The sequence below is a fragment of the Chromobacterium sp. W521 genome, assembly GCF_052805975.1.
Genome location: NZ_JBRBAF010000012.1, coordinates 1 through 53,674 on the forward strand (window position 1 = coordinate 1; position 53,674 = coordinate 53,674).

General features: G+C 61.5%; 62 protein-coding genes. 46 read left to right on the plus strand and 16 right to left on the minus strand.

The features are described from left to right. The first annotated feature begins 15 nt into the window (after positions 1-15). From rpsJ to rplQ, 28 genes are all read left to right on the plus strand, one after another. Positions 16-327: a 30S ribosomal protein S10 gene (gene rpsJ, locus ACUXV1_RS18360; RefSeq protein ID WP_011137734.1), complete on the plus strand. Its 312-nt coding sequence runs from the start codon at positions 16-18 to the stop codon at positions 325-327. 158 nt (positions 328-485) lie between these two features. Beyond that, entirely contained in the window at positions 486-1,130 is a 645-nt protein-coding gene (gene rplC / locus ACUXV1_RS18365) for a 50S ribosomal protein L3 (protein WP_043594113.1), read from the plus strand. Beyond that, entirely contained in the window at positions 1,130-1,750 is a 621-nt protein-coding gene (gene rplD / locus ACUXV1_RS18370) for a 50S ribosomal protein L4 (RefSeq protein WP_019100829.1), read from the plus strand. Before rplC ends, rplD begins: the two co-directional genes overlap by 1 nt. Continuing rightward, positions 1,747-2,055 (plus strand): 50S ribosomal protein L23, encoded by a 309-nt coding sequence (gene rplW / locus ACUXV1_RS18375; protein ID WP_019100830.1) that lies wholly within the window; start codon positions 1,747-1,749, stop codon positions 2,053-2,055. The genes rplD and rplW overlap by 4 nt, the downstream gene beginning before the upstream one ends. Before the next feature lie 11 nt (positions 2,056-2,066). Then, positions 2,067-2,900, plus strand: a complete 834-nt coding sequence (rplB, locus tag ACUXV1_RS18380) for a 50S ribosomal protein L2 (protein WP_043594111.1) — start codon at positions 2,067-2,069, stop codon at positions 2,898-2,900. Between the two features lie 6 nt (positions 2,901-2,906). Next, a complete protein-coding gene (rpsS, locus tag ACUXV1_RS18385) occupies positions 2,907-3,185 on the plus strand; it encodes a 30S ribosomal protein S19 (RefSeq protein ID WP_019099947.1) in 279 nt (92 codons plus the stop codon). A 9-nt stretch (positions 3,186-3,194) separates the two neighbouring features. Beyond that, positions 3,195-3,524, plus strand: coding sequence for a 50S ribosomal protein L22 (rplV, locus tag ACUXV1_RS18390; protein WP_019099946.1), 330 nt, complete (start codon positions 3,195-3,197; stop codon positions 3,522-3,524). A 10-nt stretch (positions 3,525-3,534) separates the two neighbouring features. Beyond that, positions 3,535-4,236, plus strand: a complete 702-nt coding sequence (rpsC, locus tag ACUXV1_RS18395) for a 30S ribosomal protein S3 (protein ID WP_043594108.1) — start codon at positions 3,535-3,537, stop codon at positions 4,234-4,236. Continuing rightward, positions 4,220-4,636, plus strand: coding sequence for a 50S ribosomal protein L16 (rplP, locus tag ACUXV1_RS18400; protein ID WP_019101458.1), 417 nt, complete (start codon positions 4,220-4,222; stop codon positions 4,634-4,636). The genes rpsC and rplP overlap by 17 nt, the downstream gene beginning before the upstream one ends. After that, positions 4,636-4,824 (plus strand): 50S ribosomal protein L29, encoded by a 189-nt coding sequence (gene rpmC, locus ACUXV1_RS18405; RefSeq protein WP_011137725.1) that lies wholly within the window; start codon positions 4,636-4,638, stop codon positions 4,822-4,824. Before rplP ends, rpmC begins: the two co-directional genes overlap by 1 nt. Before the next feature lies 1 nt (position 4,825). Then, entirely contained in the window at positions 4,826-5,089 is a 264-nt protein-coding gene (rpsQ, locus tag ACUXV1_RS18410) for a 30S ribosomal protein S17 (RefSeq protein WP_043594104.1), read from the plus strand. A 203-nt stretch (positions 5,090-5,292) separates the two neighbouring features. Beyond that, entirely contained in the window at positions 5,293-5,661 is a 369-nt protein-coding gene (gene rplN, locus ACUXV1_RS18415; protein WP_019104491.1) for a 50S ribosomal protein L14, read from the plus strand. A 9-nt stretch (positions 5,662-5,670) separates the two neighbouring features. After that, complete coding sequence (gene rplX, locus ACUXV1_RS18420; protein WP_019104492.1) at positions 5,671-5,985, plus strand: 50S ribosomal protein L24; 315 nt, start codon at positions 5,671-5,673, stop codon at positions 5,983-5,985. Positions 5,986-5,995: 10 nt separating this feature from the next. After that, positions 5,996-6,535, plus strand: a complete 540-nt coding sequence (gene rplE / locus ACUXV1_RS18425; protein WP_019104493.1) for a 50S ribosomal protein L5 — start codon at positions 5,996-5,998, stop codon at positions 6,533-6,535. Between the two features lie 4 nt (positions 6,536-6,539). Beyond that, positions 6,540-6,845, plus strand: a complete 306-nt coding sequence (rpsN, locus tag ACUXV1_RS18430) for a 30S ribosomal protein S14 (RefSeq protein ID WP_081546296.1) — start codon at positions 6,540-6,542, stop codon at positions 6,843-6,845. 14 nt (positions 6,846-6,859) lie between these two features. Further along, positions 6,860-7,255, plus strand: a complete 396-nt coding sequence (gene rpsH, locus ACUXV1_RS18435; RefSeq protein WP_446016211.1) for a 30S ribosomal protein S8 — start codon at positions 6,860-6,862, stop codon at positions 7,253-7,255. Between the two features lie 9 nt (positions 7,256-7,264). After that, complete coding sequence (rplF, locus tag ACUXV1_RS18440) at positions 7,265-7,798, plus strand: 50S ribosomal protein L6 (protein WP_019104496.1); 534 nt, start codon at positions 7,265-7,267, stop codon at positions 7,796-7,798. A 13-nt stretch (positions 7,799-7,811) separates the two neighbouring features. Continuing rightward, on the plus strand, positions 7,812-8,165 hold the full coding sequence (gene rplR / locus ACUXV1_RS18445; protein ID WP_019104497.1) for a 50S ribosomal protein L18: 354 nt from the start codon (positions 7,812-7,814) through the stop codon (positions 8,163-8,165). Positions 8,166-8,178: 13 nt separating this feature from the next. After that, a complete protein-coding gene (rpsE, locus tag ACUXV1_RS18450; RefSeq protein ID WP_043594101.1) occupies positions 8,179-8,697 on the plus strand; it encodes a 30S ribosomal protein S5 in 519 nt (172 codons plus the stop codon). Beyond that, positions 8,690-8,875 carry a 50S ribosomal protein L30 gene (rpmD, locus tag ACUXV1_RS18455; protein ID WP_011137715.1) on the plus strand — a complete coding sequence of 62 codons (186 nt, stop codon included), beginning with the start codon at positions 8,690-8,692 and terminating at the stop codon, positions 8,873-8,875. The genes rpsE and rpmD overlap by 8 nt, the downstream gene beginning before the upstream one ends. A 3-nt stretch (positions 8,876-8,878) precedes the next feature. Next, positions 8,879-9,310 (plus strand): 50S ribosomal protein L15, encoded by a 432-nt coding sequence (gene rplO / locus ACUXV1_RS18460; RefSeq protein ID WP_043636363.1) that lies wholly within the window; start codon positions 8,879-8,881, stop codon positions 9,308-9,310. An 11-nt stretch (positions 9,311-9,321) separates the two neighbouring features. Next, complete coding sequence (secY, locus tag ACUXV1_RS18465) at positions 9,322-10,641, plus strand: preprotein translocase subunit SecY (protein ID WP_039755684.1); 1,320 nt, start codon at positions 9,322-9,324, stop codon at positions 10,639-10,641. Between the two features lie 261 nt (positions 10,642-10,902). Next, positions 10,903-11,016 (plus strand): 50S ribosomal protein L36, encoded by a 114-nt coding sequence (rpmJ, locus tag ACUXV1_RS18470; protein WP_011137711.1) that lies wholly within the window; start codon positions 10,903-10,905, stop codon positions 11,014-11,016. Between the two features lie 70 nt (positions 11,017-11,086). Next, complete coding sequence (gene rpsM, locus ACUXV1_RS18475; RefSeq protein ID WP_019102771.1) at positions 11,087-11,449, plus strand: 30S ribosomal protein S13; 363 nt, start codon at positions 11,087-11,089, stop codon at positions 11,447-11,449. A gap of 19 nt (positions 11,450-11,468) precedes the next feature. After that, positions 11,469-11,864, plus strand: a complete 396-nt coding sequence (gene rpsK, locus ACUXV1_RS18480) for a 30S ribosomal protein S11 (RefSeq protein WP_008955659.1) — start codon at positions 11,469-11,471, stop codon at positions 11,862-11,864. 18 nt (positions 11,865-11,882) lie between these two features. Beyond that, positions 11,883-12,503 carry a 30S ribosomal protein S4 gene (gene rpsD / locus ACUXV1_RS18485; protein WP_043594097.1) on the plus strand — a complete coding sequence of 207 codons (621 nt, stop codon included), beginning with the start codon at positions 11,883-11,885 and terminating at the stop codon, positions 12,501-12,503. A gap of 23 nt (positions 12,504-12,526) precedes the next feature. Further along, a complete protein-coding gene (locus ACUXV1_RS18490) occupies positions 12,527-13,510 on the plus strand; it encodes a DNA-directed RNA polymerase subunit alpha (RefSeq protein ID WP_446016210.1) in 984 nt (327 codons plus the stop codon). 25 nt (positions 13,511-13,535) lie between these two features. Then, positions 13,536-13,931, plus strand: a complete 396-nt coding sequence (gene rplQ / locus ACUXV1_RS18495) for a 50S ribosomal protein L17 (protein ID WP_019102992.1) — start codon at positions 13,536-13,538, stop codon at positions 13,929-13,931. A gap of 111 nt (positions 13,932-14,042) precedes the next feature. On the opposite strand, the gene ACUXV1_RS18500 is transcribed toward rplQ, so the two are convergent. The 3 genes from ACUXV1_RS18500 to ACUXV1_RS18510 are packed head-to-tail and all read right to left on the minus strand — an operon-like array spanning position 14,043 to position 17,236. After that, positions 14,043-14,954 carry a glutaminase gene (locus ACUXV1_RS18500; protein WP_446016209.1) on the minus strand — a complete coding sequence of 304 codons (912 nt, stop codon included), beginning with the start codon at positions 14,952-14,954 and terminating at the stop codon, positions 14,043-14,045. A 51-nt stretch (positions 14,955-15,005) separates the two neighbouring features. Next, positions 15,006-15,803: an MOSC domain-containing protein gene (locus ACUXV1_RS18505; protein WP_446016208.1), complete on the minus strand. Its 798-nt coding sequence runs from the start codon at positions 15,801-15,803 to the stop codon at positions 15,006-15,008. A gap of 35 nt (positions 15,804-15,838) precedes the next feature. After that, positions 15,839-17,236 (minus strand): aminotransferase-like domain-containing protein, encoded by a 1,398-nt coding sequence (locus ACUXV1_RS18510; RefSeq protein ID WP_446016838.1) that lies wholly within the window; start codon positions 17,234-17,236, stop codon positions 15,839-15,841. Positions 17,237-17,483: 247 nt separating this feature from the next. On the opposite strand from ACUXV1_RS18510, the gene ACUXV1_RS18515 reads away from it, so the two are divergent. From ACUXV1_RS18515 to ACUXV1_RS18530, 4 genes are all read left to right on the plus strand, one after another. After that, positions 17,484-19,361, plus strand: a complete 1,878-nt coding sequence (locus ACUXV1_RS18515) for a methyl-accepting chemotaxis protein (protein WP_043636349.1) — start codon at positions 17,484-17,486, stop codon at positions 19,359-19,361. Positions 19,362-19,684: 323 nt separating this feature from the next. Further along, on the plus strand, positions 19,685-21,001 hold the full coding sequence (locus ACUXV1_RS18520; RefSeq protein WP_043636346.1) for an aspartate aminotransferase family protein: 1,317 nt from the start codon (positions 19,685-19,687) through the stop codon (positions 20,999-21,001). Positions 21,002-21,042: 41 nt separating this feature from the next. Further along, a complete protein-coding gene (locus ACUXV1_RS18525) occupies positions 21,043-22,530 on the plus strand; it encodes a CoA-acylating methylmalonate-semialdehyde dehydrogenase (protein WP_043636343.1) in 1,488 nt (495 codons plus the stop codon). Positions 22,531-22,727: 197 nt separating this feature from the next. Beyond that, positions 22,728-24,365, plus strand: coding sequence for a methyl-accepting chemotaxis protein (locus ACUXV1_RS18530; protein ID WP_446016206.1), 1,638 nt, complete (start codon positions 22,728-22,730; stop codon positions 24,363-24,365). A gap of 44 nt (positions 24,366-24,409) precedes the next feature. Here ACUXV1_RS18530 and kynA read toward each other — a convergent pair whose 3' ends face one another. From kynA to ACUXV1_RS18575, 9 genes are all read right to left on the minus strand, one after another. Further along, a complete protein-coding gene (gene kynA, locus ACUXV1_RS18535) occupies positions 24,410-25,252 on the minus strand; it encodes a tryptophan 2,3-dioxygenase (RefSeq protein WP_043636336.1) in 843 nt (280 codons plus the stop codon). A 164-nt stretch (positions 25,253-25,416) separates the two neighbouring features. Continuing rightward, entirely contained in the window at positions 25,417-26,901 is a 1,485-nt protein-coding gene (gene lnt, locus ACUXV1_RS18540) for an apolipoprotein N-acyltransferase (protein ID WP_052370464.1), read from the minus strand. A 415-nt stretch (positions 26,902-27,316) separates the two neighbouring features. Beyond that, positions 27,317-28,168, minus strand: coding sequence for an HlyC/CorC family transporter (locus ACUXV1_RS18545; RefSeq protein ID WP_019102982.1), 852 nt, complete (start codon positions 28,166-28,168; stop codon positions 27,317-27,319). A gap of 3 nt (positions 28,169-28,171) precedes the next feature. After that, positions 28,172-28,678, minus strand: coding sequence for an rRNA maturation RNase YbeY (gene ybeY / locus ACUXV1_RS18550; RefSeq protein WP_043636332.1), 507 nt, complete (start codon positions 28,676-28,678; stop codon positions 28,172-28,174). Beyond that, positions 28,659-29,645 carry a PhoH family protein gene (locus ACUXV1_RS18555; RefSeq protein ID WP_446016204.1) on the minus strand — a complete coding sequence of 329 codons (987 nt, stop codon included), beginning with the start codon at positions 29,643-29,645 and terminating at the stop codon, positions 28,659-28,661. Before ACUXV1_RS18555 ends, ybeY begins: the two co-directional genes overlap by 20 nt. Before the next feature lie 82 nt (positions 29,646-29,727). After that, positions 29,728-30,045 (minus strand): YciI family protein, encoded by a 318-nt coding sequence (locus ACUXV1_RS18560; RefSeq protein WP_306293371.1) that lies wholly within the window; start codon positions 30,043-30,045, stop codon positions 29,728-29,730. Between the two features lie 54 nt (positions 30,046-30,099). Next, positions 30,100-31,434: a tRNA (N6-isopentenyl adenosine(37)-C2)-methylthiotransferase MiaB gene (gene miaB, locus ACUXV1_RS18565; RefSeq protein WP_019102978.1), complete on the minus strand. Its 1,335-nt coding sequence runs from the start codon at positions 31,432-31,434 to the stop codon at positions 30,100-30,102. 76 nt (positions 31,435-31,510) lie between these two features. Then, positions 31,511-31,903, minus strand: coding sequence for a hypothetical protein (locus ACUXV1_RS18570; RefSeq protein ID WP_052370460.1), 393 nt, complete (start codon positions 31,901-31,903; stop codon positions 31,511-31,513). Between the two features lie 104 nt (positions 31,904-32,007). Continuing rightward, entirely contained in the window at positions 32,008-32,523 is a 516-nt protein-coding gene (locus ACUXV1_RS18575) for a GNAT family N-acetyltransferase (protein WP_052370459.1), read from the minus strand. A 194-nt stretch (positions 32,524-32,717) separates the two neighbouring features. On the opposite strand from ACUXV1_RS18575, the gene ACUXV1_RS18580 reads away from it, so the two are divergent. From ACUXV1_RS18580 to ACUXV1_RS18590, 3 genes are all read left to right on the plus strand, one after another. Continuing rightward, positions 32,718-33,761, plus strand: a complete 1,044-nt coding sequence (locus tag ACUXV1_RS18580; RefSeq protein ID WP_052370458.1) for a GGDEF domain-containing protein — start codon at positions 32,718-32,720, stop codon at positions 33,759-33,761. Between the two features lie 173 nt (positions 33,762-33,934). Next, the gene (locus tag ACUXV1_RS18585) at positions 33,935-35,155 is read left to right on the plus strand and encodes a DUF2399 domain-containing protein (RefSeq protein WP_043636322.1); all 1,221 of its coding nucleotides are present in this window, start codon (positions 33,935-33,937) and stop codon (positions 35,153-35,155) included. Positions 35,156-35,474: 319 nt separating this feature from the next. Beyond that, a complete protein-coding gene (locus tag ACUXV1_RS18590; RefSeq protein WP_043594085.1) occupies positions 35,475-36,911 on the plus strand; it encodes a sodium:solute symporter family protein in 1,437 nt (478 codons plus the stop codon). A 150-nt stretch (positions 36,912-37,061) separates the two neighbouring features. On the opposite strand, the gene ACUXV1_RS18595 is transcribed toward ACUXV1_RS18590, so the two are convergent. Then, positions 37,062-37,610, minus strand: a complete 549-nt coding sequence (locus ACUXV1_RS18595; protein WP_043636315.1) for a cupin domain-containing protein — start codon at positions 37,608-37,610, stop codon at positions 37,062-37,064. Between the two features lie 323 nt (positions 37,611-37,933). On the opposite strand from ACUXV1_RS18595, the gene ACUXV1_RS18600 reads away from it, so the two are divergent. The 10 genes from ACUXV1_RS18600 (at position 37,934) to tpx (ending at position 49,458) form a co-directional block, all read left to right on the plus strand. Then, positions 37,934-40,321, plus strand: coding sequence for a PAS domain-containing sensor histidine kinase (locus ACUXV1_RS18600; RefSeq protein ID WP_446016201.1), 2,388 nt, complete (start codon positions 37,934-37,936; stop codon positions 40,319-40,321). Then, on the plus strand, positions 40,318-40,947 hold the full coding sequence (locus ACUXV1_RS18605) for a response regulator (protein WP_043636303.1): 630 nt from the start codon (positions 40,318-40,320) through the stop codon (positions 40,945-40,947). The genes ACUXV1_RS18600 and ACUXV1_RS18605 overlap by 4 nt, the downstream gene beginning before the upstream one ends. Positions 40,948-41,093: 146 nt before the next feature. Beyond that, a complete protein-coding gene (locus tag ACUXV1_RS18610) occupies positions 41,094-42,197 on the plus strand; it encodes an ABC transporter ATP-binding protein (protein WP_043636300.1) in 1,104 nt (367 codons plus the stop codon). 31 nt (positions 42,198-42,228) lie between these two features. Beyond that, positions 42,229-43,272: an ABC transporter substrate-binding protein gene (locus tag ACUXV1_RS18615; RefSeq protein WP_446016199.1), complete on the plus strand. Its 1,044-nt coding sequence runs from the start codon at positions 42,229-42,231 to the stop codon at positions 43,270-43,272. Positions 43,273-43,489: 217 nt separating this feature from the next. Further along, complete coding sequence (locus ACUXV1_RS18620; protein WP_446016198.1) at positions 43,490-44,299, plus strand: class II aldolase/adducin family protein; 810 nt, start codon at positions 43,490-43,492, stop codon at positions 44,297-44,299. 234 nt (positions 44,300-44,533) lie between these two features. Next, positions 44,534-45,562 carry an ABC transporter substrate-binding protein gene (locus ACUXV1_RS18625; RefSeq protein WP_043636293.1) on the plus strand — a complete coding sequence of 343 codons (1,029 nt, stop codon included), beginning with the start codon at positions 44,534-44,536 and terminating at the stop codon, positions 45,560-45,562. Positions 45,563-45,627: 65 nt separating this feature from the next. Then, positions 45,628-46,662, plus strand: coding sequence for an ABC transporter substrate-binding protein (locus tag ACUXV1_RS18630; RefSeq protein ID WP_205208360.1), 1,035 nt, complete (start codon positions 45,628-45,630; stop codon positions 46,660-46,662). 61 nt (positions 46,663-46,723) lie between these two features. After that, a complete protein-coding gene (locus ACUXV1_RS18635) occupies positions 46,724-47,983 on the plus strand; it encodes an ABC transporter permease (protein WP_043636286.1) in 1,260 nt (419 codons plus the stop codon). 52 nt (positions 47,984-48,035) lie between these two features. Next, entirely contained in the window at positions 48,036-48,863 is an 828-nt protein-coding gene (locus ACUXV1_RS18640; RefSeq protein ID WP_081555076.1) for an ABC transporter permease, read from the plus strand. Between the two features lie 97 nt (positions 48,864-48,960). After that, complete coding sequence (gene tpx, locus ACUXV1_RS18645; RefSeq protein WP_043636279.1) at positions 48,961-49,458, plus strand: thiol peroxidase; 498 nt, start codon at positions 48,961-48,963, stop codon at positions 49,456-49,458. Positions 49,459-49,584: 126 nt separating this feature from the next. Here tpx and cynS read toward each other — a convergent pair whose 3' ends face one another. After that, complete coding sequence (gene cynS / locus ACUXV1_RS18650; protein WP_043636276.1) at positions 49,585-50,055, minus strand: cyanase; 471 nt, start codon at positions 50,053-50,055, stop codon at positions 49,585-49,587. Between the two features lie 41 nt (positions 50,056-50,096). Continuing rightward, positions 50,097-50,732, minus strand: coding sequence for a carbonic anhydrase (locus ACUXV1_RS18655; protein WP_203391160.1), 636 nt, complete (start codon positions 50,730-50,732; stop codon positions 50,097-50,099). A 109-nt stretch (positions 50,733-50,841) separates the two neighbouring features. Between ACUXV1_RS18655 and cynR the strand changes: the two genes are divergently transcribed. Then, the gene (gene cynR / locus ACUXV1_RS18660; protein WP_446016197.1) at positions 50,842-51,768 is read left to right on the plus strand and encodes a transcriptional regulator CynR; all 927 of its coding nucleotides are present in this window, start codon (positions 50,842-50,844) and stop codon (positions 51,766-51,768) included. Positions 51,769-51,786: 18 nt separating this feature from the next. On the opposite strand, the gene ACUXV1_RS18665 is transcribed toward cynR, so the two are convergent. Beyond that, positions 51,787-53,424, minus strand: coding sequence for an APC family permease (locus ACUXV1_RS18665; RefSeq protein WP_446016196.1), 1,638 nt, complete (start codon positions 53,422-53,424; stop codon positions 51,787-51,789). Positions 53,425-53,674: the final 250 nt, after the last annotated feature.

Genomic DNA, 53,674 nt, shown 5'->3' on the forward strand with positions numbered 1-53,674 from the left:
GGATCGGAGAATCTAATGTCTAGCCAGAAAATCCGCATCCGCCTGAAGGCTTTCGATTACAACCTGATCGATCGCTCCGCTCAGGAAATCGTTGAAACCGCCAAGCGCACCGGCGCCGTTGTTAAAGGCCCGGTTCCGCTGCCGACCAAAATCGAGCGTTTCAACGTTCTGCGCTCCCCGCACGTGAACAAGACTTCCCGCGATCAGCTGGAAATCCGCACTCACCTGCGTCTGATGGACATCGTGGACCCGACCGACAAAACCGTCGACGCTCTGATGAAGCTCGATCTGCCGGCCGGTGTGGATGTGGAAATCAAGCTGCAGTAATCGCTTAAGTTCAAGGGTTTGCGAGCTAAGTTCTTGCGATTCTTGAATTTTCTGTGATACATTAGCGGACTCGCCATTTTGGCGAGTCCGTTTTTGTTTTTTCTGTCGTGTTTTTTATGCCGGTCAATCGTAATCGGCGCCTGAAAAAGGAAATAAACATGAGTTTAGGTCTTGTCGGTCGCAAAGTCGGCATGACCCGCATTTTTGCCGAAGATGGCGCAACCATCCCGGTAACTGTGCTGGACATGTCCGCTAACCGCGTCACGCAAATCAAAACTGCTGAAACCGACGGCTACAATGCCGTGCAGGTTACCTATGGCTCCAAAAAGGCCAGCCGTGTTGTTAAGGCTGCCGCGGGCCACTTCGCCAAGGCTGGCGTTGAAGCAGGTCTGGGTCTGGTCGAGTTTCCGCTGACCGCCTCCGATCTGTCCAGCTTCAAGCCGGGCGATGCCATCGCTGTTGAGATCTTCACCGTTGGTCAACTGGTTGATGTAACCGGCACCTCCAAAGGTAAAGGCTTCTCCGGCGTGATCAAGCGTCACAACTTCTCTTCCAACCGTGCTTCCCATGGTAACTCGCGTTCGCATAACACGCCGGGTTCCATCGGTCAGGCGCAAGATCCGGGCCGCGTTTTCCCGGGTAAGCGCATGGCGGGCCAATACGGTAACGTCAAGAGCACCGTGCAGTGCCTGGAAATCGTTCGTGTCGATGCCGAGCGTCAACTGATTCTGGTTAAAGGCGCTGTTCCTGGCGCCAAGAACGGTGACGTAGTCGTTCGTCCTAGCGTGAAGGCGGGTGCGTGATGGAATTGAATGTAATCAATACCCAAGGCAAGGCTGTTGGCAGCCTGCAAGTGTCCGACTCTTTGTTCGGCCGCGAATACAACGAAGCCCTGGTGCATCAGGTTGTTACCGCATTCCTGGCGAATGCTCGTAGCGGCAACCGCGCCCAGCTGACCCGTGCTGAAGTGAAGCACTCGACCAAAAAGCCTTTCCGTCAGAAAGGTACTGGTAACGCTCGTGCCGGTATGACTTCCACCCCGAACCGTCGTGGTGGTGGCCGTGCCTTCCCGAACAAGCCGGACGAGAACTTCACTCAGAAAGTTAACCGCAAGATGTTCCGTGCAGGCATGGCCGCGATTCTGTCGCAGCTGGTCCGCGACGAGCGTCTGATCGTGGTTGACGAGCTGAACGTTGAAAGCCCGAAGACCAAAGAATTCGTTGGCACCGTTCAGCCGATGGGCCTGGAACAGGCTTTGTTCATCACTGGCGAACTGAGCGAAAACCTCTATCTCTCTTCGCGTAACCTGCCGAACGTGCTGGTTATCGAAGCGGTTCAAGCTGATCCGTACAGCCTGTTGCGCTTCAAGAAGACCGTGATCACTCGCGACGCTGTGAAGCAACTTGAGGAGCAGTGGGCATGAACCAAGAACGTCTGTTGCAAGTAATTCTTGCTCCCATCGTTTCCGAAAAGAGCACCATGATTGCTGAGAAGAACCAGCAAATGGCGTTCCGCGTTGCCAAAGACGCGACCAAGCCCGAAATCAAGGCCGCGGTTGAAATGCTGTTCAACGTAAAAGTTGAAGGCGTTTCCACTGTGAATGTCAAAGGCAAGGTTAAGCGCTTTGGCCGTTCCATCGGTCGTCGCAGTGACTGGAAAAAGGCCTACGTTAGCCTGGTGGAAGGTCAAGAAATTGATCTGACCGCTACCCCGGCCGCAGCGGAGTAAGGAGATAGAGCATGCCTATCGTTAAGGTAAAACCGACTTCCGCGGGCCGCCGTGCCGTTGTCAAGGTAGTAAACCCTGACCTGCACAAAGGTGCTCCGCACGCCGCCCTGTTGGAAAAGAAATCTTCCACCGGTGGCCGTAACCACAATGGTCACATCACCACGCGTCATCGTGGCGGTGGCCACAAGAAGCACTACCGCATCATCGACTTCCGTCGCAACAAGGATGGCATCCCGGCGAAAGTGGAACGCATCGAATACGATCCGAACCGCACCGCTCACATTGCTCTCCTGTGCTACGCCGATGGCGAGCGTCGCTACATCATCGCCCCGCGCGGTGTGAAAGCCGGCGCTGAGCTGTTGTCCGGCGCGGAAGCTCCGATCAAGGCCGGTAACGCTCTGCCGATCCGCAACATCCCGGTGGGTACCACTATCCACTGCGTGGAAATGCAGCCTGGCAAGGGCGCTCAGATGGTTCGTTCCGCTGGCGCATCCGCGATGCTGCTGGCTCGCGAAGGCGCTTACGCTCAACTGCGTCTGCGTTCGGGCGAAATTCGCCTGGTGCACGTTGATTGCCGAGCGACTGTTGGTGAAGTGGGTAACGAAGAGCACTCCCTGCGCAAGCTGGGCAAGGCTGGCGCTACTCGCTGGCGCGGTATCCGTCCGACCGTTCGTGGCGTTGCCATGAACCCGGTTGACCACCCGCACGGTGGTGGTGAAGGCCGTACTGGCGAAGGCCGTGTGCCGGTTAGCCCGTGGGGCACTCCGGCTAAGGGCTTCCGTACCCGTCGCAACAAGCGTACCGACAATATGATCGTACGCCGTCGCTATTCCAAAAAAGGGTAATTGACAATGGCACGTTCGCAGAAAAAAGGCCCGTTCGTTGATCTGCATCTGCTGAAAAAAGTAGATGCGGTGCGGGCAACCAGCGACAAGCGTCCGATCAAGACTTGGTCTCGTCGTTCGACCATCCTGCCGGATTTCATTGGTCTGACCATCGCTGTGCACAACGGTCGCACCCATGTGCCTGTTTATGTTTCCGAAAACATGGTCGGCCATAAACTGGGCGAATTCTCGCTGACTCGTACCTTCAAAGGCCACGCGGCCGATAAGAAGGCGAAGAAGAGATAAGGTGAAGCGATGAGAGTATCTGCAAATCTGAAAAGCGTTCGCCTGTCGGCACAAAAATGCCGCCTGGTGGCCGATCTGATCCGCGGCAAGTCCGTTGATCAGGCTCTGAATATCTTGGCCTTCTCCCCGAAGAAGGGCGCGGTAATCATCAAGAAAGTGCTGGAATCTGCCATCGCTAACGCCGAGCACAACGAAGGCGCCGACATTGACACCCTGCGTGTCACCGGCATCTTTGTTGACAAAGGCGCTAGTCTGAAGCGTTTCACCGCCCGTGCTAAGGGTCGTGGCAATCGCATCGAAAAGCAGACCTGCCACATCTCGTTGACCGTTGGCAATTAAGGGGTAAGAAATGGGTCAGAAGATTCATCCGACGGGATTCCGTCTTGCCGTTAACAAAAACTGGTCTTCCAAGTGGTTCGCGAATTCGCAGAACTTCCCGGAAATGCTGAAGCAGGATATCGAAGTTCGCGAATTCCTGAAAAAGCGTCTGGGTCACGCTTCGGTTGGCCGTGTGACCATCGAGCGCCCGGCTAAGTCCGCCCGCATCACCATTCACAGCGCCCGTCCGGGTGTTGTGATCGGTAAAAAAGGCGAGGACATCGAGCTGCTCAAGCAAGAACTGCAAAAGCGCCTGGGCGTTCCCGTGCATGTGAACATCGAAGAAGTTCGCAAGCCGGAACTGGATGCTCAAATCATCGCCGACGGCATTGCTTCCCAGCTGGAGAAGCGCGTGATGTTCCGTCGCGCCATGAAGCGCGCTATGCAAAACGCAATGCGCATGGGCGCTCAAGGCATCAAGATCATGAGCTCCGGCCGTCTGAACGGTATCGACATCGCTCGTAGCGAATGGTATCGCGAAGGCCGCGTGCCGCTGCATACCCTGCGCGCAGACGTAGACTACGCTACCTCCGAAGCCAAAACTACCTACGGTATCATCGGCATCAAGGTATGGGTATACAAGGGCGAGCTCAAGCCGGGTCAAGTTCAACCGGCTCCGGTAGCGACCGAGAAGAAATCGAGAAAGGGTGCTCGAAATGCTGCAGCCAACTAGACTCAAGTACCGTAAACAGCATAAAGGCCGCAACACGGGTATCGCTACTCGTGGCAACAAAGTGAGCTTTGGTGATTTCGGTCTGAAGGCGGTTGGTCGTGGTCGTCTGACCGCGCGCCAGATCGAAGCTGCGCGTCGCGCGATGACCCGTCACATCAAGCGTGGCGGCCGCATCTGGATCCGCATCTTCCCGGACAAGCCGATTACTTCCAAGCCTGCTGAAGTTCGTATGGGCGGGGGTAAAGGCTCTCCGGAGTACTACGTGGCCGAAATCCAGCCTGGCAAGATGCTGTACGAAATGGATGGTGTTTCCGAGGAACTCGCTCGTGAAGCTTTCCGTCTGGCCGCAGCCAAGTTGCCGATCGCCACTGTGTTTGTAACTAGACAGGTAGGTCAGTAATGAAAGCGTCCGAACTGAAAGCCAAAACTGTTGACGAGCTGAAGGCGGAACTGCTTAGCCTCTTGAAGGCCCAGTTTGCTCTGCGCATGCAGCACGCCACTCAGCAACTCGCCAAGACCTCTGAACTGAAGAAAGTACGTCGCGACATCGCTCGCGTGCGCACCGTTCTGAAAGAAAAGGCAGTTTAAGATGAGCGAAACCAAAGTGGTACGTACGCTGACCGGTACCGTAGTCAGCGACAAGATGGATAAAACCGTGACCGTACTGGTCGAGCGCAAAGTAAAGCACCCGATCTACGGCAAGATTATCCGTCGTTCTAAGAAGTTCCACGCGCACGACGAGAACAACGAGTTCAAGGCCGGCGATATCGTTGTTATCAGCGAGTCCCGTCCGCTCTCGAAGACCAAGACGTGGGTGGTAACTGCCCTGGTAGAGAAGTCCCGCCAGGTGTAAAGACTTGCAGGGGGCGAAAGCTCCCTGTATAATGGCCATCTTCCTACCCCTATCGGGTAGGAGTTCCGCCCTTACGGGGTCCAAAACTGGCCGTTGGATACGCCACAGTTTCTGTGGCGTTTCGTCTGTTTGGTCTTGCTCTTATGCGAGAAACCGGCAGGTGAGAGTGACGGATAAAGTTGGATTAGAAAGGTAATCATCACATGATCCAAATGCAGACCATGCTTGAGGTCGCTGACAATACAGGTGCGCGTCACGTTATGTGCATCAAGGTATTGGGCGGTTCCAAGCGTCGCTATGCAAGCGTAGGCGACATCATCAAGGTGACCATCAAGGATGCTGCACCGCGTGGACGCGTCAAAAAAGGCGACGTTTACAACGCGGTTGTGGTTCGCACTGCCAAAGGCGTGCGTCGTCCGGATGGCTCGTTGATCAAGTTTGACGGCAACGCCGCCGTCCTGCTCAACAACAAGCTTGAGCCTATCGGCACTCGTATCTTCGGGCCTGTTACGCGTGAACTGCGTACCGAGCGCTTCATGAAGATCGTTTCGCTGGCTCCTGAAGTACTGTAAGGAGATCGCATGCGCAAAATTCGCAAGGGTGATGAAGTCGTAGTAATCACCGGCAAAGACAAAGGTAAGCGCGGCACCGTTCTGCGCGTTCTGGACGAGAAACTGGTTGTTGAAGGCGTGAATGTCGCCAAGAAACACCAGAAGCCGAATCCGGTGCGTGGCGTGGCCGGCGGCATCGTTGAAAAGACCATGCCTGTTGACGCATCGAACGTCGCCATTTTCAATCCGGCAAGCCAAAAGGCTGACCGCGTAGGCTTCAAGATTCTTGAAGACGGCCGCAAGGTACGCGTGTTCAAGTCCAACGGCGAAGTCATTGGCGCGTAAGGAACAAAACATGGCACGTCTCTACGATTTCTACAAAGACACCGTAGTGCCTGAACTGATGAAACAGTTCGGCTACAAGTCCATCATGCAAGTCCCGCGCATTGAGAAGATCACTGTGAACATGGGTGTGGGCGAAGCTGTTGCCGATAAAAAGGTAATGGATTTCGCCGTGGGCGACCTGGAAAAGATCGCCGGCCAGAAGCCGGTTGTCACCACCGCTCGCAAATCCATCGCAGGCTTCAAGATTCGTGATCACTACCCGGTGGGTTGCAAGGTAACTCTGCGTCGCGAACGCATGTACGAGTTCCTGGACCGCCTGGTGACGATCGCGCTGCCGCGCGTTCGCGACTTCCGTGGTGTTTCCGCCAAGTCTTTCGACGGCCGCGGCAACTACAACATGGGCGTTAAAGAACAGATCATCTTCCCGGAAATCGAGTACGACAAGATCGATGCTCTGCGTGGTATGAACATTACTGTTACCACCACCGCGAAGACTGACGAAGAGGCCCGCGCTTTGCTGGCCGCGTTCAAGTTCCCGTTCAAGGGTTAAGCACATGGCAAAACTTGCACTGATTCAGCGCGAAGAGAAGCGTGTCAAGCTGGCTGCAAAATTTGCTGCCAAGCGCGAAGCCCTTATCGCGACTATCAACAATCAAAGCCTCTCGGAAGAAGAGCGCTTTGCAGCTCGCCTGCAACTGCAGCAGCTGCCGCGCAATGCTTCCCCGGTTCGCCAGCGTCGTCGCTGCGCCATTACCGGTCGTCCGCGTGGCGTATTCCGCAAATTCGGTCTGGGTCGTAACAAACTCCGTGAAATCGCTCTGAAGGGCGAGATTCCGGGGGTTGTGAAGGCCAGCTGGTAATAGGAGACACATAAATGAGCATGCACGATCCTATTTCCGATATGTTGACCCGCATCCGCAACGGCCAAATGGCTTCCAAGGTGGCTGTTTCCATGCCGTCTTCCAAGCTGAAAATTGCGCTGGCGCAGGTGTTGAAAGAAGAAGGCTACATCGAAGACTTCGCCGTTGCCGGCGAAGAGAAGAAGCCTGTTCTCGAAATCCAGCTCAAGTACTATGCTGGCCGTCCGGTGATCGAGCGCATTGACCGCGTTTCCCGCCCTGGCCTGCGTGTGTACAAGGGCTCCACCGAAATCCCGAAAGTCATGAATGGCTTGGGCGTGGCTATCCTGTCCACCTCCAAAGGCGTTATGACTGATCGCAAAGCGCGCGCGGCCGGCATCGGCGGCGAGTTGCTGTGCGTCGTGGCTTAAGGGGGTCAAATGTCTCGCGTAGCTAAGAATCCCGTAGTCATCCCGGCTGGCGTCGAAGTGAAATTCGGCGCTGCAGAAGTGACTGTGAAGGGCGCCCTGGGCTCCTTGAGCACCGCTCTGTGCGAAGAGGTAGATGTCAAGCTGGACAACGGCCAGCTGACATTCGCCGCTAAGAACGACAGCAAGTTCGCTCGTGCCATGTCCGGCACTCTGCGCGCGCTGCTGAACAATATGGTGACCGGCGTGTCCAAAGGCTTCGAGAAGAAGCTGCAGCTGGTAGGCGTGGGCTATCGTGCCCAGGCCCAAGGCGACACCCTGAACCTGTCTCTGGGTTTCTCCCACCCGGTGGCTCATCAAATGCCTGAGGGCGTTAAAGCTGAGACCCCGAGTCAGACCGAGATCCTGATCAAAGGCGCTGACAAGCAGCGCGTTGGCCAGGTGGCTGCCGAAATCCGCGCTTACCGCGCTCCCGAGCCGTACAAAGGCAAGGGCGTTCGTTACGCTGATGAGGTTGTGGTTCTGAAAGAAACCAAGAAGAAGTAACTGAGGCACTGATATGGACAAGAAACAAGCTCGACTCCGCCGCGCACGTAAAACCCGTGCCCGGATCGCGGAGCTCAAGATGGTGCGTCTCACTGTGTATCGCACCAATAGCCACATTTATGCCCAGATCGTTGATGAGACTGGCAGCAAAGTACTGGCCAGCGCCTCTTCGCTGGAAACCGACGTACGCGCTGATCTCAAAAACGGCGGCAACGTGGCAGCTGCAGCCGTGATCGGCAAGCGCATTGCTGAAAAAGCAAAAGCCGCTGGCATCGAGAAAGTCGCTTTCGACCGCTCTGGTTTCAAATACCACGGTCGTATGAAAGCGCTGGCTGACGCCGCTCGCGAACACGGTCTCGTATTCTAATTCGGAGTGAAGAATGGCTAAACACGAAACGGAAGATCGTGGCGACGGTCTGGTCGAGAAAATGATCAGCGTCAACCGCGTCACCAAAGTGGTTAAAGGCGGCCGTATCATGGCTTTCTCCGCCTTGACCGTGGTAGGTGATGGCGATGGCGGAATCGGCATGGGTAAGGGCCGTTCCAAGGAAGTTCCGGTTGCCGTACAAAAGGCAATGGAACAAGCTCGCCACAATATGGTTAAGGTTCCGTTGAAAAACGGCACTTTCCACCACACTGTGGTTGGCAAGCACGGCGCTACTACTGTATTCATCCAGCCCGCTAAAGAAGGTACCGGTGTGAAAGCCGGCGGCCCGATGCGCGCTATCTTTGATGCTATGGGTGTTCATAACGTCTCGGCAAAAATTCATGGTTCCACCAACCCGTACAACGTGGTGCGTGCAACTTTGGATGGTCTGAGCAACATCAACACCCCGGCGCAAATCGCCTCCAAGCGTGGCCTGAGCGTCGAGGACATCCTGGGGGTGAGCCATGAGTAACGCCAAGACTGTAAAGGTCACTCTGGTAAAGAGCCTGATCGGTCGCCTGGAGTCTCACAAGGCTTGCGCCCGTGGTCTGGGTCTGAAGAAAATTCGCCAGACTGTTGAAGTGCTCGATACCCCTGAAAACCGTGGCATGATCAACAAGATCAGCTACTTGTTGAAATTCGAGGGCTAAGAGATGCTGCTGAACACTGTACAGCCGGGTGCCGGCGCCAAGCATGCCAAGCGCCGTGTAGGCCGTGGCATCGGCAGCGGCCTGGGCAAGACTTGTGGCCGCGGTCACAAAGGTCAGAAGAGCCGAGCAGGTGGTTTCCACAAGGTTGGTTTCGAAGGCGGTCAAATGCCGCTGCAACGTCGTCTGCCGAAACGCGGCTTCAAGTCGCTGAACGCAGGCAAGGTTGCCGAGATTCGCCTGTCCGAACTGAACCTGCTGCCGGTTGATGAAATCGACCTACTCTCTCTCAAGCAAGCTGGTCTGGCTTCCATCCAGGCGAATTCCGCCAAGGTGGTGCTGTCCGGCAAGATTGAGCGCGCAGTAAAACTGCGCGGCGTTGGCGTAACTGCCGGCGCTCGCGCCGCCATCGAAGCTGCCGGCGGCAGCGTAGAATAAGGCAATAATCTGTGGCGAATACTTCTCTAGTGGCAAATGCCAATAAGTTTGGTGATCTCAAGCGTCGAATCTGGTTCCTGATTGGTGCCCTGATCGTTTATCGCATCGGTGCTCACATTCCGGTTCCGGGTATCAACCCTGCCGAGCTAGCGAAGTTGTTCCACTCATCGCAGACGGGCCTGCTCGACATGTTCAACATGTTTTCGGGCGGCGCCCTCTCGAGGTTTACGGTGTTTGCCATTGGCATCATGCCGTACATCTCCGCCTCCATCATTCTTCAGCTTGCCTCCGAGGTTCTTCCGAGCCTCAAGCAGCTGAAGAAGGAGGGCGATGCGGGACGTCGTAAGATAACCCAGTACACACGTTACGCCACCGTTTTGCTCGCGACTTTCCAAAGTTTCGGCATTGCGGTGATGCTGTACAAGCAGCCTAACCTGGTGGTGACTCCGCAGTGGGAGTTCTACCTGACGACAGTCGTATCGCTGGTAACCGGCACCATGTTCCTCATGTGGCTGGGCGAGCAGATTACCGAGCGCGGGATTGGCAACGGTATTTCGTTGATCATCTGCGCAGGTATCGCCGCTGGCGTTCCGGCTGCGATCGGCAAGACCTTGACTCTAACCAGTCAGGGTTCTTTGCCTATCCTGTTTGCCGTCGTGTTGTTTGTCGGAGTGATCGTGGTGACTTATGTGGTGGTGTACGCCGAGCGCGGCCAACGCAAAGTCCTGGTGAACTACGCCAAACGGCAAGTGGGCAATCGCGTCATGCAGGGCCAGAGCACGCATTTGCCGCTCAAGCTCAACATGGCGGGGGTGATTCCGCCGATTTTCGCGTCCAGCATCATCCTGTTCCCGGCCACCGTTCTCGGTTGGTTTGGCCAGGGCGAGCACATGGGCTGGCTGAAGGGCATCGCAGACAAACTGCATCCCGGTCAGCCGATCTACGTGCTGCTGTATGCGGCGGCCATCGTCTTCTTCTGCTATTTCTACACGGCGTTGGTGTTCAACCCGAAGGAAACGGCTGACAACCTGAAGAAGAGCGGTGCCTTCATCCCGGGTATTCGTCCTGGTGAGCAGACTTCCCGATATATCGAGAAGATCATTCTGCGGCTGACGCTGATTGGTGCGATCTACATCACACTGGTCTGCTTGTTGCCGGAATTCCTGATCTTGAAGTGGAACGTGCCGTTCTACTTCGGCGGCACATCGCTGCTGATCATTGTGGTGGTAACCATGGACTTCATGGCGCAGGTACAGTCTTACGTGCTGTCGCATCAGTACGAGAGCTTGCTTAAGAAGGCCAACTTCAAAGGCAACGCGCTCACGCGCTGACAACTTGAGCTTGCGCTGGGTTATTGGCTAAGGAAGACACCATCCAGATGCAGTGCGAAATTCCGGAGTCCGCTTCGGAGTTTTGCTTGTGAATGGACACGTGGTAACCGGGCACTTCAGACGGGGTGCGATTGCATAGGCATTCGCATCCAATCTGACTGCGGTTTGGGGCGAGGGGCTTCTCCTCGGTCCTGCCAGTCCCGGATAGTGTTCCGTGCGAAATAACGCACTTGCTCTTTTAGAGGATTGAAAGGAACTGACATGCGAGTACAGCCTTCGGTAAAGAAGATTTGCCGCAACTGCAAAATCATTCGTCGCAATCGCGTAGTTCGCGTGATTTGCACGGATCCGCGTCACAAGCAAAAACAAGGCTAACATTTGTTAGACCTGGATTTGCGTGTTACAATCGCAAACTTTTCAAGGTCTTAAGGCTTAAGGAAAGAGTATGGCCCGTATTGCAGGGGTAAATATCCCCAATCATGCGCATGCCGTTATCGGCCTGCAGGCAATTTTCGGCATCGGTCAGACTCGCGCCCAGCAGATTTGTGCTGCTGCCAGCGTGAACCCTTCCACGAAAGTGAAGGATCTGACTGACGCTGAAATGGAAGCTCTGCGTGACGAAGTCGCCAAGTTCACCGTTGAAGGTGATCTGCGTCGCGAAGTCACCATGAGCATCAAGCGTCTGATGGACATGGGCTGCTATCGCGGCTTCCGCCATCGTCGTGGCCTGCCGTGCCGCGGTCAGCGCACTCGCACTAACGCTCGCACCCGCAAGGGGCCGCGTAAGGCGATCGCCGGCAAGAAGTAATTAATAGGAACAACAGATAATGGCTAAAGCAAACACAGCAGTTCGTGTACGCAAGAAAGTGCGCAAGTCTGTTAGCGAAGGCATCGTGCACGTGCACGCTTCGTTCAACAACACCATCATCACGATCACCGACCGTCAAGGCAATGCATTGTCTTGGGCTACCTCTGGCGGCGCTGGTTTCAAGGGCTCGCGCAAGAGTACACCCTTTGCTGCTCAGGTAGCAGCAGAGCACGCTGGTAAAGTTGCCCAAGAATACGGTGTGAAGAACCTCGAAGTTCGTATCAAGGGCCCGGGTCCGGGTCGTGAATCCGCTGTTCGCGCACTCAACGCGCTGGGTTTCAAGATCACCAGCATCTCCGACGTGACGCCGGTACCGCACAACGGTTGCCGTCCGCCCAAAAAACGTCGTATCTAATTCGGAGAGTGTGAGAACATGGCACGTTATATCGGCCCTAAGTGTAAGCTCGCTCGTCGTGAAGGCACCGACCTTTTCCTGAAGAGCGCGCGTCGTGCACTGGATTCCAAGTGCAAACTGGATAGCCCTCCGGGCCAGCATGGCGCTCGTAAGAGCCGCCTGTCTGACTACGGTGTGCAACTGCGTGAAAAGCAGAAAATCCGTCGTATTTACGGTGTACTCGAGCGTCAGTTCCGCAATTACTTTGCGGAAGCTGTGCGTCGCAAAGGCTCCACGGGTGAAAACCTGCTGAAGCTGCTCGAGGCCCGCCTGGATAACGTTGTATATCGCATGGGCTTTGGCTCCACTCGCGCCGAAGCGCGCCAGCTGGTTAGCCACAAGGCTATCGTTGTGAACGGCCAGGTTGTGAACATTCCGTCCTACCAGGTTAAAGCCGGTGACGTAGTGTCCGTCCGTGAAAAAGCCAAGAAACAGGCCCGTATCGTAGAAGGTCTGGCTCTGGCCGAGCAGGGTGGCTTCCCGTCTTGGGTTCTGGTTGACTCCAAGAAAATGGAAGGCACTTTCAAATCCGCTCCGGAACGTTCCGAACTGTCTAGCGATATCAACGAACAACTCGTTGTGGAATTCTACTCCAAGTAATCGCTAGCTCTTAGGGAATGACTATGCAAAACAGCGCTTCGGAATTTCTGAAACCTCGTCTTATCGACGTTCAGCCGGTTTCCGCCACTCACGCTCGTGTGTCGATGGAGCCGTTCGAGCGCGGCTACGCTCATACTCTGGGTAATTCGCTGCGCCGGATTCTGCTGTCGTCGATGCCGGGCTATGCTCCGACCGAAGTGACTATCGCTGGCGTTTTGCATGAGTATTCCGCACTTGATGGCGTGCGCGAGGATGTCGTAGACATCCTCCTCAACCTCAAGGGCGTAGTGCTTAAGCTGCATGGTCGTGACAGTGTTGTGTTGTCCTTGAAAAAGGACGGCGAAGGCGCTGTCTTGGCTGGCGATATCGAACTGCCGCACGATGTGGAAGTGATCAATCCGGACCACGTGATTTGTCACATCGCTTCTGGCGGTAAGATCGACATGGAGATCAAGATCGAAAAAGGCCGCGGCTATCAGCCGGTGTCGGTTCGATCCAATCATGAAGACAACCGTTCCATCGGTACCATTCAACTGGATGCTTCCTTCTCGCCGGTTCGCCGCGTGAGCTTCGCTGTGGAAAGCGCCCGTGTTGAGCAGCGTACCGACCTCGACCGCCTGGTTCTCGATATCGAGACCAACGGCGTGATCGAGCCGGAACAGGCAGTGCGCAACGCTGCCCGTATTCTGATGGATCAGCTGTCGATCTTTGCCGATCTCCAAGGCACAGCGGTTGAAGAAGTCGTTGAAAAGGCGCCGCCGATCGATCCGATCCTGCTGCGTCCGGTAGACGATCTTGAACTGACGGTTCGTTCGGCCAACTGCCTGAAAGCTGAGAACATTTATTACATCGGCGATCTGATCCAGCGTACTGAAACCGAGCTTCTGAAGACTCCGAACCTCGGCCGCAAGTCGCTGAACGAGATCAAGGAAGTTCTCGCTTCCAAAGGCCTGACTCTCGGGATGAAACTCGAGAACTGGCCGCCTGCTGGCCTCGAAAAGCCGTAAGGTTTGAGATAAAAGGACATTAACAATGCGTCATCGTTACAGTAATCGTAAACTGAACCGCACGACCAGCCATCGTCTGGCGATGCTGCGCAACATGGCGAATTCGCTGCTGAAGCACGAAGTTATCGTGACCACGCTGCCGAAAGCCAAGGAACTGCGTCGTGTGGCCGAGCCGTTGATTACGCTCGGCAAAAAGCCGTCTCTCGCCAACCGTCGTCTGGCGTTTGACCGCACTCGTGACCGCGATATCGTGGTTAAACTCTTCGACGTTCTCGGCCCGCGCTTCTCCGCCCGCAATGGTGGTTATGTGCGTATCCTGAAGTACGGTTTCCGCAAGGGCGACAACGCCCCGATGGCTCTGGTAGAGCTGGTGGACCGTGCGGAAGATGCCGTAGCGGTTGAAGACAACTCCGCCGAGTAATCGACGAAGTTGAGAAAGAAGCCAGGCGCAAGCCTGGCTTTTTTCATTGCCGGAAAAAAAACCCGCCTTTGAGCGGGTTTTTTCTTATCCGGCGCCAGCTGGCGGGATGGCTTAAAAAATCGAGAGGCCTGTGCGTGTGGTGAAGCGATCCAACGCTTCCAGGCCCAGCACCGAATTGCCCTTGCTATCTAGTTCCGGGCTCCACACGGCGATGCTCATTTTGCCGGGTATGATGGCCAGCATGCCGCCGCCAACGCCGCTTTTCACTGGCAGGCCGACGCGGTAGGCGAATTCGCCGGCGGCATCGTAAGTGCCGCAGGTCAGCATCACCGCGTTGATTTGCTTGGCCTGGCTGCGGCTTAGCGACTGCAAGCCGTCTCGGGTGATGCCGTGGTTGGCGAGGAATAAGCCTGCATTGGCCAGCTCCACGCAGTTCATCGCGATGCTGCAGCTGTTGAAATACTGCTGCAGTACGGTTTCCACCTCGTTGTCGAGGTTGTCGTAGCTTTTCATGAAGTGCGCCAGCGCTGCGTTCCGATGACCGTGGGCACGCTCGGATTCGGCGACGCGGGCATTGCCGCATAGCGTGGCGTTGCCGGACTCTTGGCGCAAGCGGGTCAGCAAGGCGCCGTGGGCGTCTTCAAAATGGCTGATGGCGCGGTCGGTGACCACCAGCGCGCCTGCGTTGATGAAGGGGTTGCGAGGAACGCCGTCCTCGTATTCCAGCTGCACCAGTGAATTGAACGGGTTGCCGGACGGTTCTTTGCCTACATGGCTCCATAAGGAGTCGCCGTCGGCCTCCAGCGTGAGCGCCAGCATGAAGGCTTTGGAAATGCTTTGGATGGAGAAGGGGACGGCGGCGTCGCCGCAGCGGTAATGGCGGCCGTCCAAGGTGGTGATGGCCATGCCGAATTGGCGTGGCGGCACTTCGGCCAGCGCCGGGATGTAGTCTGCGACGCGGCCTTGGCCGTAGTAGGCGACAACTTCGTCGTGGATTTGATCGAGTAAGTCTTGCAGATTCATTAATCTATTCAGCATAAATCAGTCAAAACGCCGGTGGCCGGCGTTGGAAAATCAAAACTCGTAGCGGGTTTCCAGCACGCTGAATTCAGCGCCCAATTCCAGCAGGCCTTCATTGCGAGGCACCAAGTTGAGGCCGAAGCAGACGCCTTCCGGCAAGGTGCGGATGCTGACCAGCGTGCGCAAAGGCTGCTGCTCCGGCGACTTGATGCCGGTATCCGGGTCTACGGTGGTCAGCACGCAGCGAGTGCAGGGCTTGGCGACATCGAACACCACATCGCCGATCTGCACGACTTTCCAATCGTCCTCTTCCCAGGCGTAATCGCCATTGACTACCAGATTGGGGCGGAAATGCCGCAGAGTTACCGGCTGATCCAGCTCATCGTTCAGCGCATCCAGCGATGCCTGATTCACTAGTAAATAAGGATAGCCGTCGGCGAAGGACATCGCGTGTTCGCCGTCCTTCAGCCGGCGATTGGAATGTATGCCTAGCCACAGCAGCCGGCAGGGTTCGTCCAATACCTCGCTGAACCAACGATCGACCGCGGCGTCGCCGTGATAGGCGGCGAAGTTGTCCTTCCATACTGTGGCCGGCGCTTCTTGCTGGTATTGAGTGCTCATTGCCAGCACCGGCGCCTTGCCTGGAAATTTGAACAGCGCACCGCCGGGAATCAGGTCTACCTCCACGCGCACTAGCTGCGGGTGGGAGCGGGCGGTGAAGAAGCGGCCGTTCTCGCCCGCCAGCAGCCACTCGCGGTCATGCGGCAGGCCCTGCTTGCCGGCGAAGGCGCGGCTGTAGGAAAGGCCGCGACAGGATTTCAACGGATGGACGAACATTTCGACAAGTTGCATGAAGGGCTCCGCTAGGCTGTGGTTACCGCATGTTATCACTGTGGCGGGCAACTCAGAAAATCCCACAGCCGACGGTCCTGGCTGAAGGCGACATTGAAGCGCAGCCAGTCGGAGGGCATGCCGTAGGCGCGGAATAGATGGCCGGGCGCGAGGAGGATCTTGTGTTGCTGCGCCTGTTCGGCCAGCTGTCTAGCGTCCAGTTCGCCGGGTGGCCGCGCCAGCAGGAACAGGCCGTTGGACGGCCGCGCGAACAACTGCCAGCTGTGTTCGAGAAACAGTTGCTGGCATTGCGCTTGGGCTTCGGCCAACCGTGCGCGCAGCCGCTCCAGCTGACGGCGGTAGCGGCCCTCTGACACCAGTTCCAGCGCCAGCCTTTCGTTCAGCTCCGGCGAGGTCAGCCCGGACATCATCTTGTAATGGACGATGCGTTCTAGCAGTTCGGTCGGGCCGCATAGATAGCCCACGCGCAGGCCCGGCGACAGCGACTTGGAGAAACTATCGATGTAGAGCACGCGCTTGAGGCCGTCCAGCGCCGCCAGCGCGGGTTGGCGGTCTCCGGCGAAGTCCGCGGAAACATTGTCTTCCACGATGAGGAAGTCGTACTCCTCTGCCAGCCGCAGCACCTGGTGAGCGACGGACGGCGAATAGCTGGCGCCGGTGGGGTTTTGCAGCCAGGGGTTGGTGAAGAAGGCCCGCGGCCGATGCTGGAGCAGCAGCGCGCGCAACTGCTCGAGATCGGGGCCATGTTCGGTCCAAGGCACGGGCACCAGTTTGAACTCGCGAAACGCCAGGCAGGACAGCAGGTTGCAATAGCCGGGATCGTCCACCAGCACGGTGTCTCCGGCTTGCAGCAGCGCGCAGGCCGCCATGTCCAGCGCACGGCTGGCGCCCTGTGTCAGCGCGATGTCGTCGGCGCGAGCCTGGATGCCCCGTTCGGCCAAGCGGTCGGCCAAATGCTCGCGCAGGGGTAGAAAGCCTTTTGGGTCGCCATAGCCGGGAGCGGCGACGGCGTCGCGAGCCAGCTGCCGCAGCGCTTTTTGCTGAGCTTCGGCGTCATACCAGTGGGTAGGCAGCCAGCCGCAGCCGGCGAACAGGGTATTGGCGTCCTGCTGGTAAATCTTGCGCAGCAGCCAGTATTCGTCCACCGGCCAGACGCGAGGGGCGGCCGGCAGATCGGGCGGCCGGCTTTCCCGTCTAGCCTCCACGTAAAAGCCCGAGCCTGGCCGCGCGGCCAGGTAGCCCAGAGTCACCAGCCTATCGTAGGCCTCAACCACGGTGAAAGGACTGACGCCCAGCTCCCCGGCCATTCTACGAATAGATGGGATTTTTGCGCCTTTGCGCCACTGGCCGCATTGGATGGCTGAAATAGCTGAATTGACAATGTTTTCAACCAATGTAATGCCATCCATAGGCATAAGGTTCAGGCTAGTCATTGCGCATTATTTGAGCATCGTTGATATTGGGCCTGTCCGTTGAGAACAGCTTGTGATAAATATCTCGTCATAAGCCGGATGGCATGTCGCAGCCGTCAATCTGTATGTTTTTTTGTTGAGCTTTGCGGACGGAGCGGCTAAGACAAAAACAGAGCCTACCGGCATTGAGAATGATCATAACAGTGCTTTGTCGTGGATTGACAAGCAATCGCGGCAGGCTAAGTCGAATTGGGGATGGAGGACGGAAATGCGCTCTTTGCGTGTAAAGTTGATTGTATTCATTGCGGTGTTGCTGGTTTTGCTGGGCGCCATTATTACGACCCTGGTGTATACCCAGATGCGCAACGAGATTGTCCAGGGAGTGGACAATGAGCTGTCCAGCACCTCGCGCGGTTACGCCAATCTGGTCAAGGACTGGTACGGCAGCAAGGTCAAGGTGGTGATTGCCGGCAATCCTGTGGTGGGAACGCCAGAGCCTATGCCGATGCTGGCGCGCTTGAGTCAGGCCGGCGGCTACGACATGACCTATATCGGCACCGCCGACCACAAAATGATCCGTTCCGACTTCAAGCCGCAGCCGGCGGGTTACGATCCGGTGGCGCGTCCTTGGTATCAGCAGGCTCAGGCCAGCGGCAAGCCGGGCGTATCCGATCCCTACGTCGATTTCGACACCAAGAAACTGGTGGTGACTTTCGTGTCGCCGGTGTTCGACGGCTCCACGCTGAAAGCAGTGGTGGGCGGCGATATTTTCATCGACGATCTGGTCAAAACCGTGCTGTCCGCCAAGCTGCGCGGCAACGGCTACGCTTTCCTGGTGGATAAGGCCGGCAAGGTGATCGCGCACCCGGACACCACGCTGACACTGAAGCCGCTGGCGGAAAAAGTGCCGGCGCTGACCGGCGAGAAGCTGGTGCAGCTGTCCACCAGCAGCGCGATGGAGGAAATCGAAGTCAACGGCGAGAGCAAGCTGGTGCAAGTCGACCCGGTGGAGGGCACTAACTGGCTGCTGGGCGTGATGATAGACAAGTCCGTGGTCAGCGAGCCGCTGGAAAAACTGCTGCTGACTGTGGTGGGCCTGGGCGCGCTGTGCGTGATAGTGCTGATCCCGGTGGCCAGCGTGATGCTGAGCAAGATGCTGGCCGGCTTGGGCCGCTTGCGCAATGCGATGCTGGAAATCTCCAAAGGCGAAGGCGATTTGACCCGCCGCATCGAAGTGCAGGGCCAGGATGAGATTGCCGAGACCGCCACCGCGTTCAACAGCTTCATCCATCGCTTGCAAAGCATGTTCGTGGCGGTGCGAACCGAGGCGGAAAACGTCACCAACGGCGTGCAGAGCGTGGCCAGCACCGTGGATCAGGTGGCGCGCGACTCTCGGCAGATTTCCGATGTGTCCAGCTCCAACGCCGCGACGCTGGAGGAAATCACCGTCAGCATTTCCCATATCGCCGACGCCGCGCGCGAGGCGGATTCTCTGGTCAACCACACCGGTACCGTATCCAGCGAAAGCGCAGACGAAATGCAGCGCATCTCCCGCGAGATGAACAGCACGGTGGAGGCGGTGAAGGGCTTGTCCGGCATGTTGGTGTCGCTGGATCAGCGCTCGCAGCAGATCAGCGGCATCACCAATGTGATCAAGGATATCGCGGATCAAACCAACTTGTTGGCCTTGAATGCGGCGATTGAAGCGGCGCGCGCAGGGGAAATGGGCCGCGGCTTTGCGGTGGTGGCGGACGAAGTGCGCAAACTGGCCGAGCGCACCGGCCAGGCCACGGTGGAGATTTCCAGCATGGTCAGCACCATCCGCGAGGAAACCAGCCAGGCGGTAACCAATATGCAGCGCACCGTCAACTCGGTGGACGACGGCGTGGAACTGACCGACAGCGCGGTGCAGCGCATCGAGCAGATCCAGCAGGCGATGCAAGAGGTGATGGCCAAGATGAATGAGATCACCCTGTCCACCAGCGAGCAGCATAAGGCCACCACTTTGATTGCGCAGAGCACCGAACAGATCAACGGCCGCATCGTCGACAGCGACGGCGCCCTGCAGACCGTGCACGACACCTTGAACGATTTGTCGCAGGCGGCCAAGGACATGCGGCAGCTGTTCTCCAGCTTCCGCGTCTGAGAACCGTTTACGATCTGCTGCGCGTCATGGCGTGTTGCACGGTGAGTACGAGTTCAAAATGCTCATGTACCGCGTGTACATTCCGCTTTTTCGCTCGTTTTCGCCTTGTCTCGCCTTAGCTTGCGAGATCGTGAACAGGCTCTGAGTTGATTGGCGCGACACAGGAAACCCGGCTACGGCCGGGTTTTTTCTTGGTTTTGGACTGTACTGGCGATTTTGCCGATACGGGGCTGTGCAAATTCGCGCCAACTGTACCTGTAATTGTATTGGTGCCGCGGCTAGATTAGTTGTCATCATTCGGCCAAGAGCCAGGGGAGACAACGATGAATCAGCCGCAGATGGACGCGTTCTGGATGCCGTTCACCGCCAACCGCCAGTTCAAGAGCGCGCCGCGCATGCTGGTGAGCGCCGACGGCATGTATTACACCGACGACCAGGGCCGAAAGATCCTGGACGGCAGCGCCGGCCTGTGGTGCGTGACCGCCGGCCACAACCGCAAGCCCATCGTCGAGGCAGTGCAGCGGCAGGTGGCGACGCTGGACTATGCGCCGCCGTTCCAGATGGCGCATCCCAAGGCTTTCGAGGCCGCCGACAAGCTGGTGGCGATGGCGCCCAAGGGCTTGAGCAAGGCGTTCTTCGTGGGTTCCGGCTCGGAGGCGGCGGACACCGCGCTCAAGATGGCGGTGGCTTATCACCGCGTGCGCGGCGACGCCGCCCGCGTCAAACTGATTGGCCGCGAGCGGGGTTATCACGGTGTCAACTTCGGCGGCATCTCGGTGGGCGGCATGGCCGGCAACCGCAAGCATTTTCCGGTGTCCTTGCCGGCGGTGGATCATCTGCGCAGCACTCACGACCTTGCCCGCAACGCTTTCAGCCGCGGCGAGCCCGAGCACGGCGCAGAATTCGCGGACGAATTGGAAGCGCGGATACTGACCCTGCACGATCCGTCCACCATCGCCGCCGTCATTGTCGAGCCGATGGCCGGTTCCACCGGCGTTCTGATTCCTCCCAAGGGCTATTTGCGGCGTTTGCGCGAAATCTGCGACCGCTACGGCATCCTGCTGATTTTCGACGAAGTGATCACCGGTTTCGGCCGTTTGGGCGCGGATTGGGCCGCCAACAAGTTCGGCGTGTTGCCGGACATCATCACCTGCGCCAAGGGCCTGACCAACGGCGTGGTGCCGATGGGCGCCTTGCTGGTGAAGCCGGAGATCCACGACGCCTTCATGGCCGCCGCCGGCGAGCGCATGATCGAGTTCCCGCACGGCTACACCTATTCCGCCCACCCGCTGGCTTGCGCCGCGGCGATCGCCTCGCTGGACCTGTACCGCGACGAGCAATTGTTCGAGCGCGCCGCCGGCCTGTCCGCTTATTTCGAGGAGCGCGCGCACGCTTTGCGCGGCCAGCCCTACGTCAAGGACATCCGCAATTTGGGCCTGGTGGCCGGCATTGAACTGGACAGCCGGGCGGGCGCGGCTGGACAGCGCGGTTTCGATGTTTTCCTCAAGTGCTGGGAACAAGGCGTGCTGGTGCGCTTCACCGGCGACATCCTGGCGGTTTCGCCGCCGCTGATCATTGAGAAGCACGAGATCGACCGGCTGTTCGAGACCATTGCCTCCGCCTTGCGCGCCTGCGAATGAGCGCGGCGCCGAATACCCAACCCATACCCATCGGAACGAATATGCAGACCATTCCTCATTACATTGGCGGCGAACGCTGCGAAGGCCGCAGCGGCCGCTTTGGCGATGTCTACAACCCGGCGCTGGGCAGCGTCGCCGCCCGCGTGCCGCTGGCGAGCCAGGACGAGGTCCAGGCCGCGGTGGCGGCGGCGCGCAAGGCCTTCCCGGCCTGGGCGGAAACCTCGCCGTTGAAGCGCGCTCGGGTGATGTTCAAGTTCAAGGAGTTGCTGGAGCAAAACCAGCAGCGGCTGGCGGCGCTGATTTCCAGTGAGCACGGCAAAGTGGTGTCCGACGCCATCGGCGAGGTTACCCGCGGCCTGGAGGTGGTGGAGTTCGCCTGCGGCATTCCGCAGCTGCTGAAAGGCGAGTTCACCGAGCAGGTGGGCGGCGGCATCGATAGCCATTCCATGCGTCAGCCGCTGGGCGTGGTGGCCGGCATCACCCCGTTCAACTTTCCAGCGATGGTGCCGTTGTGGATGTTCCCGGTGGCGCTGGCCTGCGGCAACTGTTTCATTCTCAAGCCGTCCGAGCGCGACCCGTCCGCCGCTTTGCTATTGGCCGAACTGCTGCAGCAGGCCGGCTTGCCGGCCGGAGTATTCAACGTGGTGCACGGCGACAAGCAGGCGGTGGACGCCTTGCTTGTCCATCCTGACATCGCCGCGCTCAGCTTCGTCGGCTCTACGCCCATTGCCCAGTACATCTACGAAACCGGCGCGCGCCATGGCAAGCGGGTGCAGGCGCTGGGCGGCGCCAAGAACCACCTGGTGGTGATGCCGGACGCGGATCTGGACGGCGCGGTGGAGGCGCTGATCGGCGCCGCCTACGGTTCGGCCGGCGAGCGTTGCATGGCGATCTCAGTGGTGCTGGCGGTGGGCGATATCGGCGACGCGCTGGTGGAACGGTTGGCCGAGCGCGCGCGCAATCTGAAGATAGGCGTGGGCGACGACGCGGCGGCGGAAATGGGGCCGTTGGTGACGCGCCAGCATTTGGACAAGGTGACCGGCTATGTCGATCAGGGTGTGGCCGAAGGCGCGCAACTGGTGGTGGACGGCCGCGGCTACCGCCATCCCGGTCACGAGGACGGATTTTTCCTCGGCGGCTGCCTGTTCGACCATGTGACGCCGGAGATGACCATTTACAAGGAGGAAATCTTCGGGCCGGTGCTGGCCGTGGTGAGAGTGCCGGACTTCGACAGCGCGGTCAGCCTGATCAACGCCCATCCCTTCGCCAACGGCACCAGCATCTTCACCCGCTCCGGCGGCGCCGCGCGCGAGTTCAGCCACCGCATTCAGGTGGGCATGGTGGGCATCAATGTGCCGATTCCGGTGCCGATGGCTTTCCACAGCTTTGGCGGCTGGAAAGCCTCGTTGTTCGGCGACCATCATATGCACGGTCCGGAAGGCGTGCGTTTTTACACTCGGATGAAGACGGTGACCAGCCGCTGGCCGGCCAAGATGACCGCCGAATTTGTGATGCCGACGATGAAGTGAGCGTTGGCGAACTAAAGGCAGAGGAATGACGACTCTGGATGCGGGCATGCATGCTCGCGTCCAGTTTAACCCGGAGCGATCCGGGTTTTTTTATGCTATTGATGTTTTTCATCGAAATGTCTCAAACTGGGATTATTCGCATCAAAAGAGCGATGAGCACTGTCTAGAATAAGTTAACAAGGTGTGGGGAGATGGAGATGAATAAAACAACAATGAGCCTGCGCGGCCGGCTGCTCTTGCTATTGGTGGCGATGGCGCTGCTGGTGACGGCGATAGGCGTGCTCTCTGTGATGCGGGAGCGGGACGCCATGTTGCAGGACCGCAAGGACAAGACGCGCAATCTGGTGGAGTCCGCGGCGGCACTGGTGACGTCTTACGAGAAAATGGCGGCGGACGGCAAGATGAGCGAGCCGCAGGCCAAGCACCTGGCGGCGGCGGCCTTGAGCAGCATGCGCTACGACGAGCGCGAGTATTTCTTCGCCTTCGACAAAGGGCTGACCTACGTCGCCCACGGCGTGAAGCCTGCCTTGATCGGCAAAAATCTGCACGGGGTCAAGGAGGGGAGCGGCCGGGACATGGGCCAGCTGTTCGATCAAGCCTTGAGCGCCGGCGGCGGCAAGGGCTACGCCAGCTATGTCTGGGACAAACCGGGTTTTGACGCGCCGCAGCCCAAAATTTCCTATTTGATGACCTCTCCCGGCTGGGGCTGGGTGCTGGGCACCGGCATTTATCTGGACGACGTGGCGGCCGCTTATCACAAATCGCTGTTCAATCTGGCGCTGGAGGTGGGCGTGATCCTGTTGCTGCTGGCGGGCTTGGGCGCTTACATCATGCGCAGCGTGTTGGGCCAGTTGGGCGGCGAGCCGGCGGTCACGGTGGATATCGTCAAGCGCATTGCCGCCGGCCAGCTGGATATGGCGGTGCCGGTGAAGGCTGGCGACCGCGACAGCCTGCTGGCCAATGTCGCCAGCATGCAGGGAGAGTTGCGGCAGCTAGTGGGCGAAATCGCCGCCGCGGCCAATCGGGTGTCGGAGATGAGCGCGGATGTCAGCAGCCATGCCAGCGAAGTGGCGAACGGCTCGGAACGGCAGAGCGAGGCGGCCACCTCGATGGCGGCGTCGATAGAAGAACTCACCGTCAGCATCAACCATATTTCCGACCGCGCCCAGGACGCCAGAAGCCTGTCTGAACAGTCCGGCGAATCATCGCAGCAGGGCAGCGAGGTGATTTCGCGCGCGGTGGCGGAAATGCGCCGCATCAATGAGTCGGTGGAGCTGGCCGCCGGCACCATCAACGAGCTGGTGGACAAGGCGCAGGTGATTTCCGGCATCATGCAAGTGATCAAGGATATTGCCGATCAGACCAATCTCCTGGCCCTGAACGCGGCGATCGAGGCCGCGCGCGCCGGCGAGCAGGGCCGCGGCTTCGCGGTGGTGGCGGACGAGGTGCGCAAGTTGTCCGAGCGCACCGCTCAGGCGACCGAGGAGATTGCCGGCATGATCGCCGAGATCCAGCAAAGCTCGACCCAATCGCACGGCTCGATGGAAGAGGCGGTGCGGTGCGCCAAGAACGGCCTGGAGCTGGCCGAGCAGGGCGGCGAGGCGGTGGGAGAGATCAGCCGGAGCGCTGGCGGGGTGCTGGGCGTGGTCAACGATATTTCACACGCGCTGAAGGAGCAGGGCACCGCCAGTCAGGATATCGCTCAATACGTCGAGCAGATTGCGATGAGCTCCAGCAAGAACGCGCAGGCGGCGTCCACCGCCTCGGCGGCGCTGGCGGACATGAGCCAGCTGGCCGGCAGTCTGCGCGGGCTGGTGTCGCGCTTCCGCTGTTGAGAGGCGACGCGGCGGCCCGGGCCGCCGCCGTTTTCCCCGCCGCGTCAGCGGCCGATCTCGGTGCGCACGTCCAGCAACTCCGGGAAAAAGGTCAGCTCCAGCGCCTGCTTGAGGAAGCGCACGCCGCTGGAGCCGCCGGTGCCCTGTTTGAAGCCGATGACCCGTTCCACCGTCTTCATATGCCGGAAGCGCCACAGGTGGAAGTATTCCTCCACGTCCACCAGCTTTTCCGCCATCTCATAGGCTTCCCAGTGCTGCTGGGGGTGATCGTAAATACTCTTGAACAGCGGGATCAGCTCCGGATTGCGCTGATAGGGCTGCGACCAGTCGCGTTCCAGGCTGGAAGCCGGCACCGGCAGGCCGCGGCGCGCCAGATGGCGCAGGAATTCGTCGTACAGGCTGGGCGCTTCCAGGATGGCTTTTAGCGCGGCATGCTTGTCCGGCTCGTGGGCGAAGACGTTGAGCATTGCCTGGTTCTTGTTGCCCAGCAGAAATTCGATGGAGCGGTATTGGTGGGACTGGAAACCGGAGGAGTTGCCCAGCACGTCGCGGAACTCCATGTATTCGGACGGCGTCAGCGTTTCCAGCACCGCCCATTGTTCGAACAACAGACGTTGGATTTGCTTGACCCGCGCCAGGCATTTGAAGCTGGGGCCCAGCGTGTCCTGCTGGACAAAGCGCACCGCGGCCTGCAATTCGTGCAGCATCAATTTCATCCACAATTCCGACGTCTGGTGCTGGATCACGAACAGCAGCTCGTCATGGTGCGGCGGGTTGGACAGCGGTTTCTGGCAGGCCAGCAGTTCATCCAGGCACAGATAACCGCCGTAGCTCATGCGCTCGGAAAAGTTGGTGACGATCCCGGCTTCCAGTTTTCTCTCGTTCATGGTTTTTCCCTTGTAGAGGCGGCGCGGTGTTTCTTGGTGTGGTTCCGGCACGGGCCGGTTCGCGCCGCCGGCGAATGATGATCGGGAATCCGGGGCTGAATGTCAAAACGCGCGATGTTCCGGTGAGGAAACATCGCGCGCGCTCAAGGGGACGGCGGCAACGCTCAAGGGCGGTGTTTGCGGCCCAGCAAGATGGCCAACAGCAGCAGCGCCGCGCAGCCTATCAAGACTGGGGCGTTGCCGTGGCGCATATAAGGGGTGAGCCCCTGGCGGCCCTGGGCGAAACCTTGCAACACCTGGCGGGTGTAGGGCGCCGCCACCGCGGCGATTTCGCCATCCGGGCGGATGATGGCGGTCATGCCGTTATTGGTGGCGCGCAGCATGTAGCGGCCGTTTTCCAGCGCGCGCGCCTGGGATAACTGCAGGTGCTGGCTCATCGCCACGCTCTTGCCGAACCAGGCCAGGTTGCTGACGTTGGCCATGATGCTGGCTTGGGAGGCGGGGCCTATCAGCTCCTCGCCGAAGCTGTCTTCATAGCAAACGTTGAAGGCGATTTTCTCGCCGGCCAGCGCCAGTGGCGGTTGATTGGCGCCGCCGCTGCTGAAGCCCGACATCGGCATGTTCATGAACTGGTAGATCCAGCCTATCAGGCTGGGAACCGGGATAAACTCGCCAAACGGCACCAGATGATCCTTGGCGAAATACGGCTGGCCCGGCGTGGTCAGCGCCACCACCGCGTTCAAATAACCGCGGCCGTCGTTGGTGCGGCGGGGCACGCCGGTGGCCAGCGCCATGCCGGCGCGCTGGGCCTGGCCTTCCATCATGCTCAGGTAGCCGGACGGCAGGTCGTCGAGGAACAGCGGCAGTGCGGTTTCCGGCAGCAGCATCAGGTCGGCGCGGGCGGTGGCCACTTGCTGGTAATACACGCGCAGGGATTCTTCCAGGTTTTCCGGCGACCATTTCAGTTCCTGGGCGATATTGCCTTGGGCCAGCGCCACGCTGATGGGTTTGCCCTGAGGCAAGGTCCATTCAATGCTTTTCAGCCAGAAGCCGTTGCCCCATACCGCCAGCGCGGCGATCAGCAGGCCGGCGCGCATTTTCCAGCCGCTGTGCACCATCAGCGCCAGCGCGCCTGCGGACAACGCCACCAGGTAGGTGACCAAGTGGGAACCGCCCAGCGGCGTGTAGCCGGCCAGCGGGCTCTCCGTGATCTGGGAGTAGCCGGCGGCGGCCCAGGGGAAACCGGTCAGCACCCAGCCGCGCAGCCATTCCCCCAGTTCCCACAGGGCCGGAAAGGCCAGCAGCCAGCGTTGCCAAGGCTTGGCGGTGACCCGGGCGCTCAGCCACATCGCGAGGCCCGGGTAGAGCGCCAGATAGGCCGGCAGCAACAGCACCAGCGGCAAGGCGATCCAGACCGGCAAGCCGGCCACGTCGTGCAGGCTGTTGTAGATCCAGTTGAAGTTGCTGGTGTAGGCGGCCAGGCCCCAGACATAGCCGATCCAGAACGCGCGTTGCGGGTGGCGCTGGGTCAGGTCCGCCAGCGCCGCAAGTGATAGCGGCATGATCCAGAACAAGCGGTAGGGGGCGAAGGCGAACAGTGTGAGGCTGCCAGCCAAGGCGGCTGCCAGCAGGACCAGTAAAGTGCGCATGGTAGGCATCAGGCGAAGCCGGCTGGCAAAAGCCGGCCGACGGATTGTCAAATAGCTGATATTCATCTTAGGAGCGGGAGGCGCGGGCACCAAGCCCAATCCGGCCTCCCGCGTCTGGAGATGGTTTTTAGAGCCTGTTCACGATCTCGCGAGCAAGAGCGAGACAAGGCGAAAACGAGCGAAAAAGCGGAATGTACACGTGGTACATGAGCATTTTGAGCTTGTTTTTAACGCCGTATCGCCACAGCGCAGCAGATCGTGAACAGGTTCTTAGAGCCTGCTTTCGATCTGGCGAGCAGGAGCGAACAAGGCGAAAGCGGCTGAGAAAGCGGAGTGTACACGGAGTTCAGGCGCATTCCCAAGGCGTCCATGCCGTGTAACACCCCTCGACGCGCAGCCGATTATAAACAGGGTCTCAGACTTCGCTGGTCTCGCCGGCCTGAATCCGCTCCACCAGCAGGGTGTCTACGCGGCGGTTGTCGGCGCGCAGCACGGTGAAGCGCAGGCCGGCGGCTTCCACCGCTTCGCCGCGCTTGGGCAGGTGGCCGGTCAGGGAGATCACCAGGCCGCCGACGGTGTCGACGTCGTCGTCTTCGAAATCGGTTTCAAAGTAATGGTTGAAGTCCTCGATCTCGGTCAGCGCCTTGACCCGGTAGCGCTGATGGCCGCGCACCGGCAGGATATCTTCCTCGTCGTCCTCGGTGTCGTATTCGTCCTCGATGTCGCCGACGATCTGCTCGATCACGTCTTCAATGGTCACCAGGCCGGACACGCCGCCGTATTCGTCCACCACTACCGCCATGTGATTGTGGGTGGCGCGGAAATCCCGCAGCAGCACGTTCAGCGGCTTGGATTCCGGCACAAACACCGCCGGGCGCAGCACCGCTTTCAAATCGAAGCTGGCCGGCGCGTGGAAGTAGCGCAACAGTTCCTTGGCCAACAGAATGCCCAGCACGTCGTCCTTGCTGTCGCCTATCACCGGAAAGCGCGAGTGTCCGGAGTCGATCACCATCGGCAGGAAGCGGGTGATCGGGTCGTCGCAGCTGATCACGTTCATCTGGCTGCGCGGGATCATGACGTCGCGCACGGTCAGCTCGCTGACTTCCAGCACGCCTTCGATCATGCCGAGCGCTTCCGCGTCCAGCAGGTTGCGCTCGAAGGCGTTGTGCAAGAGTTCGATCAACTCTTCGCGATCTTCCGGCTCGCGCAGCAACATGGTGGACAGGCGTTCCAGCCAAGTCGGCCGCGGTTTACTGGGGTCTTCCATTTCTTAGAACTGCTCCTCTCGATAGGGGTCGGGATATCCTAGCCTTTGCATGATGACGGTTTCAAGCGTTTCCATGGTTTCGGCTTCGTCGTCTTGCTCGTGGTCAAAGCCCTGCAGATGCAGCATGCCGTGCACCAGCAGGTGGGCGTAATGGGCTTGCAGCGGCTTGTTTTGCTCGGCGGCCTCTTTTTCCACCACCGGCGCGCACAGCACCAGATCGCCGATCAGCGGCAGGCCCGGCACCGGGTCGCCCTCGTTGAGAGCGAAGCTCAGCACATTGGTGGCGTAGTCCTTGCCGCGGTAGTCGCGGTTCATTTGACGGCCTTCGTCCGCGTCCACGATCAGGATGCTGACCTGGGCCTGCTTGACGCCGGCTTGCAGCGCAGCCTGGCTCCAGCGGCGCAAATCTGCGGGCCGCGGCAGGGCGGCGGTTTGGCTGCGCACCTCCAGGCTCAGTTCCAGGCGCGCGGCCAGGCGCGCCAGCAGCGGGTTACGCTTGGCTCTTTTCATCTTGCTTGCTTTGGTATTGGTCGTAGGCGTCGACGATTTTCTGCACCAGCGGGTGGCGCACCACGTCGTCGCTCTGGAAATGATGGAAATGGATGCCGCGCACCTTGTCCAGAATGCGCTCCACTTCGACCAGGCCGCTTTTCTGATGGCGGGCCAGGTCGATCTGGGTCACGTCGCCGGTGATCACCGCCTTGGAGCCGAAGCCGATGCGGGTCAGGAACATCTTCATCTGTTCCGGCGTGGTGTTCTGCGCCTCGTCCAGGATAATGAAGGCGTTGTTCAGCGTGCGGCCGCGCATATAGGCCAGCGGCGCGATCTCGATCAGGTTCTTTTCGAACAGCCGGGTCACGCGATCAAAGCCCATCAGATCGTACAGCGCGTCGTACAGCGGCCGTAGATACGGGTCCACCTTCTGCGCCAGGTCGCCAGGCAGGAAGCCCAGCTTCTCGCCGGCCTCCACCGCCGGGCGCACCAGCACGATGCGTTTGACCGTGTCGCGCTCCATCGCGTCCACCGCGCAGCCCACCGCCAGATAGGTTTTGCCGGTGCCGGCGGGGCCAATGCCGAAGGTGATGTCGTGTTGCTGAATGGCTTTGATGTAGCGGCTCTGGCGCAGCGTGCGGCCGCGCAAATCGCCGCGACGGGTCACGAGCACGGGGGCGTCTTCGTCTTCGGCGGCGGCCGTTGCGCCGTTGGGCGCGTGACGGCGCAGTTCCACCAGGCACAGTTGCACGTCGTCTATCGACAGCTCCTGTTTTTCCGCCAGCAGATAGAGCCGGGTCAGTGCTTCCACCGCGGTCTTGGCCTGTTCGCCTTGCACGCGGAAGCTTTCTCCTCGGCGCTGCACGGTCACGTCCAGGCCGGTTTCTATCTGTTTCAGGTTTTCGTCCAGCGGGCCGCACAGGCGGGCCAGCCGTTCGTTGTCGACGGGATTGAAGCTGAGGGGTTCGGCGTGCGATGTAGTCATGCGGCTCGTAGTCTGGGTCGTTCTGCGCGGCCCGCGGCGGGGCGGGATGGCGGATGGGCAAGGGTTAAGGCTGCGGCGCTCATCAAATGTTCCGCAGACAATCCAGTTCCGGCGCGCTCATGCTGGCGTGGAACTCAGTGATTTCATAGCGGGCGAGGCCGGCGACGGCGAACGGGTCGCGCGCCAGCAGGGCCTCGAGCTCGGCGCGGTCTCCGCGCGCCAGGATCACGCCGCCGGTGCGCGGCGTTTTGCGGCCGGAGGCCAGCAGCAAACCGGAAGCGTAGCCCTGCCGCAGCCAGGCGACATGCTGTTCCAGCAACGCGTCGATATCGGACAGCGGGGCGATGTAGCTTAGCGAAACGATGAACATGGCGGCGTCAGCTCGGATGGAAAGCGCCAAGCATACGCCCGCCCGCGGCGGCCGGCGTAAAAAAATGGCGGGCGGACATCATGCTCAGACGGTTTCCGCGATCAGCGCCTCGCCTACCAGCGAGTGCGGACGCGCTTCGGTGATGCGCACGTCTATCATCTGATTGAGCAGGCGCGGGTGGCCGACGAAGTTGACCACGCGGTTGTTGGCGGTGCGTGCCGCCAGCATGGTGGCGTCTTTCTTGGACACGCTTTCCACCAGCACGCGTTGTACGGTGCCCACCATGGATTGATTGATGGCGAAGCCCTTGGCCTCAATCACCTCGTTCAGGGCTTCCAGGCGACGCACTTTTTCCGCGTGAGGGGTATCGTCCGGCAGATTGGACGCCGGCGTGCCCGGACGCGGGCTATAGATGAACACGTAGCTGAAGTCGACTTCCATGTCTTTGACCAGCTTCAGCGTTTGTTCGAAGTCGGCCTCGGTTTCGCCGGGGAAGCCGACGATGAAGTCGGAGGACAGGCACAGGTCCGGCCGCAGCGCGCGCAGCTTGCGGATGATGGATTTGTACTCCAGGCCGGTATAGCCGCGCTTCATCGCCGCCAGTACGCGGTCGGCGCCGCTTTGCACCGGCAGGTGCAGATGAGACACCAGCTTGGGCAGCTTGCCGTAGCAATCGATGATGCGCTGGCTGAATTCGCGCGGGTGGCTGGTGGTGAAACGGATGCGCTCCACGCCCGGCACCTCGTGCACGTATTCCAGCAGCAGCGCGAAGTCGGCGATTTCGCCATCGGACATCGCGCCGCGATAGGCGTTGACGTTTTGCCCCAGCAAGGTGATTTCCTTGACGCCCTGCGCGGCCAGGCCGGCGATTTCGGTCAGCACGTCGTCAAAGGGGCGGCTGACTTCCTCGCCGCGGGTGTAAGGCACCACGCAGAAGGAGCAATACTTGGAACAGCCTTCCATGATGGACACGTAAGCCGCGCCGCCTTCCACCTTGGCGGGCGGGATATGGTCGAATTTCTCGATTTCCGGGAAGGAGATGTCCACCTGGGAGCTGCCGCTGGATTGGCGCGACTTGATCAGATCCGGCAGGCGGTGCAGGGTTTGCGGGCCGAACACCACGTCGACGTAGGGCGCGCGTTTGACGATGGTCTCGCCCTCCTGCGACGCCACGCAGCCGCCGACGCCGATGATCAGATCGGGTTTGGCTTCTTTCAGCGGGCGGATGCGGCCCAGGTCCGAAAACACTTTTTCCTGCGCCTTTTCGCGCACGCTACAGGTGTTGAACAGGATGATGTCGGCTTCTTCCGGATTGTCCGTTTTGACCATGCCTTCGGAGTCGGACAGCACATCCGCCATTTTGTCCGAGTCGTACTCGTTCATTTGGCAGCCAAACGTCTTGATGTATACCTTTTTCATTGCAGCTAGATTCCAGCGTGTTTCTGTCAATTCGCCGCGAGCCAGGCCCGACAGGCGCCGCCACGGGCGGCTGAGCTTATTGGGACGGTTGGGCGGCTGCTTCGGCTTCCCTTTGCTTCAGCATCTCCACTTCCTCGGGGCGCAGCACCCAGATCTGGTTGATCTGACCTTGCATATTGAAGGTGACGCCCACCGGGCGGCCTTCCAGGCTTTCCAGTTGGCCGCGCAGCAGGAAGCGGTTGTGCTCGTCGAAGATGCGCAGGCCGGGCGCCAATGGGAACTGGCGTTCGGAGCGGATGAAAATACCGAGCAGGCTTTCCAGCAACGAGCGGTCTTTCTTGACGAACTCGATGGTGGCGTCATCCGCGGCGCGGACGGTGCCGGCCTTCAGTTCCATCGGCAGCAAACGGCCGGCCAGGGCCGGGGCGGCGAGCCATGCCGCACACAGGGCGACTATGAGTATTTTCATAAGGAATTGAATACGTTGCGCGCGATTCTATCATAGCTTGGCCAAGGGGCTGGCCAAATCTTCCTTGCAGCATAGGCGTTTTGGCGCGCCGGTGCGGCCGGCGTTCACAAGGCGCGTTGCATGCCGACCGCGCCTTCGCCATAGGCCTGGCGGGTGTAATCGTCGCGCGCGCAGGGCTGGTAGCCAAAGCGCTTCCAGTAGCGCGCGGCGCCCTGAACCGCCACCAACCGCGCCTGGCGCAGTCCGCGCCGCCGGCCCTGGCCAAGCACGGTTTGCACCAGGCGCGGTCCCAGACCATGGCCGCGCGCATCCGGGTGCAACGCCAGATCGTGTATGAACAGGGTGTCGACTGCTTCCGGCAACTGCTCCAGCGGGCGGTTCAGGCTGGGCGGACGGCCGCCGGCCCAGGGGTGGGCGAACACATAGCCCAGTACCTGTCCGGGGCGCTCCGCCACCCAGCAGGTGTCCGGGGAGAGCCGGTGGCGCGAGGCCAGCGCGTCGCGGCTTTCTATCAGCGACGGTGGATAGCAGTGTTGCTGAACTTGCAGCACGGCGGGAAAATCTTGAACTTGCATCGGGCGCAGGACAATGGCGTCCTGCCGGCGACAGACTGCGGACATCGGGTGCGGGCCAATCCATGGAAGACAAAAAGCAAAGCGCGCGGCCAGAGCCGCGCAGCGTCGAAGGCGGCGATTATAGCCTCCGAGAGAGCGGGGGGCCAGCCGGCCCAGGAGAGGATTGCATGGGGGCGGTTCAGGCGCCTATACCACAGCAAGACGCGATATCAGACGCGTGTGGGCGGGAGCATGATGCGATGACGATACCTGCGCCGGTACGGCCGCTGGAGCAAGACTTCGACGCTTATCTGATCGACGCTTTTCAATGGCGCAGCCTGGGGTTCCAGGGGGTTGGAGTGTTGGGCGCGCTGGGCTTTCTGCTGGTGCGCCGCCTGTACGGCGGCATGGTGCCAGGGTGGCTGTTCCTGGCGGTGGGCCTGGGTTTGGGCGGATTGATCCTGTTGCAGATTGCGGCGCGGCGCGGCCGTCTCTTGCTCTTATGGCAGGTGTTGTTCGCCATTGGGTATTGCCTGGCGATGAAGCGCGCGCTGGATGCCGGAGGATACGGCGAGTATCTGTTGTTGCCGACGCTGGGCGTGTCGGCGCTGGTGATGTCGATCAGCATGTCCAATATATGGCACACCCTGAGTTTTTGGGGGCTGTTGTTATTGGTGTTCGATCCCGTGCGCGTGTTTCTGCGCTGGGGCGGCGAGGAGATGATTTACGGCTTCGGTTTTCTGGCCATCATCATCGGCGGCATGGTGTTGGTCCATCTGCAGGTGGTGCAAACCCTGCGCAGCAACCATCTGTTGTTGAACAAGCTGAAGCGGCAGGCTTTTTACGACTCGCTGAGCAGCCTGCCCAACCGGCGCTCCTTTCTACAGCAGGCCGAGTACGCGCTTGGGCATGAGGACATCGCGTTCTATCTGGCCATCATCGATATCGATCTATTCAAGCGCATCAATGACACCCACGGGCACGCGGTGGGAGATCAGACGATACGCGAAGTCAGCGCCTTGTTGGCCGAAACCTTTCACGATCAGATTTACGGGCGCATTGGCGGCGAGGAGTTCGGCGTGTTGCTGGCGGCGCGCAGCGACGCGGCGGGCCAGGCGCGGTTGGAGTGTTTCCGCCAACAGGTGCGCGCCGCCCCTTTCCCCCATGGGCAGGTGACGGTCAGCGCCGGTGTTTGCCTGGTGGGAAACGGCGGCTTGCAGCAGGCTTTCCACCGGGCGGACCAGGCGTTGTATCAGGCTAAGTCCAGCGGCCGCGATCGGGTGATCGCCTGGCAAGCGGCTTGAGAGGCCGTTCACGGCCCACAGGGCCTTGCCTTGCACAAGCCCGCTAGGGTCTGAACAGGCTTTCGCCGGGGCCGGCTTTCCGGCGCGGCCGGCCGCCCCATCACCGGGCGGCATTGAATTTCTGGCGGAAAAATGGTCTATTCCTCATCCGCCTTTTCATCGAGTCGTCCGCTATGTCGCATTGGTTGTCCCAGATCGACCCCGATTCCGTTCGCCGCACCCCGCTGGGCGCGCGCGGCCATAATCTGCTGCTGACGCCGCTGGCCGCGCCGCGGCCCTTGCCGCTGAGCGCGGACGAGCAGGACATGGTGCGCGGTTGGCTCAAGACGCGGCGCGACCGCGCGCGCTGGAGCACATTGCTGGCGCCGGCGGACAGCCCGGCTCTGGCGGAGAACCTGCTGCGCCGCTTGCTGGAGGCCGGCTGGTGCGAGGTAGAGCTGCACGCCGAAACCGGGCTGCGCTTCCAGCCTTTGCATCCGTTCTGGGTGCAGTGGCTGGATATGTACGGCCTGCGTCACTTATTGGGCATGGCCGACGCGCAGCCTCAGGCCGAAGTGGTGGAGCTGTGGCGCGGCTGGCAGCCGCGCCATCCGTGGCTGCTGGGTCTGGCGGAAAGCCTGAGTCCGCATTTGCAATCCTCTACGCTGGAGCGCCGTCTGAAACTGGCCCAGGCGCTGGACCAATGGCTGCTGGACGGTTGTTGGGGCACTGAGCGTCAGTTCTCGCAGCGCGCGCTGGGGCGCAGCAAGGCTTTCGGCGCCGCGGACCGGCAGTGGCTGGCGGAGTTCGGCGTGGATCTGGAAGCTTGCGGCATCGCCGCCCACACTCCGCACGTTTTCTTGTCCGGGCCGCTGGGTTTGTGGGCCGGGCAGCAATGCCTGTTGTCCGCCGCCTTGCTTCAGCAAGGCGTGGCCTTGGGGCCGGAGGCGTTGATGAGCGTGAGCGCGGTGGAGGGCGCGATCCGCAGCGTGCGCATCGTGGAGAACCTCAGCGTATTCCAGACGCTCAGCCAGCAGGCGCTGCCGGTGTTGACCCTCTGGGTGCCGGGCCAGCCGCACCAGCGCTGGCGCGAGGCGGTTCGTCACTTATTGTCCCTGCTGCGGGTGCCGGTGCAGATTGCCTGCGATTTGGCTCCGTCCGGCATCGCCGTCGCCATGGCCGCCGGCCAAGTGGCGGAGCAGGCCGGGCGGCCGTGGTCGCCGTGGCGGATGCAGCCGGAGCAACTGACGCTGGCCAATGGCGCCCAGCCCTTGAGCGAAGCAGACCAAGCGCAGTTGGCGCGTTTGATGGGCGGCGGCTTGCCCCCCTTGCTGCATGGCCTAGCGATGGAGATGCAGGAGAAACAGTGCAAAGTGGAGCAAGAGGCGCTGTTCATCGAGGACTGGGGAGACTGAGCGGCCGTCCGCTGAAAACAGCCGCGCGAATCCGGCTCCGACGACGGGGGCAAGCGGAAAAGACGGACCGGCGGCAACGCGCCGGCAATGACATTCGGGCAAATTGGGGCGGGTGTGAAAAAACTGCCCGGCAATGGGTACACAGCGAGAAAAAGCTGCGTTATCATCGCCCCCCAAACCCTTGATGGCAAAGGCAAGATATCAAGGTTTTCAGGAATTGAGAGAGGCTGGCGGGGTGTCAGGTGCCCCCGCCGGCCTCTTGCTTTTGGGCCGCCGTTTGGGCGCGTGCGCGCGCCGCCTGAAGAGGAACATCATTCCCATGCTGATTGGCTTCGTCGTTGTTTATTTGTTGTTGTCCGTGGGCATCGGCCTGTATGCCGCCACCCGCGTGCGCAATGCCCGCGATTTCGCCGTGGCCGGCCGCAGCCTGCCGTTTCCCATCGTCACCGCCATGGTGTTCGCCACCTGGTTCGGTTCAGAAGCGGTGCTGGGCATTCCGGCCACCTTTATCGACAAGGGCTTCGCCGGCATCGTCGAAGACCCGTTCGGCTCGTCGATGTGCCTGGTGCTGGTGGGGCTGCTGTTCGCGCGGCCGTTGTACCGGCTCAATCTGCTGACCATAGGCGACTTCTACAAACAGCGCTTCGGCCGCAATGTGGAGCTGTTTGTGTCGCTGTGCATCATCGCCTCCTACCTGGGGTGGGTGGCGGCGCAGTTGACCGCGCTGGGCGTGGTGTTCAACGTGCTGTCCCAAGGCGCGATCAGTGCCAACGCCGGCATGCTGCTGGGCGCCGGCATCGTGCTGGTGTACACGCTGTTTGGCGGCATGTGGTCGGTGGCCTTGACCGATTTCTTCCAGATGACGGTGATTGTCGCTGGCTTGCTGTATCTGACCTGGTTGATTGGCGACATGGCCGGCGGCCCGGTCAAGGTGCTGCAGCACGCGGCGGCGCAGGACAAGTTCACCATGATTCCCAGCCTGTCGCCCAAGGATGTTGTCGGCTTTGTCGGCGCCTTGCTGACCATGATGCTGGGTTCGATTCCGCAGCAGGATATTTTCCAGCGGGTGATGTCGGCCAAGAACGAGAACGTCGCGGCGCGCGCGTCCATGGTTGGCGGCGGCCTGTACCTGACTTTCTGCATGCTGCCCATTTTTATCGGCTTTGCCGCCACTCTGATCGATCCAACCATGGTCAGCCGCTGGATGCAGCAGGACGCGCAGATGATTCTGCCCAGCCTGATCCTGGAGCGCACGCCGCTGTTCGCGCAGGTGATGTTCTTCGGCGCGCTGTTGTCCGCCATCATGTCCACCGCGTCCGGCACTTTGCTGGCGCCGTCGGTGACCTTCACCGAGAACGTGCTCAGCCGTTTCATCCCGGTGATGTCGGACCGGCAGTTCCTGTTGGCGATGCGGCTGACCGTGGTGGGCCTGGCCATTGTCACCACGGTGTTCGCGCTGTTGTCCGACGCCACCATCTACGAGATGGTGGGCAATGCCTACAAGGTGACGCTGGTGTCGGCGGTGGCGCCGTTGTTCGCCGGCTTGTTCTGGAAGCGTTCGACGCCGCAGGGCGCCTTGCTGGCCATCGCGCTGGGCTTGGGCAGCTGGCTGGCGCTGGATTGGTTCGGCCCGGCGGACCCGTTCTGGCCGCCGCAATTGGCGGGCCTGGGCTTCAGCATTGTCGGCATGGTGGCCGGCAGCCTGCTGCCGCAGCGCCTAGGGCGCGGGGCGCTGGCTGCAGTGGGGCGCTTCTGACCTGGCCTTAGAGCCTGTTCAAAGTCTCGCGAGCCAGGGCGAGACAAGGCGAAAACGAGCGAAAAAGCTGAGTGTACGAGGGGTACATGAGCATTTCGAAGCGATTTTCAACGCCGTATCGCCAACGCGCAGCAGATCGTGAACAGGTTCTCAGAAGTTGGCAGGGGTGTTGGCGCTAATGATCTCCGCCTCGTCCGGCCCGACATTGCGGAATTTGTGCGGCAGGGTGCTGGGAAAATAATAGCCGTCGCCGGCGGAGAGGATGCTGATGTGGCCGTCCACGGTCAGTTCCACCGTGCCGCGCACCACCACGCCGCACTCCTCGCCCTCCGGATGGGTGATCATTTCTTTGCCGGTGTCCGCGCCCGGCGAATACAGCTCGCGCAGCATGCGCATCTGGCGGTTGGGGTTGGAGGCGCCGATGATCAGCAGCTTCAGGCCGTCGCGGCCCAAATCCGGCTGTTGGTCGCGGCGGAAGGTGTAGGGGTCGCTGGGCGGCGGTTCGCCAAAGGTCAGGAACTCGGTCAGCGTCATCGGAAAGCCCTGGATCAGCTTCAATAGCGAGCTGATGGATGGGCTGACCCGGTTTTGTTCTATCAGCGAGATGGTGGCGTTGGCCATGCCGGCCCGTTTCGCCAGCTCGCGCTGCGACAGCGCGAAGTGCTCACGCACTTGTTTGACGCGTAATCCAATATCCATGCCTGTAACCTCGGTGGCGTGCCCTTGTCGGCCTCTGCTTAGTATTTTCGACAATTTTTCGAATAGCGTCACAGTATACTGATGTCGCCGCCGGCCATGCAGCGCAATTCGCGCTTTCTGGCCCGCCGCGGCGCATTTTCCAAGCCAGGATCCATTTTGCTGCGTCCATCGGCCTTTCTCTCTCCCTGCAGCCTGTCCGCCAGGCCCGTCGCCTGCGCCTCTTGCCACAAGCTCTCCCGCTTTGCGTTTGATTTTTTAGACAGTGCCGCTGCGCTGTCACAGTATGGAGTCATGCGCGCCCTCCGGCGCGCCGGAGGGACGCATTGAAAGCCTTATTGTGGATGGCGGGGTTGGCGGCGCTGTGGCTGGCGTCGCCCAGTTGGGCGCTGAGCCTGTCGGCGGCGGAGCGGGACTGGCTGAGCCGGCATCCTGTGTTGCGGGTGGGGGTGGTGCCGCAAGCGCCGTACGCGGTGCTGGACCCGCGCCGGCAGGCGATTAGCGGCGCGCACGTGGAGCTGATGAATCGGCTGGCTGCCGAGCTGGGCCTCAAGCTGGCCTGGACGGCCTATCCGAACAAGACGCAATTGAGCGCGGCGGCGCGGGCGGGTAGCGTGGATATCGCGCCCGGCCTGGAGCAAACGCCGGCAGGCTTGCGTTACTGGCTGTTTTCCGGCCCCTTCCTGCGCATACCCTACAAGCTGGTTGGGCGGGGAGAACCGGCGGCGGCGCTGGAGCTGGAGCAATTGCCGGGCAACGTAAGGGTGGCGGTGGTTGAACCGGGCGCGGCGGCGGCCTTCCTGGCCGCCAACTATCCGGCGTTGCGGCGTTGGCCGGCCGGCTCGGACCGTTCCGCGTTGCAGCAAGTGTTGCAGCAGCGGGCAGATTACGCGGTGGTGGACGAGGCGCAACTGAACCAACTGCTGCGGGAGCCCGAGTTCTCGCCCTTGCGCGCGGTGGGCGACAGCGGCGCCACCCGGCTGCTGCGGGTGGCGTCGCGACAGGATTGGCCGCAATTGGCTACGTTGCTGGACCGGGCCCTGAGCGCGTTGCCGGCGTCGCAGCGCGGTCATCTTTACACACGCTGGGTGCAGGCCGAGCCGACGCCCTTGGGCGACAGTCTGCCGTTTTGGCGGTGGCTGAGTCAGGTTTTGGTCGTACTCATTCTGGCTTTGGCGGGCGCATTATTGTGGCGGGGCAGGCAACAGCGGCAGATGCGGCAGGCGCTGGCGGCTGCGCGCCAGGCGCTGGCGCAGCGGGAGGCCAGCGCCGAGGCCTTGCGGCTGACGCAGTTTTCGGTGGATCACAGCACGGTGGGCATTCTGTGGCTGAACTGGGACAGCCGGCTGCGTTACGCCAATCAGGCCGCGCTGGCGATGCTGGCGTGCGAAGAGGCGCAGGCGGTGGGGCAGCCTCTGTCGCGTTTTCAGCCGGGCTTGGACATGGACGGCTGGCTGGATTTGTGGAGCCGGGCGCGCAGCCGGGATCTGTTGCAGTTCGAAATCGATTGTCTGCGCGCCGACGGCGGCAGCTTGCCGGTGGATGTCTCGCTCAGTTTTCTGCGCTTCGGCGGCGCCGACTATCTGGTGGCCTTTATGCATGATGTCACCGAGAAGCGGCAGGCGCGCGCCGCCTTGCGGGAAAGCGAGGCGCGCTTCAAGGGCATCGCTGAAAATGTGCCGGGCCTGGTGTTCCGGCTGGAGAGCGGCGACGCGGCGGAAGATCCGCGGCTGGCCTTTGTCAGCGAGGCCAGCCTGGCGCTGACCGGCTACCCGGCCGCGGACTTGCTGGCGCGGCCGGAAGGCTTGCTGGCCTTGGCGCATCCGGAAGACGCCGCCGGCCTGCGCGAGAGTTGGCGGGCGGCCTGGCGAGAGCAGAGCGACTGGAGCTGGCAAGGCCGGATTCTGACCCGCGACGGCGCGGAGCGCTGGGCCGATCTGCGCGCCCGCGCCCGCCGCCACGGCGCGGCGGGCATGGTGTGGGACGGCATCTTGTGGGATATCAGCGCCGGCAAGCGCAATGAACTGGAACTGAGCGCGTCGCGCGCCATGTTGAGAGACTTGGCCGCCCACCTCGAAACGGTGCGCGAGGAGGAGAAAGCGCATATCGCGCGCGAGGTGCACGACGAACTGGGCCAGGTGCTGACCGTGCTCAAGCTGGAAACCTCGATGCTGGAACTCAGCCTGGGGCGGCCGGAGGGCGCGGCGGCGGAGCGGCTGGCCAGCATCAAGAAGCTGATCGCCCAGACTTTCGCCCTGGTCCGCGACGTGGCCACCGCGCTGCGGCCGCCCATTCTGGACGCGGGCCTGGCCTCGGCCGTGGAATGGCAGGCGCGCCGTTTTGAAGCCCGCAGCGGCATACCCTGCCTGGTGCTGGTGCCGGAAACGCCGTTGCGGCTGGACGACGCCAAGGCGGTGGGCCTGTTTAGGGTATTGCAGGAGGCGCTGACCAATGTGATGCGCCACGCCGAGGCTCATACGGTGACGCTGCATTTGCAGGCGCAACCGGGGGAATTGACGCTAAGCATTGTCGACGACGGCAAAGGCTTTGAGCGGCGGCCGGGGGAGGCGGGCAGCTCCTATGGCCTGGTGGGCATGCGCGAGCGCCTGCTGATGTTCGGCGGGGAGCTGGAGATCACCAGCGCGCCGGGGCAGGGCTGCAGTTTGACGGCCCGGCTGCCTTTGCGGCCGGATGAAGGAGAGGAGGAGACATGATTCGAGTGATTGTGGCGGAAGACCACACCATCGTGCGCGAAGGCATCAAGCAGTTGATCGGCCTGGCCGACGATTTGCAAGTCGTCGGCGAAGCCGCCAACGGCGGCGCGGTGTTCGACGCCTTGCGCGCCGCCGTCTGCGATGTGTTGCTGCTGGATATTTCGATGCCGGGCCTGAGCGGGCTGGACGTGATCCCGCGCTTGCGGGCGCTGGCGCAGCCGCCGGCGATCCTGGTGCTGTCCATGCACGACGAGGTGCAGATGGCGGCGCGCGCGCTCAAGGCCGGCGCCGCCGGCTACGCCACCAAGGACAGCGACCCGGCGCTGCTGCTGACCGCGATCCGCAAAGTGGCCGGCGGCGGCCGCTACATCGACCCGCAGCTGGCGGACCGGCTGGTGTTCGAAGTCAACCTCAGCGACGAGCGGCCGCCGCATGCTCAGCTGTCCGAGCGCGAGTTCCAGGTGTTTCAGCGCCTGGCGCAGGGCGCCAATGTCAACGAGGTGGCGCAGTTGCTGGCCATCAGCGCCAAGACCGTCAGCACCCACAAGGTCAGGCTGATGCAGAAGCTGCGCGCGCAATCGCTGGCGGATCTGGTGCGTTACGCGATCGAGCACCAGTTGTTTTAACGCTTGGCCTGCTGCAGCGCACTAAGGATTTCCCTATAGCGAGCGCCGTTTATCCCGACGGCAAAATCCGCCGCCCGCTGATGGCGGGCGCGCGCCGCTCTCCCTAGCATGGTTGGCGTACGCATTCACTTCCAGGTGCCGCCGCCATGTCCGCAGCCAACGATGTGCTGGTCCGCTTCCTCGACATCCAGAAAAGCTATGACGGCGAGAACCTCATCGTCAAAAACCTGAATCTGGATATCCGCCAAGGCGAATTCCTCACCCTGCTGGGGCCGTCCGGCTCCGGCAAGACCACCAGCCTGATGATGCTGGCTGGTTTCGAAACCCCTACCGGCGGCGAGATTCAGCTGGCCGGCCGTTCCATCAACCGCGTGCCGCCGCACAAGCGCAACATCGGCATGGTGTTCCAGAACTACGCCTTGTTTCCCCACATGACGGTGGCGGAAAACCTGGCCTTCCCGCTGTCGGTGCGCGGTGTGTCCAAGGCGGACATTCAGGACAAGGTGAAGCGGGCGTTGGCCATGGTGCAGCTGGACGCCTTTGCCGGCCGCTATCCGGGCCAGATGTCGGGCGGCCAGCAGCAGCGGGTGGCGCTGGCGCGGGCCTTGGTGTTCGAGCCGCAACTGGTGCTGATGGACGAACCGCTGGGCGCGCTGGACAAGCAATTGCGCGAACACATGCAGATGGAGATCAAGCATCTGCACCAGCGGTTGGGCGTGACCGTGGTCTACGTCACCCATGACCAGGGCGAGGCCCTGACCATGTCGGACCGGGTGGCGGTGTTCCATCAGGGCGAAATCCAGCAGGTCGACGCGCCGGCCCAGCTCTACGAGCGGCCGGGCAACGCCTTCGTCGCCAACTTCATCGGCGAGAACAACCGGCTGCAAGGCACTTTGCTGAGCCAGGACGGCGAGCGCTGCCTGGTGGAGCTGGAGCGCGGCGAGCGCGTGGCGGCGCTGGCGGTGAAGGTGGGCGAGGCCGGCAGCAGGGTGTCGCTATCCATTCGCCCCGAGCGCGTTCTGCTCAACGGCCACAGCGAGCATTGCGACAACCGGTTCTCCGGGAGGGTGGCCGAATTCATCTATCTGGGCGACCACGTGCGCGTGCGCATGGAGGTGTGCGGCAAGCCCAATTTCTTCGTCAAACAAGCCATCGCCGACCTGGACGCCACGCTCGCCGTCGGCGATGTAGTGTCGCTGGGCTGGCAGGTGGAGCATGTACGCGCGCTCGATCCGCTGGCTCACGAATAGCAAGGCGTGTTTTGCAAGGGAGGATCTGGGAATGTCTACAAGCATCAAGCTGGCGGCCATGGCCTTGGGGTGGGCTCTTGTGGGCGAAGCCATGGCTGCCGAGCTGACTGTGATCTCGTTTGGCGGAGCGGGGAAGTCCGCGCAGGACAAGGCGTATTACGGCCCGTTCCAGCGGGCGACCGGCATCAAGGTGATCGGGGCGGAATACAACGGCGAGATGGCGAAGATCAAGGCCATGGTGGATAGCCGCAGCGTGTCGTGGGATGTGGTTGAAGTCGAGCCGGCGGCGCTGGCGCGCGGCTGCGACGAAGGTCTGTTCGAAAAGCTCGATTACAGCAAGATCGGCAACACGGCCGATTTTCTCGACGGCGCCGTGCAGCCCTGCGGTATAGGCATGAACGTCTGGTCCATCGTCCTGGCCTACAACGCCGACAAATTGAAGACGGCCCCGGCGAGTTGGAAGGATTTCTGGGACGTGAAGACCTTTCCAGGCAAGCGTGGTTTGCGCAAGGGCGCGCAGGACAACCTGGAGTTCGCGCTGCTGGCGGACGGCGTGGCGCCCAAGGACGTCTACAAAGTGCTGGCCACGCCGGCGGGCGTTAACCGGGCTTTCCGCAAGCTGGACCAGCTCAAGCCCAATGTCCAGTGGTGGGAGGCCGGCTCCCAACCGCCGCAGTTTCTGGCCTCGGGCGATGTTGTGATGAGCTCGGCCTACAACGGACGCATTTCCGAAGCGAGGAAAGAAGGCAAGAACCTGAAGGTGGTATGGAATGGTTCGGTTTACAACTACGACTACTGGGCGATTCCCAAGGGCAGCCCACGCAAGCACGATGCGCTGAAATTCATCCGTTTCGCCATGCAGCCGGTCAACCAGAAAGCCTATGCGGACACCATCGATTATGGAGTGACCCACCGTAAGGCGCTCCAGATGCTGGATACGAAAACGAGCAGCCGGGATTTGCCGACCTCGCCGCGGAATCTCGCGGTGGCGCTGAGCGAGGACACGGCGTTCTGGGTAGATAGGAGCGAGGAGCTCGAGCAGCGCTTCAACGCCTGGGTGGCTAAGCCCAAGTAAGAGCCTGTTCAAAGTCTGCCGCGCTTCAGCGATACGGCGTTAACAACAAACTCAAAATGCCCATGTGCCCCCCGTGCATTCCGTTTGTTCGCTTGTTTTCGCGTGGTCTCGCGCTTGCTCGCGATGCTTTGGAAGAGGCTCTAAGCGCGATGGTCGCGGCGCCGGTCCGCGCCGCCAGTTAGCCCCGATGGGGGCGGACGCACACTCCGAGGTCATGATGGAACTCTCAGCAAAACTCAGCCGTACCCTGCAGCAGGCCGCTCTGCCGGTGGAGTCACAAGGGGAGCGGCAACTACGTCAAGAACTGGCGGCCTGTTATCGGCTGATCGCGCACTTTCGTATGAGCGATCTGATCTCGACACACATCTCGGTGCGCTTGCCAGGGCCGGAACACCACTTCCTGATCAACCCCTACGGGCTGATGTTCGACGAAATCACCGCGTCCAGCCTGGTCAAGATCGGTCTCGATGGCCAGGCGCTGGATGAGAACGACGCCCTGGTCAATCCGGCCGGTTTCATCATCCATAGCGCCATCCACTCGGCAAGGCCGGATGCGCAGTGCGTGCTGCACACCCATACCCGGGCCGGATGCGCGGTGGCTGCCTTGGCGGATGGCTTATTGCCGGTGAACCAGATGTCGATGGAGTTCTACGGGAAGGTGGCGTACCACGATTACGAAGGCATTGCCCTGGACCTCAACGAGCAGGCGCGCCTGGTGCGGGATCTGGGCGACAAGCCGGTGCTGATTCTGCGCAACCACGGTTTGCTGACCGTGGGAGAAACGGTCAAGCAGGCTTTCTTGCGCATGTACTACCTGGAGAAAGCCTGCGACATCCAACTGGCCGCGCAGGCGGCCGGAGCGTTGCGCCTGCCGTCTGTGGAAGTGTGCCGACGGACCGAGCAGCAGTTCAACGAGCCGGAGCGAGAGTTGGGCGAGCGGGAACTGAAGGACGATATGTTCATTGATCTGGCCTGGGCGGCGCTGCTGCGTCTGCTGGACCGGCTCGATCCCGGCTACAAGTTTTGACGGCCTCGGTTCTGTCGAGAGTTGTCGATTGGCTGAGAACCTGTTTAAGCGCTGCTGCGCTTCGCGAGACGCCCACGGGTGAGCGCGGCTTCGAAATGCTGATGTACCAAGCGCACATTCCGCTTTCTCAGTCATTTTCGCCTTGTCTCGCCTTCGCTCGCCAGCTCGTAAACATGCTCTAAGACGGGTTCAAACCGGGAACCGGCGGGCTTGAAATATAAGGAGGTACGGTTCATGAGGCTCCACCGCAAATTCTTATTCCCCTATTGCGCCGCGCTGGCGGCCTGTCAGGCGCAGGCGCTGACCGTTGTGTCGTTTGGCGGCGCCAACCAGGCCGCTCAGGCCCAGGCCTATTACCAGCCTTTCCAGCGCGCTACCGGCACCAGGGTGCTGGCTGGCGAATACAACGGCGAAATGGCCAAGGTCAAGGCGATGGTGGAGGCCCGGCGCGTGTCCTGGGACGTGTTGGAGGTTGAGGCGCCGGAGCTGGCAAGGGGCTGTGACGAAGGTTTGTTCGAAAGGCTGGACCCGGCGCTGGCCGGCGGGCGCGCAGAGGTGGTCGATGGCGCGCTGCAGCCATGCGGCATCGGCATCTTCGTCTGGTCCAATGTGCTGGCCTACAACGCGGACAAGCTCAAGACCGCGCCGCGCGGCTGGGCCGATTTCTGGGACGTAAAGCGTTATCCCGGCAAGCGCGGCATGCGCAGGGGCGCCAAATACACCTTGGAAATCGCGCTGTTGGCCGACGGGGCCGCCGCCAAGGATATCTACCGAATACTAGCCACGCCGGCAGGCGTGGAGCGTGCCTTCAAGAAGCTGGCGCAGCTCAAACCCCATATCCAGTGGTGGGAAGCCGGCGCTCAAGCGCCGCAATACCTGGCCTCCGGCGATGTGGTGATGAGTTCGGCCTACAACGGGCGTATTGCCTCGGCCCAGCAAGAGGGCCGGAATTTGAAGATCGTGTGGGACGGCAGCCTGTATGACTTTGTCTACTGGGCCGTTCCCAAGGGGGCGCAAGAGGGCGTTGCGGCAAGGCGTTTCATCGCTTTCGCCAGCCGGCCGGAGACCCAGGCGGCGTATTCACGACAGATGGCCTATGGGCCGATCAACCGCAAGGCGATGACGTTGCTGGCGCCGGGACGGCAGCTCGAACTGCCCACCGCGCCGCAGAACATGAAAAACGCTGTGAAGGTGGATCTGGAGTTCTGGGCCGATCACGGTGAAAGCCTGGAGCAGCGTTTCAACGCCTGGGCCCTGCGCTGAGCGCCCGTATTGAAAGCCGCGCCGGCCGGACCGGCGTCATGATGCAGTCAACAAGGAGAATGAGGATGGCAGTCAAACAAGGATTCATCCTGCTGGGCGCCGCGCTGGCTTTGGCCGGCACGGCCTCGGCCAAGGATTTGACGGTGATTTCCTACGGAGGCGCCAATAAGGACGCCCAGGCCAAGGCCTATTACGCGCCGTTCCAGAAGAGCGCCGGGCTCAAGCTGGTCAGCGGCGAGTACAACGGCGAAATGGCCAAGCTCAAGGCGATGGTGGACACCAAGAGCGTGTCTTGGGACGTTCTGGAGGTGGAGTCGCCGGAACTGGTGCGCGGCTGCGACGAGGGGCTGCTGGAACGGCTGGACTACGCGCGTATCGGCAATAAGGCGGACTTCGTGCCCGGCGCGGTTCAGCCCTGCGGCATCGGCATCTTCGTCTGGTCCACCGCGCTGGCCTACAACGCCGACAAGCTGAAGACCGCGCCGGCCGGCTGGAAGGACTTTTGGGATGTGAAGAAATTCCCGGGCAAACGCGGCCTGCGCAAGGGGGCCAAGGGAACCTTGGAAATCGCGCTGCTGGCCGATGGCGTGGCGGCCAAGGATGTTTATCCGGCGCTGGGCACGCAGGCTGGCGTGGACCGCGCCTTCAAGAAGCTGGATCAGCTCAAACCTCATATCCAGTGGTGGGAGGCCGGCGCCCAGCCGCCGCAATACCTGGCCTCAGGCGATGTGGTGATGAGCTCCGCCTTCAACGGCCGCATCGCGGTGGCGCGCAAGGAAGGCAAGAATCTGAAAGTGGTGTGGAACGGCAATCTCTACGACTTCGACTACTGGTCGATCCCCAAGGGCACGCCCAAGCGCGATCAGGCCTATCAGTTCATCGCCTTCGCCAGCAAGCCGGAAAACCAGAAGGTGTATTCGCAGAACATCGCCTACGGCCCCAGCAACAAGCGGGCGATTCCGCTGCTGGACAAGAGCGAGCTGCCGGATCTGCCCACCGCGCCGCAAAACATCAAGGACGCGCTGAAGATCAATCTGGAGTTCTGGGCCGATCACGCCGAGAGCCTGGAACAGCGTTTCAACGCCTGGGCGGCTAAATAAGCGCTCGTCCTTAATTTAGCGGAGGCCGCCTTCCGGCGGCCGTTTTGACGGAGTCCAAGCCATGACCGCTTCCTCGGTATCTCATTCCCGCGCGTCCGCGCCGGCCCCGCTGCCCCTGAAGGCGCGGCTGGCCCGGGCGGAGCGGCTGGGCAAGCTCAAGTCGCTGGCGTTGGTGGCGCCGCTGCTGTTGTTCCTGCTGCTGACCTTCATCGTGCCCATCGGCGCGCTGCTGCTGCGCAGCGTCGACAATCCGGAAGTGGCGGGCACGCTGCCGCGAACGGTACGGGCGCTGGCGGCTTGGGACGGCAAGTCGCTGCCGCCGGAAACGGCCTACCGCGCGCTCGTCGACGATGTGCGGCTGGCCAGCGAACAACAGACGTTGGGCGACTTGGGCAAGCGGCTGAACATGGAGGTGCCCGGTTATCGCAGCCTGTTGGGCAAAACCGCGCGCGCCTTGCCGCTGGAGCCGGCGCCGTCTTCGTTCAAGCAGGCGTTGACCGAGCTGGACGAGCGCTGGGGCGATCCGGCCTATTGGCTGGCGATACGCCGCAACCAGTCCGTCTACACCCCTTACTATCTGCTGGCGGCGCTGGACCACCGCATCGACGATCTGGGCGAAATCAGCCGCGCGATGCCGGACCAGGGCATCTATCTGAGCGTGTTCGCCCGCACCTTCTGGATGAGCCTGGTGGTGACCTCGCTCTGCCTGTTGCTGGCCTATCCCTTGGCCTATCTGCTGGCCAGCCTGCCCACCCGCCGCAGCAATCTGCTGATGATCATGGTGCTGCTGCCGTTCTGGACCTCGGTGCTGGTGCGGGTGGCCGCCTGGATCGTGCTGCTGCAGTCCGGTGGCCTGATCAACGCCGCCTTGTTGAGCCTGGGCCTGATCGAACAGCCGCTGCAGCTGGTGTTCAACCGCGTCGGCGTTTACATCGCCATGGTGCATATACTGCTGCCCTTCATGATTCTGCCGATTTACAGCGTGATGAAGGGCATCTCTCCCAGCTATCTGCGCGCGGCGGTCTCGCTGGGCTGCCATCCCTTCGCCAGCTTCTGGCGGGTGTACGCGCCGCAGACCGTGGCCGGCGTGGGCGCCGGCTGCCTGCTGGTGTTCATCCTGTCCATCGGCTACTACATCACCCCGGCCTTGCTGGGCAGCCCCAACGACCAGATGGTCAGCTATTTCGTCGCCTTCTACACCAACACCACCATCAACTGGGGCATGGCCACCGCGCTGGGCGGCCTGTTGCTGGCGGCCACCTTGTTGCTGTACGCGGTCTACCACCGGCTGGTGGGCAGCGAGCGGTTGCGGCTGGGCTAAACCGCTTCCTGGCATTGCTTGAATCAAACCCAAATCGTGGAGAGCTAAACCCATGCCAAGCCATCACACTTTGCCGGAAGAGCGGCTGTGGTTTTACCTGCATCGCTTGCTGGGCGGCCTGACGCTGCTGTTCCTGGTGCTGCCGGTGCTGGTGATCATCCCCTTGTCCTTCAACGGCAGCGCTTTTCTGGTTTATCCGCTCAACGGGTTCTCCCTGCGCTGGTATCAGGAGTTCTTCTCCTCGGCGGAATGGATGCGGGCCTTACAGAACAGTCTGATCGTCGCGCCGTTGGCCACCGTGCTGGCGATGACTCTGGGCACGCTGGCCGCCATCGGGCTGACCCGCGCCGAGTTTCCCGGCAAGGGCCTGCTGATGGCGGTATTGATCTCGCCCATGGTGGTGCCGGTGGTGATCGTCGGTGTGGCCGGCTATTTGTTTTTCGCGCCCTTGGGCATGGACAACAGCTATCTGACGCTGGTGCTGCTGCACGCGGCGCTGGGCGTGCCCTTCGTGGTGATCACCGTCAGCGCCACGCTGCAGGGCTTTAACCGCAATCTGGTGCGCGCCGCCGCCAGCCTGGGCGCGTCGCCGCTGCGGGTCTTCTTCAAGGTGACTTTGCCGCTGATTGCGCCGGGTGTGATTTCGGGCGCGCTGTTCGCCTTCGGCACCTCCTTCGACGAGGTGGTGGTGACGTTGTTTGTCGCCGGGCCGGGGCAGGCGACACTGCCGCGGGCGATGTTTGGCGGCATCCGCGAAAACCTCAGCCCCGCCATCGCCGCTGCGGCCACGCTCTTGATCGGCTTTTCAGTGCTGATGCTGCTGACGCTGGAGTGGCTGCGCGGCCGTTCCGAGCGGCTGCGCAGCCGGCCGGCGGGCTAACGGGGGCTTGGCCCTACTTTTGGAGGGGTTGAAATTCGGCCAGTGTGCCGCACACTAGCGGAGTCACTCACCCTGAACCCAAATAAGGAATTCCCACATGGCTACCGTTACTTTGCGCGGCAATCCCGTTGAAGTGGCCGGCGCGCTGCCGGCCAAGGGCCAGCAAGCCCCGGCGCTGACCCTGACCTCCGCCGACCTGGCCGAAGTCAAACTGGACAACTACGCCGGCAAGAACAAGGTGCTGAACATTTTCCCCAGCGTGGACACCCCCACCTGCGCGATGTCGGTGCGTAAGTTCAACGAGCGCGCCGCCAAGCTGGCCGACACCGTGGTGCTGTGTGTTTCCGCCGACCTGCCGTTCGCTCAGAAGCGCTTCTGCGGCGCAGAAGGCATCGAAAATGTGGTCACCCTGTCCACTTTCCGCAACCCGCAGTTCGCCGCCGACTACGGCGTCAAGCTGGCTTCCGGCCCGCTGGCCGGCCTGACCGCCCGCGCGGTGGTGGTGCTGGACAAGGACAATAAGGTGTTGCACAGCGAGCTGGTGGCCGAGATCGGCGAAGAGCCGAACTACGACGCCGCGCTGGCCGTGCTGTAAGCTGCGCCGCCGCAGACAAAACCCGCCGACATCGCGTCGGCGGGTTTTTTTGCGCCCAGCCATGGGGGGCAGCATCCATGTCCTCGTGCAATGCTTCACGAAGCGCAGCAGACTTTGATCAGGTTCTTAGTAGGGTTTATTGGGCAGGAACTTGCCATCCAGAGTAATCACCGCACGCTCGCCGCCGTCCGGGTCTTCCACTTTGCGGATGTCCAGCTTGAAGTTGATGGCGCTGATGATGCCGTCGCCAAATTTCTCGTGCACCAGCGCCTTCAGCGTGGTGCCGTAGATCTGGATCATTTCATAGAAGCGGTAAATGGTGGGATCGGTGGGAATGCCGCCGGGAATGCTGCCGCGCAAGGGAATGGTTTGCAGCTGCAAGGCGTCGGCCGCGTTCAGGCCCAGCCGTTGGCAGACCAGCTCCGCGGCGGGCTTGGGCAGCGCATGCTGGCCCAGCACGGCGGCGGTGACATAGGCCAGGCTGAGGCCGGTGTCGGCGGCCACTTGCTCCCAGCTCAGGTCTTTCAAGGCCTTGGCGGCGAGGGCGCGTGCAGTCAGTTCTACACGGAGGTCCTGATGGATATTGGAGTGTTGCATGGGATGGTCCTTTCTTTGGGTTTGCGGGAGACGAGCCGCTTTCAGGCGGCGCGGGTGAGCGGAAAATCCTCGAGGGAAACGAAGCGCTGGCTGGCATGGTCCAGGGCCAGGACGGCGCCGGTTTCGATGTTGTAGACCCAGCCGTGCAGGGTCAGCCGGCCTTGGCGCGTCGCCAGCGCCACCGAAGGATGGGTTTTGAGGTTGGCCAGTTGGGCGATGACGTTTTCTTTCACCATGTCGTCCAGCCGCTGGCGGGCGTCGTCGTGCCGGCGTGCCGCGTTCACCACTTTGGCGGAGTCGGCGTGGCGCAGCCAGCCGGCCACCGCTGGCAGATGGTCCAGGCAATGACCGTTGGCGATCGCCGTCATCGCGCCGCAGTCGGAGTGGCCGCAGACCACGATGTCGGCGACGCCCAGCGCGGCCACCGCGTATTCCACCGAGGCGGTGACGCCGCCCGGTTCCGGCCCGTAGCAGGGAACGATGTTGCCGGCGTTGCGGATCACGAACAGTTCGCCGGGTTCTTGTTGCGTCAGCAGTTCCGGCACCACGCGGCTGTCCGAGCAGGTGATGAACAGCGCGCCGGGGGCCTGGCTGTCCGCCAGCTGGCGGAACAGCGCCGAACGTTGGGGATAGGCTTCCTGTTGGAATTTCAGAAAGCCGTCGATGAGGGCTTGCATGGCTTGCTCCTTGGCGGGGAAGGGATGCGCCAAGGATGAGGCTTTTTTTCTATAGGGTCCAAGACCGATATAAAATGGTTTCCATAATTATTTCCTATAGTTTGGGCGCATGATTCTTCGACATATCCGTTACCTGCAGGCCGTCGTCGAGCACGGCAACTTCACCCGGGCAGCCGAAGCGCTGCATGTCTCGCAGCCCACGCTGTCGCAGCAGATCAAGCAATTGGAAGAGACGGTGGGCGCGCAGTTGCTGGACCGCGGCGGGCGGACGGTGCGGCCAACCGACGCCGGCGCCGCTTATTTGGAATACGCGCGCCGCGCGTTGCGCGAGCTGGAGGCGGCGCGACGAGCCACCCGGGATGTCGGCGATTTGTCGCGCGGCAGCTTGCGGCTGGCGATGACGCCGACTTTTGCCAGCTACCTGCTGGGGCCGTTGGCGGCGCGGCTGCGCAGCCTCTACCCCGGCATTGAACTATGCGTGCGCGAGGCGACGCTGGATGCCATCGAGCTGGCTTTGCTGGAGGACGAGATCGACGCGGGTATCGCGTTCGATCAGGCGCGTTCGACGGAGATAGACGCGCGGCCGCTGTTCAGCGAAACCCTGGCCGTGGTGGTGGGCGACGGCCACCCATGGCGACGACAGGCGGAAGCGGTGGACGCCGAGGCTTTGGCGCAGACGCCCTGGGCGCTGTTGAGCGCGGATTTCGCCACCCGCGGCCATATCGATCGCTATTTCCGGGAATTGGGCCTGAAGCCGCGGATCGCGGCGCAGGCCAACAGCATCGGCGCGGTGATGGAAATCGTCCGCCACAGCGATTGCGCCACTATCCTGCCGCGGGCGATCACGCGGCGGCATCCGGAGCTGGGGGCAGTGGGATTGCAAACGCCGTTGCCGGCGCGCACGGCGGCGGTTCTGACGCGCAAGGCCGCGTACCGCAGCGCCGCTTTGCGGGCGTTTCTGCCGGTGCTGGATGCTTTGGGAGAGGAGTTGGAAGCCGAGGGCGGCGCGAGGCCGCCCGCGGCGGGAGCCGGCTGAGCGGCTCCCTAGAGGGGTTTAGGCTTGCTGGCCCGCCAGCTTGCCGCGCGGAGCGCTCTCGGCGGCTTCCATATTGGCTACCGCGTGGGCGTCATGCTCGGTGTCCAGATAACGCGTGCGCCAGCCGCTGTTGACACCCCAGTAGTAAAAGGCCAGAGATACCACCGCCACCACCGCCATGTCGGGGCCGTAGGGCAACAGGCCGATGCCGCCGAAGTCCTGGCTGCCGATGTAGGACAGCAGCGCCATCGTCGGCAGGTAGAGCACCATCCACAGCGCGCCTTTCAGTTCGCGGCCAAACTCCGGCCAGCCGGCGCGGGCTTGATACCAGAAGTACACCGGCAAGGCGGCCACGATCAGGAAGATGATCTCGCCGGTCAGCGGCCAGCGCGCCCAGTACAGCACCAGGGACGCGCAGACGAAGGCGAAGGGCGCGATCACGCTCAGGCCGGCCAGACGCAGCGGGCGGGGCAGGTCGGAAGCGCAGCGGCGCAGAGAGGCTACGCTGATCGGGCCGGTCAGGTAGGAAATCACGGTAGCCACCGAGATCACCGCCGCCAGCGTGCCCCAGCCGCGGAAGAAGAACAGGAACACGAAGGAGATGGCCAGGTTGAACCACATCGCCGGGCGCGGGATCTGGTACAGCGGATGAATGCGGCCGAAGATCTCCGGCATGGTGCCGTTGCGCTGCATGCCGTAAATCATGCGCGAGGTGGTGGCCATATAGGTGGCGCCGGTGCCGCTGGGGCTGACGAAGGCGTCGAAGTACAGCAGCAGCATCAGCCAGTTCAGGCCCAGCGCCATCGCCAGTTGGGCGAAGGGGGAGCTGAAGTTCAGTCCTTGCCAGCCGTGGGCCAGGTCCGCCGGCGACAGCGCGCCGATGAACGCCACTTGCAGCGCCACGTAAATCACCGCGGCCAGCAGGATGGAACCCACCACGCCGAAGGGCACGCTCTTGCCCGGATTGCGGGCTTCGCCGGCCAGGTTGATCGGGCTTTGGAAGCCGTTGAAGCTGAACACGATGCCGCTGGTGGCCACCGCCGTCATGACGCTGGCCCAGCCAAACGGGGCAAAGCCACCAGGGGTGTCGCCGCCCAGATTGCCGGGATGGAAGCCGCTGTAGATCAGTGCGCCCACGGTCAGCGCCGGCACGATCACTTTGAAGATGGTGATGGCGCTGTTGGCCTTGGCGAACAGGCGCACGCCCCAGTAGTTGAGCATGAAGTAGACGATGACCAGCAGCGCGGAAAGCATCAAGCCGGGCGGGGTCAACTCGCCGTTGGAAAACAGATGTTGGGCCCAGGCGTAAGGCCAGGAGCTCATGTATTGCACTGAGGCCTCGGCCTCGATAGGGATCACCGAGACAATGGCGATCCAGTTGGCCCAGCCGGCGATGAAGCCTAGCAGGGAACCATGGGAGTAGCGGGCGTAGCGCACCATGCCGCCGCTTTCCGGGAACATGGCGCCCAGTTCCGCGTAGCTGAGAGCGATGGAGAGGATGATCACCATGCCGACTATCCAGGCGACGATGGCGGCGGGGCCGGCGATCTGGGCGGCGTGCGCGGCGCCGAACAGCCAGCCGGAGCCGATGATGGAGCCCAGGCCGGTCAGCATCAGGGCAATGGGGCCGATATGGCGGGAGTGTTGCTGTGTCAAAGGTATCTCCTGTCTGAAAACCCGACGGCCCGGTAGAGTCAGTCCCGGACGCGGCGGGCAAGCGATGGGGACAAGTTCCGGCCACGACGCGCTCGCCCGGCCGTCCGGGGCGGAGGGCATGGCATGGAGAATGACGGCGTGCTGGATGCGCCGGCGCGGAGGGCGCCGGCGAGCTTGTCCCGGATGCCGGGTGGACCCGGTCTAATGTGCTCTTTTATAAGAGGGGGCTAATCTACCTTTGCTTTTCATT

Excerpts from the sequence above, each read along its gene's own strand:
- rpsJ (WP_011137734.1), top strand. The coding sequence starts at position 16 with ATGTCTAGCCAGAAAATCCGCATCCGCCTGAAGGCTTTCGATTACAAC.
- rplC (WP_043594113.1), top strand. The coding sequence starts at position 486 with ATGAGTTTAGGTCTTGTCGGTCGCAAAGTCGGCATGACCCGCATTTTT.
- rplD (WP_019100829.1), top strand. The coding sequence starts at position 1,130 with ATGGAATTGAATGTAATCAATACCCAAGGCAAGGCTGTTGGCAGCCTG.
- rplW (WP_019100830.1), top strand. The coding sequence starts at position 1,747 with ATGAACCAAGAACGTCTGTTGCAAGTAATTCTTGCTCCCATCGTTTCC.
- rplB (WP_043594111.1), top strand. The coding sequence starts at position 2,067 with ATGCCTATCGTTAAGGTAAAACCGACTTCCGCGGGCCGCCGTGCCGTT.
- rpsS (WP_019099947.1), top strand. The coding sequence starts at position 2,907 with ATGGCACGTTCGCAGAAAAAAGGCCCGTTCGTTGATCTGCATCTGCTG.
- rplV (WP_019099946.1), top strand. The coding sequence starts at position 3,195 with ATGAGAGTATCTGCAAATCTGAAAAGCGTTCGCCTGTCGGCACAAAAA.
- rpsC (WP_043594108.1), top strand. The coding sequence starts at position 3,535 with ATGGGTCAGAAGATTCATCCGACGGGATTCCGTCTTGCCGTTAACAAA.
- rplP (WP_019101458.1), top strand. The coding sequence starts at position 4,220 with ATGCTGCAGCCAACTAGACTCAAGTACCGTAAACAGCATAAAGGCCGC.
- rpmC (WP_011137725.1), top strand. The coding sequence starts at position 4,636 with ATGAAAGCGTCCGAACTGAAAGCCAAAACTGTTGACGAGCTGAAGGCG.
- rpsQ (WP_043594104.1), top strand. The coding sequence starts at position 4,826 with ATGAGCGAAACCAAAGTGGTACGTACGCTGACCGGTACCGTAGTCAGC.
- rplN (WP_019104491.1), top strand. The coding sequence starts at position 5,293 with ATGATCCAAATGCAGACCATGCTTGAGGTCGCTGACAATACAGGTGCG.
- rplX (WP_019104492.1), top strand. The coding sequence starts at position 5,671 with ATGCGCAAAATTCGCAAGGGTGATGAAGTCGTAGTAATCACCGGCAAA.
- rplE (WP_019104493.1), top strand. The coding sequence starts at position 5,996 with ATGGCACGTCTCTACGATTTCTACAAAGACACCGTAGTGCCTGAACTG.
- rpsN (WP_081546296.1), top strand. The coding sequence starts at position 6,540 with ATGGCAAAACTTGCACTGATTCAGCGCGAAGAGAAGCGTGTCAAGCTG.
- rpsH (WP_446016211.1), top strand. The coding sequence starts at position 6,860 with ATGAGCATGCACGATCCTATTTCCGATATGTTGACCCGCATCCGCAAC.
- rplF (WP_019104496.1), top strand. The coding sequence starts at position 7,265 with ATGTCTCGCGTAGCTAAGAATCCCGTAGTCATCCCGGCTGGCGTCGAA.
- rplR (WP_019104497.1), top strand. The coding sequence starts at position 7,812 with ATGGACAAGAAACAAGCTCGACTCCGCCGCGCACGTAAAACCCGTGCC.
- rpsE (WP_043594101.1), top strand. The coding sequence starts at position 8,179 with ATGGCTAAACACGAAACGGAAGATCGTGGCGACGGTCTGGTCGAGAAA.
- rpmD (WP_011137715.1), top strand. The coding sequence starts at position 8,690 with ATGAGTAACGCCAAGACTGTAAAGGTCACTCTGGTAAAGAGCCTGATC.
- rplO (WP_043636363.1), top strand. The coding sequence starts at position 8,879 with ATGCTGCTGAACACTGTACAGCCGGGTGCCGGCGCCAAGCATGCCAAG.
- rpmJ (WP_011137711.1), top strand. The coding sequence starts at position 10,903 with ATGCGAGTACAGCCTTCGGTAAAGAAGATTTGCCGCAACTGCAAAATC.
- rpsM (WP_019102771.1), top strand. The coding sequence starts at position 11,087 with ATGGCCCGTATTGCAGGGGTAAATATCCCCAATCATGCGCATGCCGTT.
- rpsK (WP_008955659.1), top strand. The coding sequence starts at position 11,469 with ATGGCTAAAGCAAACACAGCAGTTCGTGTACGCAAGAAAGTGCGCAAG.
- rpsD (WP_043594097.1), top strand. The coding sequence starts at position 11,883 with ATGGCACGTTATATCGGCCCTAAGTGTAAGCTCGCTCGTCGTGAAGGC.
- ACUXV1_RS18490 (WP_446016210.1), top strand. The coding sequence starts at position 12,527 with ATGCAAAACAGCGCTTCGGAATTTCTGAAACCTCGTCTTATCGACGTT.
- rplQ (WP_019102992.1), top strand. The coding sequence starts at position 13,536 with ATGCGTCATCGTTACAGTAATCGTAAACTGAACCGCACGACCAGCCAT.
- ACUXV1_RS18500 (WP_446016209.1), bottom strand. The coding sequence starts at position 14,954 with ATGAATCTGCAAGACTTACTCGATCAAATCCACGACGAAGTTGTCGCC.
- ACUXV1_RS18505 (WP_446016208.1), bottom strand. The coding sequence starts at position 15,803 with ATGCAACTTGTCGAAATGTTCGTCCATCCGTTGAAATCCTGTCGCGGC.
- ACUXV1_RS18510 (WP_446016838.1), bottom strand. The coding sequence starts at position 17,236 with ATGACTAGCCTGAACCTTATGCCTATGGATGGCATTACATTGGTTGAA.
- ACUXV1_RS18515 (WP_043636349.1), top strand. The coding sequence starts at position 17,484 with ATGCGCTCTTTGCGTGTAAAGTTGATTGTATTCATTGCGGTGTTGCTG.
- ACUXV1_RS18520 (WP_043636346.1), top strand. The coding sequence starts at position 19,685 with ATGAATCAGCCGCAGATGGACGCGTTCTGGATGCCGTTCACCGCCAAC.
- ACUXV1_RS18525 (WP_043636343.1), top strand. The coding sequence starts at position 21,043 with ATGCAGACCATTCCTCATTACATTGGCGGCGAACGCTGCGAAGGCCGC.
- ACUXV1_RS18530 (WP_446016206.1), top strand. The coding sequence starts at position 22,728 with ATGAATAAAACAACAATGAGCCTGCGCGGCCGGCTGCTCTTGCTATTG.
- kynA (WP_043636336.1), bottom strand. The coding sequence starts at position 25,252 with ATGAACGAGAGAAAACTGGAAGCCGGGATCGTCACCAACTTTTCCGAG.
- lnt (WP_052370464.1), bottom strand. The coding sequence starts at position 26,901 with ATGCGCACTTTACTGGTCCTGCTGGCAGCCGCCTTGGCTGGCAGCCTC.
- ACUXV1_RS18545 (WP_019102982.1), bottom strand. The coding sequence starts at position 28,168 with ATGGAAGACCCCAGTAAACCGCGGCCGACTTGGCTGGAACGCCTGTCC.
- ybeY (WP_043636332.1), bottom strand. The coding sequence starts at position 28,678 with ATGAAAAGAGCCAAGCGTAACCCGCTGCTGGCGCGCCTGGCCGCGCGC.
- ACUXV1_RS18555 (WP_446016204.1), bottom strand. The coding sequence starts at position 29,645 with ATGACTACATCGCACGCCGAACCCCTCAGCTTCAATCCCGTCGACAAC.
- miaB (WP_019102978.1), bottom strand. The coding sequence starts at position 31,434 with ATGAAAAAGGTATACATCAAGACGTTTGGCTGCCAAATGAACGAGTAC.
- ACUXV1_RS18570 (WP_052370460.1), bottom strand. The coding sequence starts at position 31,903 with ATGAAAATACTCATAGTCGCCCTGTGTGCGGCATGGCTCGCCGCCCCG.
- ACUXV1_RS18575 (WP_052370459.1), bottom strand. The coding sequence starts at position 32,523 with ATGTCCGCAGTCTGTCGCCGGCAGGACGCCATTGTCCTGCGCCCGATG.
- ACUXV1_RS18580 (WP_052370458.1), top strand. The coding sequence starts at position 32,718 with ATGACGATACCTGCGCCGGTACGGCCGCTGGAGCAAGACTTCGACGCT.
- ACUXV1_RS18585 (WP_043636322.1), top strand. The coding sequence starts at position 33,935 with ATGTCGCATTGGTTGTCCCAGATCGACCCCGATTCCGTTCGCCGCACC.
- ACUXV1_RS18590 (WP_043594085.1), top strand. The coding sequence starts at position 35,475 with ATGCTGATTGGCTTCGTCGTTGTTTATTTGTTGTTGTCCGTGGGCATC.
- ACUXV1_RS18595 (WP_043636315.1), bottom strand. The coding sequence starts at position 37,610 with ATGGATATTGGATTACGCGTCAAACAAGTGCGTGAGCACTTCGCGCTG.
- ACUXV1_RS18605 (WP_043636303.1), top strand. The coding sequence starts at position 40,318 with ATGATTCGAGTGATTGTGGCGGAAGACCACACCATCGTGCGCGAAGGC.
- ACUXV1_RS18610 (WP_043636300.1), top strand. The coding sequence starts at position 41,094 with ATGTCCGCAGCCAACGATGTGCTGGTCCGCTTCCTCGACATCCAGAAA.
- ACUXV1_RS18615 (WP_446016199.1), top strand. The coding sequence starts at position 42,229 with ATGTCTACAAGCATCAAGCTGGCGGCCATGGCCTTGGGGTGGGCTCTT.
- ACUXV1_RS18620 (WP_446016198.1), top strand. The coding sequence starts at position 43,490 with ATGGAACTCTCAGCAAAACTCAGCCGTACCCTGCAGCAGGCCGCTCTG.
- ACUXV1_RS18625 (WP_043636293.1), top strand. The coding sequence starts at position 44,534 with ATGAGGCTCCACCGCAAATTCTTATTCCCCTATTGCGCCGCGCTGGCG.
- ACUXV1_RS18630 (WP_205208360.1), top strand. The coding sequence starts at position 45,628 with ATGGCAGTCAAACAAGGATTCATCCTGCTGGGCGCCGCGCTGGCTTTG.
- ACUXV1_RS18635 (WP_043636286.1), top strand. The coding sequence starts at position 46,724 with ATGACCGCTTCCTCGGTATCTCATTCCCGCGCGTCCGCGCCGGCCCCG.
- ACUXV1_RS18640 (WP_081555076.1), top strand. The coding sequence starts at position 48,036 with ATGCCAAGCCATCACACTTTGCCGGAAGAGCGGCTGTGGTTTTACCTG.
- tpx (WP_043636279.1), top strand. The coding sequence starts at position 48,961 with ATGGCTACCGTTACTTTGCGCGGCAATCCCGTTGAAGTGGCCGGCGCG.
- cynS (WP_043636276.1), bottom strand. The coding sequence starts at position 50,055 with ATGCAACACTCCAATATCCATCAGGACCTCCGTGTAGAACTGACTGCA.
- ACUXV1_RS18655 (WP_203391160.1), bottom strand. The coding sequence starts at position 50,732 with ATGCAAGCCCTCATCGACGGCTTTCTGAAATTCCAACAGGAAGCCTAT.
- cynR (WP_446016197.1), top strand. The coding sequence starts at position 50,842 with ATGATTCTTCGACATATCCGTTACCTGCAGGCCGTCGTCGAGCACGGC.